Here is a 57671-nt window from a genome sequence, read left to right as displayed (position 1 = left end):
TAATGATCTCCTTTTTAGATTGAAGTTTTGTTCCAAAAAATTCGGATCCCGAAATATCTACCACCAACATCATGGTTAGCTCTCGCTCTTCCTCAAACACCTTTATAAAAGGCTCATTATACCTAGCGGTTACATTCCAATCTATGTTTCGTACATCATCTCCGAATTGATAACTCCTTACTTCGCTAAAAGTCATCCCTCTCCCTTTAAAGGTAGAATGATACTCGCCCCCAAACATGTTATTGCTCAGACGCTTAGTCTTGATCTCAATTTTTCGGACTTTTTTAAGTAGTTCTTTAGTATCCATAGCTCTTAAAGCTCTGATGAAGGTAGAATAGAATTAATATTTGGAAATAAAATTGGGTTTTGTGAGCAATCTATGGTACTTCTACCTCGTTGATGATCTTCTGGATAATATCTTCGGAAGTTATATTTTCTGCTTCAGCTTCATAAGTAATTCCAATTCTATGTCTTAGCACATCATAAACAATAGCGCGAACATCTTCAGGAATTACATAACCTCTTCGCTTTATAAAAGCATAACATTTAGCCGCGATAGCCAAATTGATACTTCCACGAGGAGAAGCTCCAAAATTTATAAGTGGTTTTAATTCTTCTAAATTGTATTTTTCAGGAAATCTGGTAGCAAATACAATATCCAAAATGTATTTTTCTATCTTCTCATCCATATACACTTCACGAACTGCAGCTTGCGCTCTGGCAATTTGCTCCAAGGTAACCACTTGATTCACTTTCTCGAATCCTCCTTTTAAATTGGCTCTTATAATAAGTTGTTCATGTGCCATGTCAGGATATTTGATCACTGTCTTTAGCATGAATCTATCTACCTGAGCTTCTGGCAACGGATAAGTTCCTTCTTGCTCAACAGGATTCTGAGTAGCCATAACCAAAAATGGTCTATCTAAAATAAATGTTTCGTCTCCAATTGTAACTTGCTTCTCCTGCATGGCCTCTAACAAAGCAGATTGCACTTTTGCTGGAGCACGGTTAATCTCATCTGCTAATACGAAATTCGCGAAGATTGGCCCTTTTTTAATGCTGAAATCGTTTAATTTCATATTATAGATCATCGTTCCCACAACATCTGCAGGTAAAAGATCTGGCGTAAATTGAATTCTACTGAAGCTCCCATGTACCGCTTGAGACAGCGTATTAATTGCTAAGGTTTTTGCAAGCCCGGGAACACCCTCCAAAAGGATATGACCTTGCCCCAATAAACCAATTAACAAACGCTCTACCATTTCTTTTTGCCCAACGATCACCTTATTGATCTCGGATGTAAGAATATCTACAAAAGCACTTTCTTTTTCTATTTTCTCATTAAGACTTGAAATGTCTACCGTAGTATTATTTTCTATCATGGATATTACTTTTAAGTATGTGAAGATATTTACAAATTACGAAAGGTGCAAGTAGAACAATTATTGAACCATAATAGTTAAAATAAGAAGAAAAAAAATAGGGCTCCCTAAAATTTTTCAATTTTAGGGAGCCCATCTGAAAAAGAAATCTAACCTCTAATCCAAAAAGATCGGTTCTAAATCTATAGTTCCATTAGTCGTAACCTCAATATTATTAATAGTTTTCACTTGAAAACCTGATAATAAGGAAGGTTTAATTGTCACTTTATAAATACCTGCAGGAACACCATTTAATGCAAACTCTCCGTTGGCATTCGTATAAGCAGAAATTGTAGTAGTTGCGCTTTGTGCTGTAATCTCACTTTGGAAATTAGTTGGATGTACCTCACCTATTATTGTTCCGGTTTCAGCAGTAGCAGTAGCACGAATAACTGGCTTCAAAATAAATCCTCCCGAATTACCTGCGCTTACTATAGATTTATCTACATCAAAATCCAATAAGAATTCATATTCCTGACCAGCTTCTAATTCTTGATCTACTTTAATTTTTAATCCAGACTGTTGAGCACTTGGAGTACTTAGTTCTTGTCTTGATTCATCATTTAAAATTAAATAATTATCATCCCCAAGCACTAATCTTATCTCACTAAGGTATCCTGCTTCCACCTCTGCATCTGCCAACAATTGTGTTACTCCACCTGTTAAAGTTAAAAGATCATACATTCCCGTTTGCACTCCAGTTAAGCTAACCCAAGCTTCTTCTTCTGAAGCTGACGCATCAGATTTAATCATCACGTCTGTCACATTCACAAAAACTGACTTGTAATCACCTGGAGCATCTGTCATCCTTACTTTTACTCTAGCAGAGTCGTCTCCCCCATTAGAATCGTCATTACTACAACTATACAATACAGTTACAGCAAGAATTGCCATTAAAAATCCTGTGAATTTTTTCATTTTCATATTTGTTAATCGCTTTTTCATATATAAATTGATTTGGTTTTGGAGAGGATAACGAAGCATTGTCTAATAGATTTTATGGTGCGCCCACAATTAACTATTTTTAACAAGACTTAACATTCGTTTACTAAGCATATCAATCTTATTCTGGATACATTTTATAACTTCAAATGATCTTTAAAATCTCAATACTATAACATGACAAAAATCGCATTAATCACAGGAGCCACTAGCGGAATTGGAAAAGCAACCGCCTTTGCATTAGCTAAAAATAACATCAGTTTGATCTTATGCGGAAGAAATACAGAAGTTTTAAAAGAATTGGAAATAGAACTATCTAAACAAGTCGCTGTAACCACCTTAAATTTTGATGTAAGGGATAAAACTGAAGTATTCAAAAAAATTGAAGGCTTGCCAGAAACCTTTAAGAATATAGATGTTTTAGTTAATAATGCAGGGAACGCTCATGGCTTGGATCCTATCCAGGATGGTAACTTGGAAGATTGGGACTCCATGATTGATATTAATGTAAAAGGCTTGCTTTATGTGAGCAAAGCTATTATTCCCGGAATGATCGAGCGAAAATCCGGACATATTATAAACATTGGTTCTACCGCAGGGAAAGAAGTGTATCCAAATGGAAATGTGTATTGCGCCAGTAAATTTGCAGTAGATGCTTTAAACCAAGGGATGCGAATGGACCTTAATAAAACAGGCATTAAAGTGGGTGCGGTAAATCCAGGTTTAACCCAAACAGCTTTTAGTAAAGTGCGCTTCAAAGGAAATGAAGAAAAAGCAGAAAAAGTGTATCAGGGGTTTGAAGCGCTTCAGCCCGAAGATATAGCAGATATTATCTCCTTTGTGGTTTCCAGACCTTATCATGTAAATATTGCAGATCTTACTGTAATGCCTTCAGCACAAGCAAGTAGTACTATTTTGAATAAAAATAAAGATTCTTAATTAGTATATTGTATATCCGTTTTTTGTCATAATATAGTATATAGTCACCCTGAGACCCGTGATAAAAAAATTATCTAGCAGAGGAAATTGACGTATGAAAAATGTTGAAACTCCCGATGCTTCTGGACAGCATGACGGAATTAAAACCAGTATCGTCACCCTGAACTTGTTTCAGGGTCTCTTATTCGGAGTAACTTTGAAAATACGTCAGTGGTAATTTATTTCAGGATCTCAATTTATTGTATTCGTTTAAAATACAGTGAGATTTTGAAACTCCCGAAGTTTCGGGACAGAATGACGTCTATTTTCAGTTTATTACACTTATCGGACAATCAAATTTATATTATTTATAGCCCGTTATGATAAGTTTTAAAATAAAAAATAAAAATAGAAAATAAGGAATATTTAAAATGATCAACAAACGGCTTTTAATAAAAAACTTACTCGCTCATAACGACGAGAATAGCTTTTATGATAAAAAACGGACGTTGAATATTGGGCAAAGAGAAGGAAAAGCTAAGTTCTTAAAACATGTTTGTGCACTAGCCAATTCCAATCCTAAGAACAATTCCTACATAGTGATTGGAGTAGAAGATGAAGACAACTTTATTACCGGAGTCGATTTTTTTGATGATAGTAAAATCCAGAATTTAATAAATGCCTATTTAGATAATCCCCCTTTGGTTGCTTATGAGAATATCCCATTTCCTCACCTCCCAGACCATCTTGTAGTTGGATTGGTTACCATTAGACCTAATAATGGAAAAGTATGTGCCTTGCGCAAGAATATTTGGAAATACTATGGTGGGGCGGTTTATATTAGGGAAGGAAGTATTAGTATGCCCAAGAATTTTGGAATAGAACTAAAAGATATTAATTCTGATATTGTTGCTTCCATAGAGAATCATGCGCAAAATAATATCGAGCTCACCCTAGACGGGGTTTTCGATTTTATGAAAAAGCGCAAAGATTTTCACCCTTCTTATAAAGTTTTTAAAGAATATTTTGTGGTTTGTTGGGCTGGAAAAATCAAGCAAATTAAAGGAGAAACTTACTATTCTAGACTGGACATAGAATTAATTAATGAACAAGTGAAATTGTTTTATTCAGAACTCGATGTAGTAAGTATAAGTATAGATAAGGATTATTTTAAAATTGTGGAGTATGTGCATTTAGGACTTCAGGATAAATATCAGTATTATCCGTTAGAGAAAGTGAGTATTAGTTTTAAAGATAACGCTGGCTATGATATGGAAAGTAAATTACTCTTTAAGCCGCCCCAGTTCGACAAAAAGATTCTTTATCATATTTATAATTCAAACAATGCATTGGTTGCCAAACTTAAAAATGGTTCTCAACTTACTAAAAATGAGGAAAAGGATTTGCTTAAAATGCCGGCGGCTTATTTAATATGTTATTTTAATGAATTTGATGCTTCCATAGATAAATTAGAAGAAGCAAAGGAGTATTTAAAGATTCACAGTACAAAAGCATATCAATCTTATAAAGAAAGTATTAGGGTCCTTAGAAAGGTAAAATATAATTAATATGAACAGGACGATTGCCATTGGCGACATACATGGAGGACTTAAAGCACTAATTCAGCTACTAAAAAGGATAGATCTTTCTCCAAACGATAAACTTATTTTTTTAGGAGATTATGTAGATGGTTGGAGTGATTCTGCAAACACTATTACTTATTTAATTGAACTTGCTAAGCAGAACACCTGTGTCTTTATACGTGGTAACCACGATGATCTTACTGAAGCATGGTTAAGAACTGGGGATCTGAATGAGCAATGGCTTCAACATGGCGGGCAATCTAGTATTGATGCCTATAGAAATTTTACTTCAGAAGAAATTAAAGAACATCTTGCTTTTTTTAAGCAAATGGTTAATTATTATGTAGACAAAGAAAATAGATTGTTTGTACATGCTGGTTTTACAAATATTCGTGGGGTGGAAAATGAATATCATGATACCGCTTTCTACTGGGATAGGACGCTATGGGAAATGGCACTTTCTTTAGACGATAAAATCCCTACTGATCATAAATTTTATCCTAAACGCTTACTATTATTCAGGGAAATCTTTATTGGTCATACTCCTGTAACTAGAATTGGGGAAGACAAACCAGTAAATATGGCAAACGTTTGGAATACAGATACGGGTGCAGCTTTTAAAGGGAAAATTTCTGCAATAGAGATAAAAACTAAAGAAATTTGGCAAAGTGATCCTGTGCATGAGCTTTATCCTGATGAGGACGGTAGAAATTAAGAAAAAATTTGGCATACAAACCTTAATAACTTCATATATTTGAAAATAAATTTATATTATGCATCATTTTTGATATTTAATATAGAAAGTTACTCCAGCGCTTTACAGAATTCAGTTTTGTAATGTTTGGAAACCCTAAAAAAAAGTAAGCTATGGCTTTAGATAATATCCGTTTAGAAGTAATGAAAACTGTCGAGAAACAGGTAGACAGTTTCGTAGATAAGTATTTGATTCCCGTGGAGGAAATTTGGCAACCAACAGATTTATTGCCGAATCTTCAAAACGAAAATTATATGGAAGAGATCAAACAGATCCGTGAGGAGTCTAAGGAATTAGGCTATGATTTCTGGGTGGTGCTAGTAGCCGATATGGTTACCGAAGAGGCTTTACCTACTTACGAATCTTGGTTAATGGACATGGAAGGTGTGCAACAACACGGGCGACAAGATGGATGGGCTAAATGGATTAGACATTGGACCGGTGAAGAGAATCGCCACGGTGATACCTTAAATAAATATTTGTATCTGTCTGGAAGGGTAGATATGCGTGAAGTTGAAAAAACCACACAATATCTTATTAATGATGGTTTTGATATTGGTACCGGGCGTGATCCATATAGAAACTTTATTTATACTAGCTTCCAAGAATTAGCAACCAATATTTCCCATAAAAGAGTTGGGCAATTAGCTAAGAATAAAGGCAACAAAATGCTTGCTAAAATGTGTAATGTGATTTCTGGTGACGAAATGAGACATCATTTGGCCTACAGAGAGTTTGTAAATATCATTTTTGAACACGATCCAAGTGAGATGATGCTGGCTTTTCAAGATATGATGAAAAAGAAAATTGTAATGCCTGCTCAGTTCATTAGAGAATCTGGACAAGGGATTGCAGAAGCTTTTGAAAATTTCTCCAATGCCGCCCAACGCTTGGGTGTTTATACAACCTATGATTATATAGATATTTTGAGAAAGTTGAATGATTACTGGCAAATAGATAAATATACCTCTCTAACAGATGATGCTGAAAAGGCGAGAGATTATCTAATGGCGTTACCAGATAGAATGACCCGTATTGCAAGTAGGATTTCTATACCTCAAGACCAACACCAATTTAAGTGGGTTGGAGCAAATGGAATTTTATAACTTCTATTATATTTAAAAACAGAAAAACCCGAAAATCTCGGGTTTTTCTGTTTCTAAGTAATTAATATTTTAGAAATAGTTACAATTTCATCTCTGGAATATCACCTTCAACAATCAAAGTTCCCTCAGTTGCTTTTTTAATGTCCTCGACACTTACCCCTGGAGCTCTTTCTAATAATTTAAAGCCTTTATCTGTAACCTGGATCACGGCCAATTCTGTTACTATTTTTGTAACACATCCTACGCCGGTTAAAGGAAGTGAACATCTTTTAAGCAGTTTAGACTCACCAGCCCTATTGGTATGCATCATTGCAACAATAATGTTTTCTGCGGAAGCAACTAAGTCCATGGCGCCACCCATTCCTTTTACCATCTTTCCTGGAATTTTCCAGTTGGCTATATCTCCATTTTCAGCAACTTCCATAGCTCCTAAAATTGTAAGATCTACGTGTTGTCCCCGAATCATTCCAAAGCTCATTGCAGAATCGAAAAAACTAGCTCCTGGTAAAGCAGTTATAGTTTGCTTCCCTGCGTTAATAAGATCGGCATCCTCTTCTCCATCAAACGGAAATGGACCCATTCCTAAAATACCATTCTCGCTCTGGAATTCTACATTTATATCGTCTCTTACAAAGTTGGCAACCAAGGTTGGAATACCAATCCCTAAATTCACATAATATCCATCTTGGATTTCCTGAGCAATTCGTTGTGCAATTCCGTTTTTATCTAACATATTTTAATGTGTTGATTTGAAAATGTGTTGATTTGAAAATTATCTGGTTTTTGCAGAACTGATAATTTTCGATATAATTTTAATTATAGTAATTAGCTCTTCTTTTAATCCTGGTTTTGGCTTAGGAAGAAATGGTGATTTCTCACACAAATCCAACCAGTATTCAGTTTCATCGGCTTCTTTTGCAGCAATCTTAAATTTATGAATAAAATCTGCTATGCTTTCCGCGTTCTGTGCCTCTTTTACATTAGCGCCTATAGAAGTTCCACTTTTAAATAGCTGGGAGGCCATTTCAAATTTTCTTCCACTTCTCAATTCTTCTGTGAATTCAATTATCTCAACCGAAAAATCGAAAGTCTTCTTAACGATAATATTTGATTTATCATCTCTCAATTTTCAAATTAGCTAATTCTCAAATTATTTTTGTCTCACAGTTCTCTGTTCAATTCTCTTTTCATAATTCTTTCCTTCAAAGATCCTTTGCACAAATATTCCAGGAATATGAATTTGATTTGGATCCAATTCTCCCGGCTTCACTAATTCTTCAACCTCAACAACTGTAATTCTTGCCGCACCACACATTAGCGGATTGAAGTTTCGTGCTGTTCCTTTAAAAATTAGATTTCCAGCTTCATCCCCTTTCCATGCTTTCACAAATGCAAAATCGGCTTTGTAGGCATGTTCCAAAACATACATTTTACCATCGAAGTCACGTGTTTCCTTACCTTCGGCAACTTCAGTTCCATATCCGGCAGGGGTATACACTGCTGGGTAGCCTTGCTGGGCTGCCTGACATTTAGCAGCTAAAGTTCCTTGAGGTGTAAGTTCTACATCCAATTCCCCGCTCAGCATTTGCCTTTCAAATTCAGCATTTTCCCCAACGTAAGAGGAGATCATTTTTTTAATTTGCTTTTTATGAAGAAGTAAACCTAATCCAAAATCATCTACCCCAGCATTATTGGAAATGCATGTAAGGTCTTTGACATTGAGTTTTACTAATTCTGAAATGGAGTTTTCCGGGATACCGCTAAGTCCGAATCCACCTAGCATCATGGTCATCCCGTCCTTTACACCTTCTAGTGCTTCCTGAACGTTCTTTACAGTTTTTTTGATCATTGAAATTTCATTTGTGGAAATTTACAAAAAGTTTGAATTTACTACAACGATTTCAACGAGGCAATTTATCCATTCGCCCTAAGAAAGTTGAATGCTATATTTTTTAACAAAAAAAATCGAGAACTATATTGAAATAGCTCTCGATCTAGAATTTTTATTTTGAATTAGAATTCTTTAAAAATCCAACTCGTCTGGAATCAACTGAGAATCGTTTTTTCCTTTTTTATAATTATCACAATTTATTTCTATAGATAAGTTCTCTGGTCTAGGAAAAGCTCCACTAGAAACACCAAGATCCTTTTCAGAATAAACATCTTTCATGTACATTCCCCAAATAGGTAAAGCCATGGTAGCTCCTTGTCCAAAAGAAATTCCTGGAAAATGCACCGCACGATCTTCTCCACCAACCCAAACTCCAGTTACTAAATTAGGAACCATCCCCATAAACCAACCGTCACTCCCATTTTGAGTAGTACCAGTTTTACCCGCAATTGGATTCTTGAAATCGTATGGATAGCCCGTCATCGCTTTTTTATAATAAGCATTATTTACTGCCCAATTCCCTCTTAATCTGGTACCCGTTCCAAACTGAGTAACTCCTTCCATAAGATTCAACGTAACATAAGCAGTTTCCTTACTTAAAACATCTTTGGTTTCTGGTACATGCTGATAAAGAACCGTTCCGTTCTTGTCTTCTATTCTATTTACGATGACAGGTTTTACATAAACCCCTTCATTTGCAAAAGTGCTATAGGCTGAAACCATTTCGAATAAGCTCATGTCTGCAGTTCCTAGGGCAATAGATGGCACTGCAGGAATATCCTTAGTGTCTACTCCTAACTTATCTAAAAGCTCTATTACTGGCCTTGGACCTGTTTTAGCTATTAATCTTGCCGAAATGGTATTTACAGAATTTGCAAGTGCGCTTTTAAGCGTCATCATGCCTTCGTATTTATCATCACTATTTCTTGGAGACCAATCATTTTGAGTACCCATCTTACCAGCTTCAATTGTAAAATGGTTTCTTGGTAAGGTGTCGCAAGGAGATAGTTTTAGCTGATCTATTGCCGTAGCATATACAAAAGGTTTGAAAGTAGATCCTACTTGCCTTTTTGCTTGCTTTACGTGCTCATATTTAAAACTTTTAAAATCTATTCCTCCAACCCATGCTTTAACTTCCCCCGTTTGTGGAGTCATAGACATCATTCCAGCTTGGAAGAATGATTTATAATATAAGATAGAATCTTTCGGAGTCATGATGGTATCCCTGGTTCCTTTCCAGCTAAATACCCTCATTTCCCTTTTCTCATCGAAAGATTTTATAATCTCTTCCTTAGATTTTCCTTGAGCTTCCATTTTGTGCCATCTCTCAGAAACTCTCATCGCATTTTTCACAATACTTGCCACCTCATCTTCATTAATATCTCTAAATGGAGCGGTTTTATTATTTTCATTTTGTCTGTCAAATTCCTTTTGAAGATTTGCCATATGTTTTGCAACAGCATCTTCAGCAAATTCCTGCATTCTAGAATCTATACTTGTATAGATATTCAATCCGTCTCTGTATATATTATAACTACTTCCGTCCGGCTTAGGATTCTTTTCGATCCAATTTCTCATAAAACCTTGCAAATACACTCTAAAATAGGTAGCAATTCCCTCATCATGCCCTTGTGGCGTAAAGGTTATCTTCATGGGGATTTGCTGTAAAGAATCTTTTTCTTCTCTGGTAAGAAACCCATTTCTCTCCATCTGTTTGAAAACCTGATTTCTTCTTTGCTCAACAAGATCTGGCCTTCTCACAGGATTGTATAAGGCAGAATTCTTCAACATTGCAACCAAAACTGCAGACTCTTCCAGTTTTAGATCCTTTGCCTCTTTGTCAAAATAGATCTTTGAAGCAGAACGAATTCCTACTGCCTGATAGATAAAATCGTACTTATTAAAGTACATGGTAATTATTTCTTCCTTGGTATACTGGCGTTCCAAACGGATAGCGATGATATATTCCTTAAACTTTTGCATTACCCTTCCCATAAAATTCTTGGAGACATCATCGGTAAATAATAATTTTGCCAGTTGCTGTGTAATCGTACTTGCACCTCCTCGAGATCCTAAAAAAATAGCAGCTCTTAAAGTCCCTTGAGCATCTATTCCGGAATGTTGATAATAACGCTCATCTTCAGTAGCAACAAGGGCTTCTATTAAATGATCTGGAAGATCATCAAATTTAATAGGAGTTCTGTTCTCGCTATAATATTTTCCAAGTGTTTCGCCATTAGAAGAAAATATTTCTGTTGCCAAATTGGTTTCAGGATTTTCCAGTTCTTCGAATTTTGGCATTTTCCCGAAAGCGCCCCATCCAGCAAGCAAGAACAAGACTATGATAAACAAAATTCCAGCACCAAAAAGAGTCCAGAATCCTATGATATATTTTCTAAAACTGCTGTTCTTTTTAGAGTTATTGGGGGTTGATTTTTTTGAAGGATTTGCCATGGGTGCCATTACATTAATTGGGAGTTTTTTCAATTCGGAAACCTATTTCAGTAATCCCTTTAAGATTTTCTATTCCTTTTTCGTTTCCATTCTTACGCATAGCATGTTGAAGGGAAACCTTATATTTTCCTGACTCTGGGAACTTAACTTGCTCCTTATACCAAAGTTTATTTTCTTTTACATCTCCAAATCCTATGCCAAGCCATTCTCCACTAGGAGCTGCCATTTCATATTCCAAAGTGTCTGTAATAACTTTGCCTTGTGGAAACTGGATCTCTGAAATTAAGAACAGGTTACTGTATTCCAAATCGTTATTATTCCTAACATTGATAAACAAATTATAGCTTTGTAAAGTGTCTATGTTTTTAAGAGTAAACGTTAAAACTGAATCTTTATTCCATTGATTAGGAAGACTTTTATATTCGTCGAATACTCGATCTTTATCACAGCCAATAAAAACAGTAGCTAATAATAAAATCAATAAAAAAGATCTAGCCATTATTGGACGGTTTTCCTTTTTTGCGTTTATTTTTTCTTCGTTTCTTAGTATTGTTTGACTTTGGAGTATCAAACCTTGTAAGGCTATCTTGCCCAACAACATTGGTGTAGTCTGTTTTTGAAGCTTTTTCAACTTCTACTAAAACTTCATATTCTTCTAAACTAGCAATAGTCTCTTTTGCGATATTTGCTTTCACAATTTTAGAAGCTTGTTCAGCAGTTAATTTATGCCAATTCATCCATTCCCCTTCATAGGCATACCATAACACACCTTGGAAAATATCTATTTTTTGGCAAACAGCTGTTCCCTTTTTAGTGTAAAGTTTGGTGTCTGTCTTCGGAAAATCCTTAAGCGCATCTAAATAAGTGTCTAACTCATAATTCAAACAACATTTCAATTTCCCACATTGACCTGCTAATTTTTGTGGGTTCAATGATAATTGTTGATATCTCGCTGCGGAAGTATTTACAGATCTAAAATCTGTTAACCATGTAGAACAACATAATTCTCTTCCACAAGATCCAATTCCACCTAATCGGGCTGCTTCCTGACGGAATCCAATTTGACGCATTTCTATACGGGTATTGAATTCTCTTGCAAACTCCTTAATAAGCTGACGGAAATCCACTCGTTCTTCAGCAGTATAATAGAAAGTGGCTTTAGAACCATCTCCTTGAAATTCTATATCACTAATTTTCATGCGAAGATCTAACCTAATGGCTATTTCTCTGGCACGAACCTTCATTTTATCTTCTTTATCTCTTGCTTCCTGCCAAACATCTATATCTCTTTGAGAAGCTTTTCTATATATCTTAAGTACCTCTTCACTGTCCTCTTTAACTTTCTTCTTTTTCATTTGAACTCTTACCAATTCCCCGGTAAGTGTTACAACACCAACATCGTGACCCGGTGAAGCTTCCGTAGCTACCACATCTGCAATGCTTAAAGTTAAGTTTTCGGGATTATGAAAAAATTGTTTTCTACCATTTTTAAATCGAACCTCTACACAGTTGAATGGCTCTACCCCATTGGGTAAAGACATGTTAGCAAGCCAATCAAAAACAGTTAATTTATTACAACCATCAGAACCACAGGTTCCGTTATTTTTACATCCTTTTGGCTGACCATCTTTCCCGGTCGCGCAAGTACTACATCCCATACTATATATATTGAAAACCCTAACAAAACAAGGCTTGTTGGATTTGGAGTTATTATTAATTCTCAAAAAGTAAATATACCAATATTAATTGGTCTCGGGGAATTTCCCCCTGATTACTTAATGCTTGTACTTTAACACTTCAGACCTTCCTTTTTTAAAGATCTTGTTGCTATTTGGTATCCCTTTTCTAAGTGCTTTTTGCTCTTCAAAAGGAAGTGCGTTTATCTCCTTACAGGTATTAGAACAACACGTATCCATTGTTTTAGAACATTCTTCGCATTGAATAAACAACAAATGGCAGGCTTCATTTGCACAGTTTACATGTGTGTCACAAGCTTTTCCGCATTGGTGGCAATTGGAAATTACTTCATCTGTAATGCGCTCTCCACGTCTATGATCGAAAACGAAATTTTTACCCACAAATTTATTTTCTAAAGATAGGTTTTCAACTTGTCTGGCATACTCAATAATCCCGCCTTCTAATTGAAAAACCTTTTTGAAACCTTTGTGTTTATAATATGCACTAGCCTTTTCACATCTAATCCCTCCGGTACAATACATTACCAGATTCTTGTCTTCTTTATGCTCTTTTAGATCTTCTTCTATTATAGATAAAGAGTCACGAAAAGTATCCACATCTGGAGTTATAGCGCCTTTAAAATGGCCTATTTCGCTCTCATAATGATTTCGCATATCTACCAATATGGTATTGGGATCATTTAGAAGTTCATTAAATTTATCGGCATCAACATGCACCCCTTTGTTGGTAACATCGAAGCTTTCGTCTTCCAAACCATCTGCAACAATCTTATCTCTAACTTTCACTTTTAGCTTCAGAAAAGATTTTAAATCATGCTCAATTGCAATATTCAACCTTATATTTTCAAGAAAATAAATGCTATCTAAGAAATTTTTGAATTCATCGAATTTCTTAGCAGGAACAGAAAGTTGTGCGTTTATGCCTTCGTGGGCGATATAAATCCTTCCAAGAACCTCCATCGCATCCCAGGCAATAAAAAGATAATTTCTAAATAATTTTGGATTTCCAATTTTGGCGTAGGCGTAAAAAGAAAGTGTCAACCGGTCTTCCCCGGCTTCCTCGATAAGAGTAGCTCTTTCCTTTGCGCTTAGTTTATTGTACAGTTGCATGCTATACTAATATTTTAAGTTTAAAGAATGTTTTTTGCAAAGATAAAACTTTAAAGTCAAGCAAAAAAAATGCCTTGAAATTCATTTTTCAAGGCATTTTTTATGAATGGCTAATTCGTTATTTATTATTTTAAGTTTTTCGATAAAACAATCAAATAACGTTATCCACCATCAATTCTAATATTTCCAACCCCAAGTATAGAAACACCAGAATCAACTCCATTCAAGATTAAGCTTATTTTTATAAAATGCATACTTATTGGTCTTACTATAAATAAGATGCTTATAATCTAAAAAGGTTGCGTGTTAAAATTGTAGTGAAGGAAAACTTGTACTATTTTAGCAGCACGCAAATAAAAAAGAAGAAATGAGCAACGAAAAAGAAAAAGAAGCAAAGTTAAAAGCCTTGAAGCTTACCTTGGATAAGATGGACAAAACTTATGGTAAGGGAACGGTTATGAAAATGGGTGACCAAGCGGTTTCAGATGTAGAAGCTATTTCCACAGGATCTTTAGGTCTTAATGTTGCTTTAGGTGTTGGCGGATATCCAAGAGGAAGAGTGATCGAGATTTACGGGCCAGAATCTTCAGGGAAAACCACGCTTACCCTTCATGCTATAGCAGAAGCCCAAAAAGCTGGTGGAATTGCTGCATTTATTGATGCTGAACATGCTTTTGATAGAACTTATGCTGGGAATCTTGGTGTAGATATTGAAAATCTAATTATTTCACAACCAGATAATGGAGAACAGGCGCTAGAAATTACCGACAATTTGATTCGCTCTGGTGCTATAGATATTATAGTAATAGATTCTGTTGCTGCACTTACTCCTAAAAGTGAGATTGAAGGAGAGATGGGAGATTCTAAGATGGGACTGCATGCAAGACTAATGTCTCAGGCACTTAGAAAGCTTACTGCGAGCATAAGCAAAACCAATTGTACTGTAATATTTATTAACCAACTTAGAGAGAAGATTGGAGTAATGTTCGGAAATCCGGAAACAACTACTGGTGGAAATGCTCTTAAGTTTTATGCTTCTGTGAGGTTGGATATAAGAAGATCCACTCAAATAAAAGACAGTAACAGTAACGTATTGGGTAATAAAACTCGTGTAAAGGTTGTGAAGAACAAAGTTGCGCCACCATTTAGAATGGCAGAGTTTGATATTATGTACGGAGAAGGAATTTCTAAAATTGGAGAAATTATAGACATAGGCGTAGATTATGAGATCATTAAAAAAAGCGGGTCATGGTTTAGTTATGAAGACACAAAGCTAGGACAGGGTCGTGATGCTGTTAAAGCAATTCTTAAAGATAATCCAGATCTAATGGATGAATTGGAAGAAAAAATTACAAAGGCAATTAAAATTGCTAAGGAACAATAAGCTCCACTTTTAAAGACTTTTTAAAAAAAACCCGCGATTGCGGGTTTTTTTTATGTTTATACGCAACCCTTTAGTTAAAAACGCATCTGTAAAATATAGAACCTGTAAGGTTTGTTGGTTATTGAAATGAAAAAACTACCGTTGTTGATATTTGTTGCTTACCTAATATTAGGTTGTTCAAAAGATGATGGTGAATCTTTAAATCAAGAATTAGCTCCAACAGTATCTGTAAACATCCCAGATAGTTTAAAAACTGGGCAAGCTTACGAGTTTGATGTTCTTTATAAAAAAACTACACATTGTCATTATTTTTCGGGCTTTGACGTCTCTAAAAATGAGAATACAATTGTAGTTGGTGTTGTAAACAATTACAGATCAGTCAATAATAATTGTAGTACAAACGGTAATTTACAGGAAACAGCAAAATTAAATTTTGTTGTAGAACGGGAGGATTTTTATATCTTTAGGTTCTGGCAGGGAAAATCTTCAGTAGGTGAAGACATGTTTTTAACAAAAGAGGTTCCCATTATCCCGTCAGATCTTTAAATATTAATAAAATCACCCCAACTATTGAGTTTAGAAAAACTCATACATAACTGTAAAAAACAGGATATAAAAGCACAGGAACAATTGTATAGGCTTTACGCCAATAAATTGTTTTCTGTTTGCTTAAAATATTCTAATAGCTATCAGCAGGCTGAAGACAACCTGCAGGATGGTTTTATTATAATATTTAATAAAATCAAACAGTACCAAGATAAAGGTTCTTTTGAAGGTTGGATGAAGCGTGTAATGATCAATAACACACTTCAGAAATACAGAAAACAGACAGTTTTTGAAATTGTTAATGAAGAACATTTAAAAGAACCAGAAGTAGAAATTGATGATGAATTAGTTTCCGTAGATTATTTATTAAAGATCATACAAGAATTGCCAGATAGATATAGGCAGGTATTTAATTTTTATGCGTTAGATGGATATTCTCATAAAGAGATAGCAGAAATGATGCAAATCTCTGTGGGCACATCCAAATCTAATTTGGCAAGAGCACGAATTATATTAAAAGAAAAGATTGAAGCCAGTCAAGTTATGCCTGTTGCACAGTCTTATTAGGAATGGAAGAAAAAAAACACATAGATAGAGTTTTTCAGGAGAAATTTAAGGATTTCGAAGCGACTCCGCGCGATGTGGTGTGGGAGAATATCTCCTCACGATTAAATGAAAATAAAAGAAAGAATCGAGTTTTACCTTTATGGTATAAAATAGCAGGGGTTGCCGCATTACTTGCCTTATTTATAAACTATACCAGCGGTCTCTTCAAGAATCCCGCTAGCAATTCTCCAACAATATCTACGCTGGTTAATGACGACGCTTTAAACATCAGTTTGGCCTCTCAGCAATACACCCAAAACATGATTAAGTCTTCTATTATACTTAAGGCTATAATACAGGACACAAACAATAAAGCAGCAGCCGAGATTACAGGGGAAATTATTAAGGGCTCCAATACTGAAGGGAATCAAAGAAATACAAAAGTGATTTCTTTGATTACTAGCGATAAGTATACTTTTAGCGATTATAATACTTCTGTAGTAAACACTGCTTCAAAAGAAAATAAAGAAAGTAAAACTTCCTTAGAGAATAAAAAAGACCTTCCGATTCCATCCTTAATACCTGAAGAAATCTCTTTAGCGGAAAACACACTTTCACCTAAAAAACTTCGTGTTTCTACTATGGCAGCGCCAATTTATTACGATAATTTTGGAAGCGGCACATCTATAGATCCGCAATTCGAAAATAATGCGAGTAGTGGTGAGATATCGATCTCCTACGGAATCAATTTAGCGTATCAAATTTCAGAAAAGATAAAAATTCGATCTGGTATTAGCAAAGTTGACCTTAGCTATAACACAAAAAATATAGCCTTTACAGCAGCGGTAAATCCTACAGCATTAAGCAGTATAAATTATTCTGACGGAAATGTTCCTAATTTTAGAATAGAGAACAGGACCGTTCGGCAGTTTAGTAATTTGAGCGCTTCTGCCGAATTTAATCGGGCTAGTTTAGCTTCACCAACAGCTGGTTATTTAAACCAAAAATTAGGTTTTATTGAGGTTCCTTTGGAAATAGAATATGTTCTTGTAGACAAAAAGATAGGTTTGAATATAATTGGTGGGGGTAGTACCTTATTCCTTAATGATAATATGATCTCGTTGAATTCCACAGACTTTTCTACAAACCTTGGAGAGGCAAATAACTTGAATAATATTAGTTTTACTACCAATCTTGGAGTTGGAATTGATTATAATATTTCCCCTCAATTTCAATTGAACCTGGAACCAATTTTCAAGTATCAACTAAATACGTTTACTCAAACTACAGGAAATGTAAATCCTTATTATTTTGGAGTGTATTCTGGGTTTAGCTTCAAATTCTAAGAACTAACCTATAAGGACGGATTTCTTAATTCGTTTAAAATAACATCGTAAACCTCTTTTTTTAATTCCCTTTTTTCCTCTTGTCTCCGGTTAACTGTAGGAACTATTTCATGCACTTTGGCTCTCATAATTCCTGGACTTCCAGAAAAGAATGTGTAGGAAAAGCGTCTTTTATTATCATGAAATGTAATAGGTACAATAGGAATTTGATGATCTATAGCCAATCTAAAAGCGCCATCTTTAAAAGCAACCAACTCTCTATCTTTGTCCTCTGGCACACCTCCTTCTGGGAAAATACATATACTATTCCCTTGATTTAATCTTCGTTGACACTCCTTGAATACCCGTAATTTACTTTGCTGATTGCCTCTATCTACAACAATGCATGTACGTTTATAGAAGAATCCGAATAACGGAATTTTAGTGAGCTCTTTCTTTCCAACGAAAATAAAAGGATGATCTATTACCGCCAACATCATCATGATATCTATTATAGATGTATGATTTGCAACAAACATATAGCTATTGCCTTTAGTTAAATTAGCAGCATTCAATTTCTTCGGAATAAAACCCATTCCATATAAAATAGATTTAGCCCAAATTCGGGTGCAATAAAAATATTGGGAGTAAAATTTTTCAGAAGACGAAAAAACCAATAAAAAAGGGAGCATCACAATTATGGGAAGACCCATAAGAATATAGAACCAGATTCTCCACAATGCAATTAAACCAGCTTTTAATATGTTCATAGTTGCCAAAAATACTAAAATGAATTAAGCGAATTCAACAAAAGAAGTACCTTTGTGAAAATTTAAAAAATTCCATGGCAAGAATACTTACCGGCGTACAAAGTACGGGAACTCCGCACTTAGGAAATTTACTTGGAGCAATAATTCCAGCGATAGAAATGGCCAATAAGCCTGAAAATGAATCGTTTTTGTTTATTGCGAACCTGCATTCCCTTACCCAAATTAAAGATGCAGCACTACTTAAAGAAAACACGTATTCTACCGCAGCAACTTGGCTAGCGTTTGGTTTGGATATTGAAAAGACTGTTTTTTATAGACAAAGTGATATTCCGCAGGTAACGGAGCTTTCATGGTATTTAAGTTGCTTTTTTCCGTACCAGCGATTAACGCTTGCGCATTCTTTTAAAGACAAAGCAGATAGGTTAGAAGATGTAAATTCTGGTTTGTTCTCTTACCCAATGCTAATGGCAGCAGATATCCTTTTGTATGATGCTGAAATTGTCCCTGTTGGAAAAGATCAATTGCAACATATAGAAATGACCAGAGATGTTGCTTCCAGATTTCATGCACAAATGGGTGAAACCTTTGTAATCCCAGTAGCCAAGGTCGAAGAACATTCTATGTACATTCCTGGAACAGATGGTGCAAAGATGAGTAAATCCAAGAATAATGTGATCAACTTATTCCAGACAGATAAAAAACTGAGGAAACAGATCATGGGTATCGAAACAGATAGTACTCCCATGGAGGCCCCTAAGGATCCAGACACTTGTAATGTATTCTCAATCTTTAAATTACTTGGAGACAAAACCCAGGAAGAAGAATTGAGACAAAAATACTTAGCTGGGAATTTTGGATATGGCCACGCAAAACAAGCATTATATGAACTAATTATTAATAAGTATGCCACTGAACGTGAAAAATATACTTATTACATGAATAATTTATCTGAAATAGACACTGCTTTAGAAAAAGGAGCTGCAAAAGCTACATCTGTGGCAAGTACTGTTCTAGAGAAAGTAAGAACCAAGTTGGGATATTAAATAACCTCGAATAATTTACCCGGAAGTGGGCGAATTGCCCCTTTTAATTCCATTTCCAACAAAATGCCCGCTGCCTTATACGTGGGCATTTTGCAATTTAAAGCAATATGATCCAGTTGTTGCCTTCCCGCATCTTGCAGAAAATCATAGACCAACTGCTCCTGAGCTTCCAACTCTATAAATAATTGTTTTTGTACAGCTGCTGAGTTATTTTGAACATCCCAATTTAAAATATAAACAAGATCTGCCGCTGAAGTTAACACATGGGCATTTTGAGATTTAATTAAATTAAGACATCCGGAGCTTTGCAGATCTGTTGGTCTTCCAGGAACTGCAAAAACTTCCCTGTCATAAGAATTGGCGATATCTGCGGTTACCAACGAGCCTCCTTTAGCTGCGCTTTCAATAACTACCGTTGCCTCGCTTAATCCCGCAATAATTCTGTTTCGTTTTAAAAAATTATTCCTGTCAAAATTATTTGAACTCCAAAAATCAGTGTAAAAACCGCCATTCTCTTCTAAAGCAGCACGATACTTCGCATGTGTCTTTGGATATATTTGATCAAAACCATGGGCTAAACACCCGATGGTTTGCAGGCCATTTTTTAAAGCAGCTTTATGCGCGGTGATATCTACCCCATATGCAAAACCAGAAATTATAACCGGATCTAGTATAGCTAGGTCCTCAATGAGCTTTTCACAAAAAATAGTTCCAGCAGAAGTGATCTTTCTTGTACCTACTATACTTAGGATTCTCTTCTTGTTTAAATCTATATTCCCTTTTGAAAATAACAAAATCGGGCCATCATTACAATGTTTAAGTTTTTCGGGATAATCAAGATCTTGATAATAATGAATGTTTATGCCGTTTTTCTGTATAAATTTCAATTCAGATTCTGCCAGTCTAAATCTATCAGCATCAAAAAGGCCTTGCAGCTTGATCTTTCCAATCCCGTCAATTTTCAATAAACTTTCTTTCTTAGTACTAAAAATTGCTTCCGCAGAGCCAAAATGCCTGATCAATTTTTTAGCTGTACTGTCTCCAAGGTTTGGAGCGCTTTGTAATGCTAAGGTTGAAAGTAATTCAGAATCAGTCATAAATAGAAAATTTCTCTAGTTTTTATTTTGTTGAATTTAATTTAATAATACGTTATTTAACTGATATGCAATTGTTTCTGAATAAATTTCCAATAAAAAGATTTGTTAATAAGATATCTTTGGCTATTTTTAGAGTATCACATAAATCCTTATTTTTGTTTTGATGACTATAGCGACCTACATTTCCGATTTACTTTACAGATATGAGTGTGTAATTTTGCCTGGATTCGGTGCCTTTTTATCTCAAAAGGTTTCTGCTGAATTCAATGAAAAACAGCAAAATTTCTATCCTCCAAAAAAGCAACTTTCTTTTAACTCCCAGTTAAAGAAAAATGATGGCTTGTTAGCCAACTATATTGCCGAAGTAGAAAACTTAGGGTATAGACAGGCTGTCTATAAAATTGAAGAGTATATACAACAGCTTCAATTTCAGCTAGAAAACGACAAGAATTATACAATTAAAAATATAGGAACTTTTGAAGTTTCTGGTGAAGGAAAACTGCAATTCGCGCCGTTAACTACCACTAACTTTTTAGCTGATTCTTTTGGATTATCTTCCATCCCTGCACTTTCAGTATCTAGAGAAGAGCTTAAAAAACAAGTTGAAGAATTAGAGGAAAAAGCACCTATTTTATTTACTCCAGAAAGAAGAAGTAAAACTCCTTATTTGAAATATGCTGCTATTGGATTATTAGCATTGGGATTAAGCGGGTTTACAGGATTAAAATTATATAGCAACCAAGTAAGTAATCACAATATTGCAGAGCAACAAGCTGCAGAATCTCAACTTCAGCAAAAAATACAGCAAGCAACTTTTATTATAGACAATCCGCTGCCGGAAATCACCTTCACTGTGACCAATCAAAGTGGAGATTATCATATTGTTGCCGGAGCCTTCCGCGTGGAAGAAAATGCACATCAAAAAGTAACAGAATTGCGTGCAGAAGGTCATAAAGCAAGATACATTGGGGAAAACAAATATGGCTTACACCAAGTAGTTTACAGTAGTTATCTAACCAGAAGAGATGCTATAAATGCACTTTATAAAGTTCAAAAAACCAATTCAGGATCTTGGTTACTAGTTCAAGAACTTTAAGAATCTATTAACTTGTCTAGACTAGATTAGCGCTGTACCTTTGCCCAAAATTGGCGTAATGCAAGCAAAAAATCCGAAAGATTCCAGAACTATTCTTACAGACTTGGTACTTCCAAGTGAAACTAACCCATTAAATAATCTTTTTGGAGGGGAACTTTTAGCTCGTATGGATAGAGCTGCTAGTATTGCAGCCCGTAGACATAGTCGCAGAATTGTTGTTACTGCATCAGTAAACAATGTTGCCTTTAATAAAGCAATTCCGCTAGGAAGTGTTGTAACTGTAGAAGCTGCTGTTTCCAGAGCTTTTAAGAGTTCTATGGAGATCTTTATAGATGTTTGGGTGGAGGATCGTGAAAGCGGAAAACGCTCTAGAGCCAATGAAGCTATTTATACTTTTGTAGCTGTAGATGAAACAGGAACTCCTGTAAATGTCCCCGAATTAAATCCTGAAACTGAGCTTGAAATAGAACGTTATGAAGCTGCTTTGAGAAGAAAACAACTAAGCCTGGTTTTAGCAGGTAAAATGAAACCTAAAGATGCTACAGAGCTAAAAGCTTTGTTTGAGTAAGATCCTATAAAATTATTTAGGCCTCTTTTTGCTTTAAAAGCATTTCTTGAAATTTTTCAGGGTTTTCTGGATATACATGAATCTCATCAAATTTATTGAATTGAACAGATACATAGCGATTGGGTTTTCCATTGAGAATCTGAATCCATTTTTTCTTTTCCACAATCTCCACTCTCCTTATTCTGTTAGTAGAAATTATTTGCTTATTGAGAATTTTTTCTATCACCAATTCTTTGGCTGTGATTTGTTATTTTGTTCTAGAGTTGTCAATATATGGAAGTAAATAAAACACAAAAGGATAGAAGGCGTAAAAATACCAATGTTCGTCGTATAAAATGACAGGTGAGAGAATAACCAATAATATACATATCATTATTAGCGCATTATAACCATAGTCCGTCTTAAATTCCTCCATGCTACATTTTTCCAATCCAATCTTCAGGATCCATTTTATCTGTGTTCTTATATATCAAGAAGTGTAAAGTGGTTTTACCTGAGCTTGAACTTGTAGCTACTTCACCAATATCTTGATTTAAGGAAACCACGTCTCCCTTGGTAACATAAACATTAGAAAGGTTGTTATAGATGGTAATATAATCCCCATGACGAACCATTACCGCCTTGTTTGCTCCTTTCACAGCTTGCACCTCACTTACTACCGTTCCGCCAAATATTGCGCGTGCCTTAGCGCCTTTATCTGTATCTATACGTACCCCATTACTTTCTATGGTTGTAGATTTTACGATTGGGTGTTGTTGTGTTCCAAATCTCATACTTATTACACCAGATCTTACCGGCCAAGGTAGTTTTCCTTTATTACTTGCGAAATTAGCTGCCAGAGCTTTAGCTTCCGGAGTAAGTTCATATACATCTCGAGAACTAGAACCACTTTCTTTATTCGCTTTTGCAATAGAAGCCCGGATAATCTCGTCTATTTGTCTATCTATAGCATTAATTTCTTGTTGCTTTTTCTTAATTTGTGAAGCAAAAACACCTTCTTTACTACGAATACTTTTAATGAGTACTTGCTGTGATTTTCTGTTTTGTTCCAGTTGCGCTCTTGTTTCTCTATTCTCTATTACAAGTTTTTCCTTTACTTTCTTTTGATCCAGTAAGTTTATATTAAGCACCTGTAATTCTTCAGATTTTACTTTAATCTCATCTCCTTGTTTCCTTCTATAATTGGCATACTGCTTCATATATTGCAATCTCTTATAGGCTTGCAAAAAGTTCTGGGAAGATAATAGAAACATGATCCTACTCTGCTGAGATTTGCTTTTGTAAGATTTTTGGATCATTTTACCATAATCCTCTTTCAAACTCTCCAATTCTTTCCGAAGTGTCTGAATTTTACTGGTATTAGAGCTTATGTCGCGGGTAAGAATATTGGCTTGCTGATTGGTAACTTTAATCAAATTCTCTGTAGTACGAATCTGCCTATCCAAGTCTTCAACTTCCGTAAGTACAGATTTCTCCTTTTTCTTATTCGAAGAACGTAAGCTATTTATTTTTTGGATCTCATCACGTAGTTCTATTCTACGCTCTTCTAGACTCTCACGAGTATCCTGAGAATAAACTTTAGCACATCCAATTAAAAGGAATGCAATTATAAAAATATGTTTGGAGTAGGTATTTAACTTCATTATTCTATCTGAATTTCATCGTAACCGGAAGGGATATTAAAAGGAAAACTAACCGATTCATTAAAAGTAACCGATCTATAGGCAATTTCCACCTGAGTTCCTTTACCCTCACTACTAGCTACAATCTTAATTTCTTCAGGAAAATTCTGATTATTCACTTTCTGATATTTTGGATACGTAATTGTTACGTTCCTGTTTTCCTTTTCCTGAGCTAATTGCTGTGCAAGTACCTTATAATTTTTAGCATCTAATAAGAATAGCTTTTTTACCAATTCCAAAGTGTTAGATGGCACTAATTGATAACCTTGGGTAGATTCTGTTAATACATATTTATCTTCTCTAAGGTCATAGATCGCTTGGCCTATTAATAGGTTCTGAAGTTTTTTAAAATCCAATGGAGTTCCCAACCATTTACTTACCAAAGCATAATCTCCATCAAAATACGTCTTCCCTATTTTCTCATAATAACTCACTCTGTTTGGAGTGATTAAAACCTTTGCCAAAGGAATTCCCAATAGCTGTGCGCTCATCCAAATCGCACTGTCTTTTTGCATTCTAAAACTCACTGTAACAGATTGTGAGCGCTCATCATCTTGATAGTGCAATCTTAGCCTACTATTTAAAGTTTTAAAGTCTGGTTCGTTGCTATAATGCATGGCAACAACCTTTTTAACCGCAGCATCCTCTATAACCAATGCTTTCTTTTTACTTCCACATCCAATTAATAAAAGGGAAACAAGTGTTAGGGTAAATATTTTCTTGATCATTTAGTTTTCTGTTTTTTTAATTGAATTGGTCCTTTCTTTAAATTCAGAGGCTTTAGATGAATTTCCTAATCCAGAATATGCAACCGACAGTTGCTCATAAAAATCACGTTCCATATCCATATCATCTATTAAATAATCCAGGCCAAATGTAAGTATTTCTTGTGCTTCGTTGTACTTCTTTAAATTATTTAAAGCGGCTCCTTTTATAAGGTATAATAAGGTTTGTGCAGGAAACACCTCCAATCCTGAACTGCTTAATTTTAAAGCATCCTGAAATTTCAATAGATCTAGCTGAAGCAATAATGTATTTCTAAGCAATTCATAATTATTAAGGTTTTCACCTATTCCCATTTCAAAAAAAGCAAGTGCCTGTACTTTTTCTTTTTTCTGAAGAAAATAATCTCCAAACTTCTGAAAGATCTCAGGGGTGTTCTCTTTTTCTGAAAATAAAGCAGCTACCTGTTTTAAGTCTTCTTCATACTTCGGATTTTCATTTACAAACAATAAAAAATCATTCAATACCTTAAATTTTGAAGCCGTATCAATCTCTTCAGATTGCAACACTAACCTCATAGAGCTTAACGCATCTTCAGTTCTATTCTTATTCAAATAAAACTTATAAAGAGCCAGATGTACCACTTTTGAAGTGGGAAAGAGTTGTTGCATTTTCTGCGCTGCCTCGAAAGCCTCTTTTTCTAATCCTTCATCGCTGTACACAAAGATAAGATTGAGATAATTCATCTCTTTTTCAGGATTCAAAGAAATAGATTCCTGTAAAGTCTTTATTTGTGCCGAAGTATTATTGGTAAGCGCATAAATTTGTTGCCTTAAACTATTCCTATATTCTGTAATACCAAGCTCGGCATCTAACTGATCTAATAAAACGATCAATTTATCGAACTGCTGAAGTTCAAAATACATTTTCGCTAAATCATCGTAATATTTCTCATTATAAGAAACTAACTCTTTATTAATCAAAATAGCCGGCTCGTATTGCTTGTTCAGATAATACGATTCCATTAAAGCCTGAAGGACCCACTCTCTATTAGGCTCTAACCTGTTTGCCTTTTGAAAATTATCTATAGCCTTATCAAGATCATTAAGGAATTTATAGTTCTTCCCTAATTCGAAAAAAACAACCGGGTTATTAGGCTGAATTTTTTCGCATGCCTTGAGTGCAATAATTGCTTTTTCATAGTTCTCAATCGCCTTTTGCTTTAGCGCTTCAAAAAAATGTTCCTGAAACGCGTCGCTTACCTCGCCCAGATCGTCTACTGCAACTTCTTGTAATGGCGCCGGCGCTTCTTGAGCACTAAGCTCTGAAGTCCAAACTCCCATTAAAAGGAAAACATAGACGAGTAAATGCTTCATTAGAATTATATTTTTATACTAGTCCAAAACAGAATAATCTCCAATACTGATTTGAGTGAAATTCCCATCAAACTTGGCATTACTACCAATCATGGCATTATCCAGATTAGCATTCATGATAACAGATTCATTTTGAATAAGGCTATTCTTGATAGTTGAATTTTCAACTTTTGTACCATTTCCAATAGAAACATTTGGACCTATTTTAGCGTTGGTAAGCACAACATTCTCACCGATAAAACAAGGTTCGGTAATTTCAGAATTTGTGATCTTCACAGAATCTGAGATCAATTTTTCGCCATCTTGATGTAAGAAATTAAGCATTCTTCCATTGGTTTCTACAGTGATCTGCTTATTTCCGCAGTCCATCCATTCGTCAACCTTTCCAGGAACAAAAACATTTCCACTAGCTTGCATAGCTTTAATACCATCATTTATCTGGTATTCTCCACCACGAATAATATTTTGATCCAATACCTTTTGTAACTCCCCTTTAAGAACAGCAACGTCTTTAAAATAATAGATTCCTATCACAGCAAGATCTGAAACAAATTCCTCGGGCTTTTCAATCAATTCGGTGATCTCATTTTTTTCGTTCAATTTCACTACTCCGTATGCATTTGGGTTTTCAACTTGTTTTACCCAAATCACCGCATCTGCATCTTTGTTCAGTGTAAAATCTGCTTTGAACAGTGTATCCGCATAAGCAACTACTGCCGGACCAGAAAGAGAATCTTTAGCGCACATTATAGCGTGTCCAGTCCCTAAAGGTTTATTCTGATAATAGATTGTTCCTTTAGCTCCCAAGCTCTCTGCAATCGCCTTTAAATCGGTTTCTACCTTTTCTCCAAAATCCTGACCGATGATAAATGCAACTTCATCTACCTTTTCATCCAAAACCTTTGCAATGTCTTCTACCAATCTATGAACAATTGGTTTTCCCGCGATAGGAATTAATGGTTTAGGTACAGTTAACGTATGAGGTCTTAATCTTGAGCCACGACCGGCCATTGGTACTATTATCTTCATCTTATATTTTTATTCTTTGTTTACAATATAAATTCGTCATCTGAATTTATATCAGGATATTAATCGGTGCTATAATATTTTAGAAGCTGAAACAAGTTCAGCTTGACGATAATTAAAAGGCTTTTTAATCAAGAACCTCGGGGCAAGCACACGAGGTATGAATTGAAAAGATTCTTTTAAAATTCGAGGCAAGAATCGGGGAATTAAACCCTCAATGAGGGATTAAATTATTTATTCCCAGTACTTCCAAAGCCTCCGGCTCCTCTACTAGTATCTTCCAGAACTTCTACTTGCTCCCAAGTGATCTGTTCATGCTTGGCAATGACCATTTGTGCCACTCGCTCCCCATTTTCAATTACAAAATCTTCATTGGAAAGGTTTACAAGAATTACGCCTATTTCCCCACGGTAATCTGCATCTATGGTTCCCGGGGAATTCAATACTGTAATTCCCTTCTTAGCCGCCAAACCACTTCTTGGTCTTACCTGAGCTTCAAAGCCCAATGGCAATTCCATAAAAAGGCCTGTTTTAACGATAGCTCTTTCTAAAGGTTTTAACGTGATAGGTTCTAAAATATTGGCTCTCAAGTCCATTCCTGCAGAGAATGCAGTTTCATAATTTGGTAAGTCGTGCGCCGACTTATTTATAATTTTCACTTTCATTGATTCAGAATTTGTTTAAAATCTTTACGTTCTATTAAAATTACAGTAATTAAGAATATTGCTACGAAGAGCACACCTATTAAATAATTTTCTCGGAAATAATTGAATGAAACTGCGGACAAGCCTATAGCTAATAAGAGATATACACTTATGCTTTTCAATTTATAAGGTACAGGATAATATTTTCTTCCGAAGTAAAATGATATAAGCATCATAGTTCCATATGCAGCTAAGGTTGTGTATGCTGAAGCCATAAATCCTATAACAGGGATTAGAGCAAGGTTCATAAAGATAGTGATCAATGCACCAAATATCGATATGTACATTCCCGCTTTTGTTCTATCTGTTAGTTTATACCATATCGCTAGATTATGATAAATCCCCAGGAACAGATTTGCTAATAAAATTACCGGCACTATAGAAATTGTTATCCAATAATCTGGATTTGGTATAATAAGGATTTTAAAAAAGTCTAAAAACACAACCATAACCAAAAGGATCAGGCTTCCGAAAATGACAAAATAGTTCAGGATATTGGCATAAATCTGTTTTGCATTCTCCTGTTTGGAATGATTAAAAAAGAATGGTTCTGCCCCCATTCTAAATGCTTGTACGAATATGGTCATGAAGATGGCTAGCTTATAACAACCCGCATAAGCCCCCATGACATCTTCAGAGATCATATCTTTCAATAATATTTTATCTAGCATTTCATTAATAACAAATGCAATCCCTGCTATCATGATAGGCCAACCATATTTCCACATCTGCTTAAAGATGCCAAACTTAAACTCGATCTTAGATTTGAAAAAGTATGGAAGTAAGATTAAAAAAGTAGCTCCACTAGCCAGTAAATTAGCGAGAAATATATATTGTACCTGATCTTCTGAAGAATATCGATCCAACACAAAATCTGGAACGAGACTTGGGTAATCGGGAACTAACCATAGAAAAAAGAAATTTACCAAAACCACTATTGCAATATTAAAGATCTTTATTCCTGCAAATTTGATGGGTCTGTTAGAAGCCCTTAGATATGCAAAAGGCACAACTACTAAGGTATCAAGTGCTAAAATTGCTAAAAGCATATTGAAATACTTAGGACTAAGATCTACTAATCCTATTAGATAATCTCTGAAAATAAAAACTAGTGTAAAGAATAATACTGTGGTTACTGTTAGACTTATAAAAGCTGTTGAAAAAACCTGCTCTTTTTTTTCTGAATGGCTGAAATACCTAAAGAAAGCGGTTTCCATTCCATAAGTAAGAATCACATTGAAAAATGCAGCCCAAACAAAAAAAGTGGTGTTTACAGAATAGCCGACCGTAGAAAGTGCTGTAACATGCAACGGAACCAAGATAAAATTCATGAGCCTCGGCAAGACAGTGGCAAATCCGTAAATTATTGTGTCCTGAAAGAAACGTTTTAAGGTGCTCAAATGCGGCTTGGTTTAAACTATAAATATCCTAATTTATCGGCTAACAATTGGGTTCCAAAATTATTATTTCCCCATTGTTTTTAACAAAAAAGCTGTCTTCGCATAAAACTCAATTTACTTAAAAATAATTGTATGCAAAATATCATATTGTTACCGTCACCCTGAATTTATTTCAGGGTCTCAATTAATTGAATTCACTCACCATGTTATGAGATTCTGAAACGAGTTCAGAATGACGCCTTTTTTCATTTTAGGGTACTTCACAGACAAAAAACGGAATGAAAAAAAGCTTCATTCCGTTTCTAATGGTTAATAAATATAAGATTATACTCTTTGTTTAACGCCAGTAAGCCTGTAATATTTCACTTTAGAGTTCTGAGTGAATATTAAAATGGCTTCATCATCATTCAGCTCAAAGTCCATCTTCTCTATTTTTTGAGGTATTTTATTCCCATACTCTTCTTTAGGATCTGAACTCATTATCATATCTGGCTTTCCTGTATTGAAAGTCGCCCTAAATACTCCAGGAGAATCTGGGCTAGCAATTAAGGGAGCTTTTTTATTTCTGAAGTACACACTATCTAAACTCACTCTGTTTGTTTGAATGGTAGTTACAGGAATGTATAAATTGATGATCTCTCCTTGAGCAGTATAATAGGCGTTATCCATTTTTACGGGAGCTTTTTCTTGTAGATCTTTATTGCCAGCACAGTTTGCAAAAAGAGCAGTAAATATGGTCGCACTTAAAAGTAGGTAAAGATATTTCATGATGATTTTGTTTTAGTTGAGTTGTATAAAACAAAATGAGTGCCAAAAGAAAAACCCTCCATAGTTATGAAGGGATTTATGTTTGTTTATTATGTCAGTCTGAGCTTGTCGAAGGTTTTATTTTGTATAATTCACACTTCGACCTTTAGATTTGTCAAGAGATTCCTCCTGTGTCGGAATGACATCATGAGAAACTCAATGTGAAAATATATTTTCTAATTATTCAATGCTTCAGCTCCACCAACAATCTCTAAGATTTCGTTTGTAATAGCTGCTTGTCTTGCTTTGTTGTAAGACAATTTAAGCGCATCTCTTAATTCTGTTGCATTATCTGTTGCCTTATGCATCGCCGTCATACGAGCTCCATGCTCTGATGCTAAGGAGTCACTCATCGCTTTAAATAACTGCATTTTTAAAGACTTAGGAATAAGATCTTTTACAATCTGTTCCTTTTCTGGTTCAAAAATATAATCTAAAGTTACATTCTCTTCAGTTTCAAATTTCTCTATAGGTAAAAACTGTTCGGTTATTACATCTTGAGTTGCAGCATTTACAAACCGATTGTATACAATCGAGATCTCATCATACTTTCCATCCAAGAACCATTGCATAATATTTTCTGCAATTGCAGCTACAGTATCATACTTAAGATCGTCGAAAATAGCATTGTTGTTCTCTGCAACTGTATAAGTCTTACTTAGAACATCATTCGCCTTTTTTCCTAAAGTTAAGATCTCTACGTTCTTATCACTGTATTTTGAAGCAGCAACTGCACGAGCACCTTTAACAATATTTGTGTTGAAAGCTCCAGCCAATCCTCTGTTAGAAGATATAGCAACTATCAAAACCTTTTTAACATCTCTTTGTTCAGCATAAGGGCTTCCGCTATCTGCATCTAAAGAAGCACTAAGGCTTTGTAGCAATTCAGTTAACTTTTCAGAATAAGGTCGCATTGCAGTAATGGCATCCTGTGCTTTACTCAACTTTGCAGCCGACACCAATTTCATGGCACTGGTAATCTGCATGGTTGATGAAACCGAAGTAATCCTGTTACGTAATTCTTTTAAGTTTGCCATATTATATAATTCTGAATTCTCAATTCATAATTAAGAATTTTTTATGCTTTATATTTTGAAGAAATCTCTTTTGCAGATGACACCAAAGTATCTGTAATTTCATCTGTAAGTTTTCCAGCTTTTAAACCATCTAAAGTAGCACGATGTTTTAAATTCAAGTATTCTAAATACTCTTTTTCAAATTCTTTCACCTTGTTAACAGGAACATCTCTCAAAAGGTTCTTAGCTCCTGCAAAAATAATTGCAATTTGATCTTCTACCGGGAAAGGGTCATTCTCTGCTTGTTTCAAGATTTCTACGTTACGCTTTCCTCTTTCAATAATATTTAAAGTAGCAGCATCAAGATCAGATCCAAACTTAGCAAATGCTTCCAATTCACGGAATTGCGCCTGGTCTAATTTTAAAGTACCTGCAACCTTTTTCATCGCTTTTATCTGAGCATTTCCACCCACACGAGATACAGAAATACCTACGTTAATCGCTGGACGAACCCCAGAGTTAAATAAATCTGATGTTAAGAAGATCTGACCATCTGTAATCGAAATTACATTGGTTGGAATATATGCAGAAACATCTCCTGCCTGAGTTTCAATAATTGGCAATGCAGTTAAAGAACCACCACCTTTTACCAAATGCTTAATAGAATCTGGAAGATCATTCATTTCTGAAGCGATCTTGTCATTGTTAATTACTTTTGCCGCACGCTCTAACAATCTAGAGTGTAAGAAAAATACATCCCCAGGATATGCTTCACGTCCCGGTGGGCGACGTAATAATAGCGAAACCTCACGGTATGCTACTGCTTGTTTAGAAAGATCATCAAATACGATAAGTGCTGGACGACCAGTATCTCTAAAATACTCACCAATTGCAGCACCTGCAAAAGGAGCATATACTTGCATTGGAGCAGGGTCTGATGCGTTTGCCGCAACAATAGTAGTATAAGCTAAAGCACCTTTTGCTTCTAATTTCTGAGCAATTCCTGCAACAGTAGAAGCTTTTTGTCCAATAGCCACATATATACAATGTACAGGATGTCCTGCATCGTAAAATTCTTTTTGATTCAAGATAGTATCAATACACACAGCAGTTTTACCTGTCTGACGGTCACCAATAACTAACTCTCTTTGTCCTCTTCCAACTGGCACCATAGCATCAATAGCTTTGATCCCTGTTTGCATAGGCTCTGTAACTGGTTCACGGAAAATAACCCCTGGTGCTTTACGCTCCAATGGCATTTCGTAAGTTTTTCCTTGAATAGGACCTTTTCCATCTATTGGAGCTCCCAAAGTATCTATAACTCTACCTGTAATTCCTTCACCAACATTGATAGAAGCAATACGCTGAGTTCTCTTAGCTACAGATCCTTCTTTAATTTCTTTAGAAGGTCCTAAAAGTACTACCCCAACATTGTCTTCCTCAAGGTTAAGTACAATTCCTTCTAATCCACTTTCAAATTCAACTAATTCTCCATATTGAGCATTAGCTAAACCATAAATACGTGCAATACCATCCCCAACGGTTAGTACTGTTCCTACTTCGTCTAAAGTAGCTTTTGCTTCAAAACCTGAAAGTTGTTTTTTTAATATTGCTGAAACTTCAGCTGGATTTACTTCGGCCATAATTATTTAGAATAAAATTGATACACCTAAAGCGTATCTGTTTTCATTAAATTTTTGAAATATACGTGTTGTTAGTAAGCTCTCTGCTTAAATTACTAAGACTTTTTGCAACACTGGTATTGTATTGAAGATCTCCTACTCTAAGGATAAAACCTCCTAATATACTTGGATCTACTTTACTTTCTAAAGTTGCCACATTTCCTGTAAGCTCCTTTACTTTCTCAAGTATCTTAGCTTCCAAATTAGCATCTAATGGAACCGCGGTAGTTACTTCAGCAACTTGTATGTGGTTCATTTCATTAAATAGAGCAGTATAACTTTTAGCTACAGCTTGAAGCTGGATAATTCTGTTATTGTCTACAAGAATATCAAAAGCTCCCAAGGTTATAGTGTGAGCTGCTTTAAAGATTTCCTTCAATGCACTCTTTTTAACATTGTCTTTCACAACCGGACTAGCCAAAACATCTTGTAGCTCCTCACTGGAAGAAATAGTTTCATTTATGGAAACCATATCATTATTGACCAACTCAGTAGCGTTTTGATCTTTTGCCAATTCTAAAATTGCTTTCGCGTATCTCTGTGCAGCTCTGGTACTTTCCATAAACTTATTTTAACGTAACATCTGCTAACATATCCTCAACCAATTTGTGTTGTTTCTCTGTAGTAGATAATTGTTCACGAATAACTTTTTCTGCGATCTCGATTGATAAAGTAGCAACCTGATTTTTAAGGTCTACCATTGCAGCATTTTTCTCGTTCTCGATAATAACCTGTGCATTAGCAACAATTTTATCTGCTTTAGCCTGAGCTTCTGCAGCTGCATCTGAAACAACTTTCTCTTTTATTTCGCGTGCTTCTTTAAGCATTGCATCCCTTTGCGCTCTTGCCTCATTTAGCAATTTCTCATTATCTGCCTGAAGGTTTTGCATTTCCTTTCTAGCATTTTCTGCAGAAAGTAAGGCGTTTTTAATCCCTTCTTCACGATTATTTAATGAGTCTAAAATTGGTTTCCATGCGAATTTTCTAAGCAACAAAATTAATACTACAAGTATCAATGCTTGCCAGAAGAATAATCCAAAAGAAAAATCATTTATTAACTTTTCCATAATTCTATATTATAAGTAATCTAGTTTTTTTAAAAAATTAAATCAAACCTTGCAACCAACCGTTACAAGGTTTGATTCTTTTTTGATTATACTGCAAACAATGCAGCAAAAGCAACACCTTCTAACAATGCAGCAACAATAATCATTGCTGTTTGTATTTTTCCAGCTGCTTCTGGCTGACGAGCAATTGCATCCATTGCAGAACCACCAATCTTACCAAGACCAATACCCGCACCGATAATTACTAAACCAGCTCCAATTAAATCAACATTCATAGCTTCCATATCTACTTATTAAAAATTAAACTTACTTATTATTAAACTTTATTATATAACAGGAATATCTTCACTATGATCCTTTGGATGATGATCATGTTCCTCAACCGCCATACCTATATACAGCGCGCTTAATAGAGTGAAAATATATGCCTGTAAAAATGCTACTAATAGTTCTATGACTGAGATAAATAGGGTGAATCCGAAAAACGCAGGCCCTGCTATCCAGTTTTGAAATACTACAATTAGACCTAAAAGACTCATTACAACAACGTGACCAGCAGTCATGTTTGCAAACAATCGAATCATCAAGGCAAATGGTTTTGTTATCATACCTAAAACTTCTATAGGCATTAAAACAATTTTCATAGGTATTGGCACTCCTGGCATCCAAAAGATATGCTTCCAGTAATGCTTGTTCCCACTAAACTGTACAATGATAAAAGTGATTAAGGCAAGACAAAATGTTACTGCAATATTACCTGTAACATTAATCCCTAGAGGAGTTAATCCAAATAAATTCAATATCAAAATGAAGAAAAACACGGTTAATAAGAACCCCATGTATTTTCTGTATTTAGGACCTATGTTTGGCTTAGCGATATCATCTCGCACATAAATCACTAAAGGCTCCAACACTCTACCAAAACCGGTAGGAATATCTTTATTCTTATAAGCAGATGCAAGACTTTTGAACATTATAAACATAAGTAATGAGACAACTAACATTGCCAATACATTCTTAGTAATAGAAAAATCTAAGGGTCTAGCATTTGTAGGAAAACCATCTTCTCCGTAAGTAATAGTACCTTCAGAATTGGTTTTATATATTTTGTTGTGATAAAGCTTATAAGTCGCCCCATCTAAACTTACTAAAGATTCTCCATGATGAAACTTTGATGCAGAAAACACTTTTAAACCATTATCCCATAATATAACGGGTAATGGGAAACCATAATGATCGCCAGTAGCCCCATCTGAAAAGAAATTAAAATAATGCGAGTCTTGAAGGTGGTGATCTATATATTCGGTAACTTCTTCTTTAGTATCAATTTTACCAGGTACTTCGTGAACTGCAGTGTCCTCATTATCCACATGCTCTACTCCATATTCTTGAGCATAGTTATTCACTGAAAAAAGCACTATAAAAACAGCCAATAAAATTTTAACGATGTTATCCTTTTTCATTCCAGGTATAGTTTCGGTCTATAAATTTCGGTGCAAATGTACACAATTTAAATAAAAATCAATCCTAAAAACTTTCAATAAGTTTAAAGATGTAAATTCCTATGTAACTAATTGTTTTCATTATAGTTAAGACTGTTTAAAATTTTTGAAACATAGAAAATTTCAATACCTAAACAGAGAGTAAAAGGGATAAAAAAGAGCAAGAAGTCTGATTTATTTATTTCTAAGTTCTTAGATTTTAGTAAAAAAAAGAAAATCACAAATTTTAGCATGCTTATTCCGAGATACACAAAACCCAGTTTGTCTTTTAATATTTTCTGAAATAAAATAATATTGAGTATTAGAAAATAGGTGAATGCAAAGTTGAAGAGGTAACTAAATTTTAAAAGAATTGCATCTTGTTCGGTAATGCCTGGTTCAAGTAATTTTACTTGAACCACGTAGGCCAATCCGAGTATTAAAGAAAAGATTAGAGTAAACTTGAAGGCTTTAATAATATTCATTAAAATTTATTTGTTGAGGCTTTTTAACTGTTTTAAAACTATATACAAGGAGGCAAAAACCCCAAAGAGCACAAAACCAATTGTAAACCAATTTTTGTTTGACGGGTAGCGTTCATCCAACTTTTTGCCTATCCAGGCACAAGCAAAGATGGTTCCTCCCATTTGAAAAGCAATTCCTGATAAAATAGCCCAATTTCTAAGCGGACTTTTCTTCTCGTCTTCCTTCTCCTTTTCCTTCTTTTCTTCCATTTTTTAGAGATTTTACAGCACCTTTCATGGTACAAGTAGCATTAAAAGAAGCACCGGGTTCTATGGATAATTTACCTGCATTCACTTCTCCATCAATAACAGCACAAGACCTTAAAGATAAGGTTTCTTCAACGTTCAGTTCCCCATCAAATGAACCTTCAAAATCGGCGTTCTGGCATGTTAGATTTCCTTTTATTAAACCTCCTTTGCTAATAACCACTTTTCCGGAGGTAGATAAATTTCCTATAAGGCTTCCTTCTATTCTAAAACCACCTTTTGCTTCAATATCTCCAGTAATAACTGTTCCTGCTGATATTCGATTTTGCTCTTTACTGGTTTCTGATTTTTCTTTTGATTTGGTTGTACTATTAAACATAGATTAGGGTTCTTGTTTATTAATTAATTCTATATAAGTATCCAGATTTTTCTTTAGCTGAATTACTCTGTAATTTTCTGAAGAAACTATAACCGGAGTTATCTCAACTTTGTACTTCTTATTGATGTTAAGCAGTTCTGCAAAACCTTCTGCGTTGCTATATGTATCTAGTCCATGAACGACAACAAATTTCAACTTGTCATTGTAAACATCTTGAGAAACAGATAGTCCCGCATAATCCAGCTCCAAAATAGCTTTTTCAAGGACTTCTTTTAAAACATTGCTTTTTTGTTGGGCTGCAACCTCAACGGAATAGAGTAACTTTAAATTAGACGCTGTACTGCTATTTATCTCTAGGGTGCTTTTCTCCATTTCAGGAATTGCGGTATTCAATAATTCTAAGGCGGTAATACCCTCCTGAGTTTGCGGATAATTAGCTGCGATTGTAGATAATTCTTCTTTATAGACATTCACTCCATAAATTCTTCCCATCGCTCTAGCCCTCAATAATTCAATTTTAGGCAACAACTCTTCTTCAGGATATTCATTTACAAAAATCTTTGCCTCTTCAATCACCTTTAAAAATTCAGCTTTTTCAAAAAGAGTATAGAGCTCCTTATATTTGTTTTCAGCTTCATCTTCTTGAGCAATGGCAAGATCTGGATTATTAATCCTAGAGGCATATCTAGAATCTGGATATTGGGTTAAAACCACTTGTTTAAATCTTTCGGCTTCTGAATTATTTCCTCTTTCGAGGTTTATTTTATATAAATAATAATTTGCAGGAATCACTAAACGCTCTTCTTCCGTGAAGTCCAATAAAGCGGTAAGTTTTTCTGAAGCCAAATTGGGCTTGTTGTATTTCTCCTTATAAATTAGTCCTAAGCTGTAATAAGCATCATTTCGCTCTTTTTCTAATTCTGAAATTTGAAGCGGATCACTTGGTATTTGGTCCAGGTAGGTTTGAGCCGTGAATTTAGGGTTGTTGGAAATAATAAGACCGGAAACTTCATCTAAACCATCTTTTTCTATGTTGGTAAAATTACTTGAATTCAATCTCCAATTATCCCTCAATTCTCTTGGCCCCCAAGTTCTAACAAAACTCTCTAGGCCTGAGGAAACCCTTCTTGGGTTATAAAAATAAAAGGTATTTGCTGGATCGTTCCCTCCTAATGCAGGTGGTGCACCCGGGGTGTTACGGGAAGCAGGTATTGTAGGCTGGGTAGCCTCCGGAACTGCCCCTTCTTTTGCTTCAGCTACGGCTTTTTCTTTTAATTCTTCAGCATATCGGGTAAAATAATCTACGCGTTCGTCTTCTGGCATTTCCACAAAGCCTAAGATACTGTCATTTTTTTCTACTATGCTTTCATAAAAAATAACCTCCTTAAGGTTATCTCGTTTGCGTTCAACAAAGAAATAATCACGAGAAGTATTTGGGATCTTGGTTAAGGTACTATCATAATACGCGCTGGCCTCTCGATATAAAGCTTTATCAAAATTTATATTTCCAAGCGTTTCATAATTAAGAGAAAATAAATAATTGTCTTTGGAAGGTTCTCTCAGAGATTTATTATAATAGGATGTTGCGACATTTGTAGAATCTATATGATTGTAATATTCGGCTATCTGAAAATAGATCTTATCCAGAAAAGGCCTGTTTTCCCGATTCTCTTCCATTTCCTTCAAACGTGCTAGCAATATAGCTGGGTCTTCAGTTTCAAAATTGAAATTTCTAGTCTTTTCAATTTGAGCATTCACCAAATATTCTCTAGGCGCTTTCCTGTTGAGTTCTATGACCTCATCAAACGCATAATTTGCACTATCTCTTTGCTTCAGTAAATTATAAAGTTGTCCTTGGATATAGTAATAACGGCCTTTTTCGTCGTTATTACTCGTGTATTCTGCAGCAGTTCTTATAGGTATAATAGCACTATCTGGGTGACTGATATTGATATATGCCTGTGCCAACATCGCATTAGCATCTGCCATATCTTGATCTTTTAATGTTTCAGCCTTAATAATTCGTTTAAGATTTTTAATGGCCAATTTATTATTCTGAAGTCGGATATTGGTTTTTTCCCTCCAGATCTGTGCGTGATTTATAGTATTACTGGCAGGATATTTATGAAGAATATAATTGAAGGCTTCCAAAGCCGGGAAAAATCGTTGATCGAAATAACGTGCTTTTCCAAGCATTAGATAGGCTTCATCTATTTGAGGGTTATTTTCTTTGCCTTCAATAAGCATCGAATGTTTTTGAATGGCCTTAGTTGCTTTTTCTTCAGCAAGCTTAAAAGATTCATTTTTCACCGTTCCGGGCAAAGAGATCTCTTCAGAAATTTGCATTCTTTCTACCGGTAGTATATCCCAGAAATTCTCGTTATAAGAACCTGCAACCTCCTGCTTACCCTGCTCCAGAGCAAGGCCTCCATTATATAGAATATTATACTCTGTACCTATAGCATGCCAACCCCTGTTGATGAACTTATCCTTTTTTCTGGAACAACCGGAAAGCACAATCACCAAAAACAGGCAACCCAATACGTATTTGAATTTATTCAAAATCAATAAGTTCTTGATATTATAAATAACAGAAGTCCTTTACATTTAGTATGCTAAAATACGTTTCTTTTTAGAAATTGATAAGTTGAAAAAGCAATCTAAAAACTAAGCTTCCTCTTTCAAAGTTAAATCCTTGGAGAAATAAGTTTCTAACTCATCTAAAGTAGCTGTAGAAGTCATAAGGTCCTTTACAAGATCTCCCTTATCTAGCAAAACAATCCGTTCACAAACTTCTGTAACATGAATAAGATCGTGACTAGAGATCAAAATAGTAGTTTCCTTTTGGGCGGTGAGGTCTTTAATGATTTTCTTAAGCCTTATTTGTGTGGTTGGATCTAAATTGGCAAATGGCTCATCCAAAATTATCACTTTTGGGCTTCCTATAAGCGCTGCAACGATTCCAACTTTCTTCTGATTTCCTTTGGAAAGGTCTCTCAAATACTTTCGTTTTCCCAAGATCTCATCATGAAAGAAATCTTCAAAAGTTAAAAGCAGTGCATCTACATCGGCTTTATTTTGCTTCCGAAGGTCCCCAATAAAATAGAAGTATTCTTCAGGAGTAAGATATCCAATCAAAAAACTTTCATCTATAAAAGAACTTGTAAACTCCTTCCACTCTTCATTTTGGCTCACGGTAATTTCGTGATTAAAAATATTACCTGTTGTTGGCTGAATAAGATCTAATAACATGCTAAAAAACGTAGTTTTTCCAGCACCGTTATTTCCTACCAAACCCATGCTTTGGCCTGTAGGAATATCCAGATGTTCTATGTTTAGAACCGTGGTTCCATTATATTTCTTTGTAAGATTTGTAGCTGTGATCATGGTTGTAATTTTATTCGCCAGATTGTTTAAAGCCTTCAATCATGGCATATTTTTGTCCCTTATAACGTTGTGCAATAAAACCGATGGCCCGATTCCTTAAAATTAATCCTACTACTCCCAGAACGAATAATACGGTAAGAGCACTTTCAAAAGAAATGAACTTATTAATTATCCAGAAAATAAGTAATGGCATTAACAGGAGAGGAAGTCCTACTATCCACTGTGTAGCTCCCGTTCCTTGGTAATTCATAAATGGGCTTTTATCTAGATCTATTTTCTTCCTGTTAAAAGAACCAGCATAAAGCAAAATGGGAATATTGACCCCTATGTTATAAACTGCGCATATCAAATTAATTAAAAAGATCTTCCAGCCAAAATACAAATATGGGGTTGAAAGAATTGCTAGCACCACTACGCTAAAGGTTATTAAACCCGCTTTGGCTGTTAAGTATTTCTTTAATGGAATATTCTGTGCCATAATAAGTGGATAATATCCCGCATCCCAGGATGGAATGAACTGCCCAAAATTGATCATAAAGATCCCAGTAATAAAGATCCCAGCAAAAACAAAGAATGCCGGCATCTCTTGATAAGCATCATTACCATAAAAGATGAGGCCATAAGCCAGAAACAGAATAGATATGTAAACCGTTGTTTTGGGTCTTTTATTCCTCCAGATCATTTTTAGATCTAGTTGCAAGTACGGTGCTATATCTCCAAATCGTCTGGTCCATAGAAATTCGTTGGTGTTTGCATCTTTTACTTCGTCTTTTAAAGTGGAATCCAAATAAAATTTACTTTCCAAATCTTTCTGGTTCCATTTATAAAAAACGATAACTATAAGAATAGGTGTAAGAGCCAGTAAAGGAAATTCAAGAATTGCATTAAGTCCTTTTCCAAACCAAACACTACTTTCAAATATCTTGAAGTAATCTAAGATTGCTATCACGGCAATGCTTAAAACAACAGGAATTAATGCTTTTATATTATCGGTAAAATTCTTTTTAATTATAAAGTTCGCGTAGTTCACAGAAAGAGTAAGACCTATCATGGCGATCATCCATGCGATTATTGCTCCCGTGCTAAAGGTTTGTTTATAAATATTAAAGATTCCAAAGGGAATAATAATAAGCAAGGGAAGGAAATTGAAGAAAGAGTACAAGGATTTTAGAAGCACAAAATTCACCATTTTTCGTTTCTTGATAGGAAGCAGCATCAATGGTTTGATATCCATGATGGGTAAATTTTGAAGTAAAAACCTATACACCAACTCCAAGACCATCCACACTAAAAACCATCTGTTAACTAAATACAAGGGTTCTTCTCCGGGAAAATATTCGATAATAATTGGATATAGCCCAATGCCAAACATTAAAAATGCAGCTATAAAATATAATGCCAAAAATCCCATTAGAATTTTGAGGCCTATACTCTTGCCTAGGCTTGCCGATCTAAAAAATGATTTCCACTCTAGCGAGAATAAGCGCTTGAACATAATAGTTAATGTTTATATATACAAGTGTGGAAATTTACCAATTTGTTACAAATAAAAAAGGATAGACTTTGTATTTTTGCAGCCAAATTGAATGTTATGAATAAATTTTATAGCCTAAATATAAAAGAAATTATCCGCGAAACTGAACAAGCGGTCAGTTTATCTTTTGAAGTGCCGGATAATCTTAAAGAACTTTTTTCTTTTAAAGCTGGTCAATATATTACTCTTAAAACAAACATAGAAGAAAAAGAAGTAAGAAGAGCCTATTCTTTATGTTCTGCTCCTAATACCAACGAATATAAAGTCACCGTTAAAGAGGTTGAAGGTGGAACTTTTTCTGTTTTAGCAAATAACAAACTTAAAGCTGGAGATGTTTTAGAAGTACATCCACCAGAAGGAAAGTTTGTCTTTGAGCCTAGCAATACCAAACACAACTACGCTGCGTTTGTTGCAGGAAGCGGGATCACACCTGTTTTGTCTATTATTAAGACAGCACTTACCAAGGAGACGGACAGTAAATTCGTGTTGGTATATGGTAATAAAACCCCAGATGATACTATTTTCTTTAAGGAACTCTTAAAACTTCAAATAGAATATCCAGAGCGATTATATATTGAATTTGTTTACAGTAGAACTCAAGAAGAGAATGCTCACTTCGGAAGAATTGAAAATAGTACCGTAAACTACGTGCTGAAAAATAAGTTTGACGATCTAGATTTCGAGAAGTTCTACTTATGTGGGCCAGAAGTAATGATTGATAGCGTTTCTGAAGTTCTGTTGAAAAATGGAATTGAAAAAGAAAAGATCTTATTCGAGCTTTTTACCTCTAGCGATTCTGGAGAAGTTGAAGCCAATTTAGAAGGTGAAACCAAACTTACCGTATTGGTAGATGATGAGGAAATCACTTTTTCTATGAACAAAAAAGACACAGTTCTGGATGCGGCTTTAGAGAAAGATTTAGATGTTCCTTATTCATGTCAAGGTGGAATTTGCAGTAGTTGTATCGCGAGAATTACTGAAGGAAAAGCAGAGATGGCAAAAAACCAGATCCTTACAGATAGTGAGATCGCTGAAGGTTTAATCCTTACATGTCAAGCACATCCTACAACTCCTACCCTAAAGGTCGATTACGACGATGTCTAAGCGCCATTGAGGATTAAATTTCATGTCCCGATAACTTTCAGGATCACTCAAATTTTTGAATTTATTTTCCTCAAGAGAATTAGGGACATATCCAATAGTCTATTCATGAGGTTCTTGATTATCAAACATTCTTTTAAGGCAGATTTAAAACCGAATTGATCTTTAGAACCACTAGTTCTGGAGAGATTGTCCGCATTACATCTTCATATCCATCCGGAACTTTGTTTCCATAGATTGAAGTTGGGATTTGAGGATATTTATTGAGGTCGGGCAAAACACAATTCTCTAAGGGCTGTTCAAAAGATTTAAATCCGGTATATGGATGCGTTACGCCCCAAAGCGTGATCACAGGAATTCCATACATAGCCGCCAAGTGAGCATTCCCACTATCCATAGAGAGCATAGCGTCTAAATTTGAAATAAGTGCCAATTCTTCTTCGAACTTTAATTTTCCCGCAATGGAAGTAACACGCTCGTATTTTTCTGCCAGTTCCTCCAACATCGCTGCTTCCTTTTGTCCTCCACCAAAAAGAAAAACTTGAATTTTCCCTGCGCTGTTTAATTGAGACAATACCTTTTCCATAAGATCTAATGGATATACCTTAGAATTATGTTGAGCAAAGGGTGCTACTCCAATCCATTTTAAAGGATTCTTGCCGGTGATCTCTCCAGTATTTGGTGAGATCTTCTGTTTTTCTGGAAACTCATGTAGACTGAGATCTATAGGGTATCCCAATTCGGCAAAAACATCGGCATAGCGCTCATGTGTTGCTTTTAATTGCTTAAAACCTTTATTGTTTGCTGCGGTTAGCGCCTTCTTCTCTGATCTTCCTTTATCAATTTGCTTAACTGGAATTCCGTAGAAATAAAAAACCGATTTTAAAACATTGCTTCTCAACACGTCATGCATATCGGCTACAGCATCAATACCCAGATCCCTAAGATCTTTGGCTAATCTGCTTAATCCAAAAACACCACTATGAAACCCGTTAATATCAGCTTCATATACACTTACATTTGGGATGTCTGTGAAAATAGGCGCAAAAAAAGCACGAGTAAGTAAGGTTATTTTTAGGCCAGGATAAGTAGCGGCGACTACTCGTAGTATTGGAGCTAACATAGCTACATCACCAAGTGCAGATAGTCTAATAACCAATATATGCGCTCCATCAGATTGTCGCAAATTGCTTTTATCGTTAGATGGTTTCGATATATTGGTTTTCCAACTCATAACTAATTCTTCTTTCTTAGAACAGGGTTCAACTCATCGTCATTGTACATCTTCATCTGCTTGTACACCTTCATGTATTTATCTCCATTTTGGATATCTTCAAGTAATCTATCTATTGCTGAAGAAAGATCTACGCGTTGTTCCAAAAGAACATTCAGTTTAATTTCACATTTATTGCGGTGATCTTCAGAAGCATCTCCCCTATTAGCCTCTTCATCCATATGGTAGATTTTTAATGCTAAAATAGAAAGTCTGTCTATTGCCCAAGCAGGACTTTCAGAATTAATAGTTGCAGAGGAGTTAACCGTTACTTCCTTGAATTTTTTCAGAAAATAGCTATCAATAAACTCCACCATATCTGTGCGGTCTTGGTTAGACGCATCTATTTGTCGCTTTAATGTTAAAGCTGCAACTGGGTCTATATTAGGATCGCGAATAATATCTTCATAATGCCACTGTACAGTATCTATCCAACACTTTCTAAAAAGTAAATGTTCTATAAGTTGAGTGTCTTTATTGTAAGGATTTTCAAATGATTGATCTACAGAGTTAACCAAATGATACTTATCTATTACCTCTTTGAAGATCTTATTTGCTTTAGCTGAAAACATGTTTGATTTATTATATTATTTATGAAAAATGCAACTCCTTATAGGGATCTTCAATTTAATTGAAATTTCTACAGGAAAACAAAGGTATTATATTTTGAAATATTGGAAAGCCTGAAGATATTTATATCCGAAGCTTCTAAATAAGTTGAATTATAGAAAGATCGGAAGCAAAATAGGCATTAAAATAAGCGCAATTAAAAGCACTTCCTTAAAACCCTTCTCTTTATTACTGTCAAAATAATTAGATGCTATTATCGAGAATGGAACAAAGAAAAATAGCAACTCGCTGCCATTCTTCACAGGAGATAGGATCGCCACAAAAACAGAAATCAGTAGCGTAATGAACACCAACATGTAGGTGAGTCTAGATCTAATTCCAGATTTTTGAAAGAGTTTAAAATAGTGAGATAGCGTCCATAAGGTTAATGCCAAGATGATGCTTATGGGAATTAGAACGCTTAGATTTTGATAGTTTTCGAATTCAAAAGAACTCTCCTGAAACCAGGCAGCCCAGGTATAAAATGCGTCATTGACCAAAAGATGAAAGGCAGTAACTAATATAAAAACTATGAAAATTGCAACTAGTGGAATCAGCCAGTTTTTAAAATAATTTATTGCATGAAATAATATGCCGCTGTAAACAATAAAAATAAAAAGAATAGACCAAAAATAGAAAAGCGATGCAATACAAATCCAAAAAGTAGCATCAAAGATCTTTAGAGGAATATCCTTTCTAGACTTTAAACTTATCACTCTTCTTAAAGAAAGTAGAATGCAAAAGTTGGCCACAATTATTTGATTATCCTGCAAAATCGCCCAAAAGGAAACCGAGCAGACTGCAAATATTAGAATCTTAAAACCGCTCCTTTTGGTAAGTTCGTTCTTTTTTGCAATAAAATCTAGCACCATTGCACTCACCAAAAAACTCAACAACACCCCAAATTTTGTAAAAATGGTGTACATTTCAAATTCCTGAAATACTGGTTTCAAATTAGCCAAAATGTAAAAAACAGTCATAAAAAGAATGACCGTTAACAAAATTACTGGTTTAGATTTGCTAAAAAAGCTTGTTAGCATGTTCGTTTTTTATATTTTTGTACTATAATATAACAAAGTTATACAATGAAAGATTTTTTTGAAGGAATCGCTTGGCTTTTTACAGAAATATTATTTATTCCTTTTAATGCCTTAAGAGAATTACAAGACGAATATTGGTTTCTAGCCAATTTTATGAACTGGATTTTTGTGATTATATGTTTTGCAGCTTTAGTTTACTGGATGTTGCAGTTGAAAAAATTTAACGATAACGATGAAGAAGATCGTGATCCGAAAGCACATTCATTCCTAGGCTAAGTCAAAACCTAGATCTTTTCTATAATACATCTTATCAAAATGAAGCTTATCTACATTTTGATAAGATTTTTTTAATGCCTCTTTGTAATCCTTTCCAAAGGAAGTTACCGCAATTACTCTTCCTCCATTTGTTACCACTTTACCATCTTTTTGAGTAGTTCCTGCATGAAAGACAAGGGAATCCTCAATTTCATTTAATCCCGTAATTTCAGCACCCTTTTCGTAAGCTTCCGGATATCCACCAGAAACCAGCATAACTGTAGCTGCAGTTTTTGGGGAGATCTTTATATTTACTTCATTTAATTTCTGATCTTTCAAGGATTGGAAAAGCTCTACTAGATCACTTTCTATTCTTGGTAGAACCACTTCGGTTTCAGGATCTCCCATTCTTACGTTATATTCTATCACGTAAGGTTCCTCTCCAACTTTTATCAGGCCTATAAACACAAAGCCTTTATAATCTATATTTTCCTTTTGAAGTCCCTTAATCGTTGGTTTTACAATACGTTCTTCAATCTTATTCATCAATACCTCATCTGCAAAAGGAACCGGAGAGATTGCTCCCATGCCTCCTGTATTCAAACCCGTATTTCCTTCCCCTATTCTTTTATAATCTTTAGCCGTTGGCAGGATCTTATAATTTTTCCCATCGGTCAAGACAAAAACACTTAATTCTATACCGTCTAGAAATTCCTCTATTACGACTTTTTCACCCGCATTTCCGAATTTGCTATTAACAAGCATGTGTTCCAGTTCTTTTTTAGCTTCCTCCAGGTCTTCAAGGATTAGAACTCCTTTTCCTGCGGCAAGGCCATCTGCTTTAAGCACATATGGCGCTTTTAAGGTTTCTAAAAACGATTTTCCTGCTTCCAGACTTTCAGCAGTAAAACTTTGATAAGCAGCTGTTGGAATATTATGCATAGACATGAATTCCTTAGCTCTTTCTTTACTTCCTTCCAGTAAAGCTCCTCTTTTGGAAGGTCCTACAACAGCTATTTCACTTAATTCAGGGTCGTTTGTGAAGAAATCTGCAATACCAAGAACTAAAGGATCTTCTGGTCCTACAATTAGCATTTCCACATTTTCTTTTAGAACAAACTCCTTGATTGTTTCAAAATTAGTTACCTTCAAATTGATATTAGTAGCTATTTTGGCAGTTCCTGCATTACCAGGAGCAACAAAAAGTTGCTTGCAATGTTTGCTCTCTAAAATCTTGTGAGCAAATGCATGTTCACGGCCACCGGCACCTAATATCAAAATATTCATGTGGAAGTTGTTTTAAGTTCTTGCCCCAAAAATAATTGTTTGTAAATTGAAGCACTAATAATTTCGAATAAATTAAAGCACTCCCAGCCTTTGAATTGGTTCAAAATCTCACTTCAGCTTAATAAATTCCCTATAAATAGGGCGCAAAAGCTATTACAAGAAATTCAGGATATTCCAGAGGAAGAATTTGAAGATTATGTACATAATCGGAGGAAAGCCATTGTAAATTATCATTTATCGCATAACTCTTATTATAAAGATTTCTTCGGAAATAAAGAATTTACAGATTGGGAAGAGGTGCCGGTAATGCAAAAGTCAGATCTGCAGAGACCTTTAAACGATAGGCTTAGCAAGAAATATAATAAAAAGAACAGCTATATAGGGAAGACCTCTGGTTCCAGTGGGCATCCATTTATTTTTGCAAAAGATCGATTTTGCCATGCGGTAACCTGGGCCGAGTTTATAAACCGATATAAGTGGATAGATATAGACCTCAACAAATCTTTACAGGCTAGGTTTTACGGGATCCCTTTAGATTTCTACGGAAATTTAACGGAACGATTCAAAGATCAGGTAAGCTTGCGAAGAAGATTTAACGTCTTCGATCTTAGCGAAAAGAAGATGGAAGAATTTTTAATTCGATTTAAAAAATCTGAATTCGACTATATTAATGGATATACCAGCGCAATTTTACTTTTTGCAAAATATTTAAAAAAACAAAAAATTGTTTTAAAAGAAACCTGTCCCACTTTGAAAGTTTGTATTGTTACTTCAGAAAAACTTTTTGAGAATGATAAGAAGCTTATTGAAGCAACATTCGGAATCCCTGTATTTAATGAGTACGGAGCAAGCGAAGTAGGGCTTATCGCTTTTGAAAATACTGATAACGAATGGATAGTAAATGCAGAGAGCTTGTTTATAGAGATCTTGGACGATAATAATAGAAGCTTGCCATATGGCGAGGAAGGAAGAATTGTTATTACCTCTCTATATAATAAAGCACATCCAATGATTCGGTATGACATTGGAGATACCGGTACCTTGGCAAAGAACAGTACTTTTAAACATCCTGTACTATTAAATCTTACCGGGAGAACTAATGATGTGGCACGCTTGGCAGATGGAAAAGTAGTCCCCGGACTTACTTTTTATTATGTGACCAAATCTATTATTGAAGATGCTGGAAGCATTAAAGAATTTCTAATTATACAAACTGCGTTAGATAAATTTAAAATAGAATATGTTAGTGAGAATATCCTTTCTGATGGGCAGGTTCAGAAAATATTAGCTGCCATAGAGACTTTCGTGGGTAAAAATCTCCAAGTAGAATTTGAGAAAATGCCAATTCTAAAAAGAAATAAAAGTGGGAAATTGAAACAGTTTACTTCCATCATTTAGAAACTACCTGCTTTTTCTTAATAAAGAAATGTTCCTTTAAAAAAACTCCCATTTTCACTAAGCTCTTAAGCTTACTATATTTCAAAAATTCTCTGTATATCAAATAGTTATATTTTAATAGGGCGGTCTTATTATTGGAAATAGAATTTTCTCTAATTCGATATTTGGCTAATGGTTCTATGATTCCTTTTGTGGATTCTATCCGCTTCAAAATAGCTAACCATAATGCCCAATCCTGCCTTTTTCTTAATATAGGACTATAGATTTTCCCCAGTTTCTCAACCTTATAAATTCCAGTAAGATTCCCTACATAATTAGATTTGAGTAATTTTTTATAGGAGAGAATAGGCAAAGCTTGAATTTTTTTATGAAGCTCCTGCCCAGATTCATTTATTAGATAATAACTAGAATAGGTCATTTCAAGATCGCGCCTTTTCATGAAATCTAATTGAGCTTCTAACTTCTTGGGGAGCCAAAGATCGTCGGCGTCTAAAAATGCAATATATGAGCCCTGAGCTGCTTTTATACCAATGTTCCTGCTGATGCCCGTTCCCTTATTTGTTTTATTCTGAAAAAGTTGAATTCTGGGATCTGATGACGCGAATTTTTCGATGATTTCAACTGTATTATCTTCAGAAGCATCATCTATTATCAATAATTCCCAGTTAGAATGAAATTGATGCAAAACAGATTGAATCGATTCAGCAATAAATTTAGCCGAATTATATGCAGGCATTATTACCGATACTAATGGCGATTCTTCCATTTAGCTGTTATTAGCGTCTTATGTGCTTTGCGAAATCCTTATGCTCACTCTTAAACAATTCCTCTTTAGTAAGGTTTTTAAAGTAATCGTAGGTGATCTTCATCCCATCTTCCCTAGAAACTTTAGGTTCCCAACCTAAGATCTCCCTAGCTCTAGTAATATCAGGTTGACGTTGCATTGGATCGTCCTCTGGTAAAGGCACACAAATTATTTTTTGATTGGTATTGGTAAGTTTAATTATTTCATCTGCAAATTCTCTGATAGTAATTTCATCGGGATTACCAATATTCACCGGATCTGAATAGTCACTTAAAAGCAATCTAAAAATTCCTTCTACCTGATCATCTACATAACAAAAAGAACGAGTTTGAGAACCGTCTCCAAACACAGTAAGATCTTCTCCCCTTAATGCTTGGCCGATAAATGCAGGAATTACTCGACCATCATTTAATCTCATTCTTGGGCCATACGTATTAAAGATTCTGGCAATCCTAGTTTCTAAGCCATGAAAACGATGATAGGCCATAGTCATGGATTCCTGAAAACGTTTTGCTTCATCGTACACCCCGCGTGGACCTATGGAATTCACATTCCCATAATAATCCTCTGTTTGTGGATGCACCAACGGATCTCCATAAATTTCTGATGTCGATGCGATTAAAATTCGCGCATTTTTTTCCTTAGCTAAACCAAGTAGATGCAATACTCCAACAGAGCCTACTTTTAAAGTCTGAATTGGTATTTTTAAATAATCTATTGGGCTTGCCGGAGAGGCAAAATGCAGAATATAATCTAGTTCTCCAGCAACATGTACATATTTTGTGATATCATGATGATAGAATTCAAAGTTTTCCATCTTTAAAAGATGTTCGATATTTTTCATATCTCCAGTAATCAGGTTATCCATCCCAATTACCTTATAACCTTCTTTTATGAATCTATCGCATAGATGAGAGCCTAAAAACCCTGCCGCTCCAGTTATTAATATCCTTTTAGACATCTAAAATCTTTATCTAATTATTATTGTATAATTCTAAAACGGCGTCCTGCCATGAGGCCACTTCAACCTCAAAATTGGTCTTTAATTTAGTTTTATCTAAAACGCTATTTTCAGGCCTTTCTGCAATAGTTTTATAAGAATTATCCTCATTTAAAAGAACCTCGTCACATTTATTGGAAAGTCTTAAGATCTCTTTTGCAAATCCGTGCCAGGTAGTTTCCCCTGCATTACTATAGTGGTATAAACCATAGTTTTCATTCTCTTCCTTTATGATTTGAACTAGTAGTTCAGCAAGATGATTTGCGTTGGTAGGTGTCCCTTTTTGAGCAGTGGTTATATTTAAAGTAGCATTTTCTGCAGCTTTATTTAAAATGGTCTTATAAAAATTATGCCCATATTCAGAATACAACCAAGAGGTGCGAAAAATAAAATGATAGCCAATTGTATTCTGGATGTGTTGCTCCCCTTTTAATTTTGAAGCGCCATACACGTTAATTGGATTTGTTTTATCCTCTTCTTTATATTGGCTAGTATTGGTGCCATCAAAAACATAATCTGTAGAGATATGAATAAGCACCGTTTTATGCTTTCGGCAGATTTCAGCTAAATTTTTTACTGCTTCAGCATTTATACTGAAAGCTTTTTCCTTATCAGATTCGGCTTTTTCAACATTGGTATAGGCCGCGCAATTAATACAATAGTCTATTTGTTTGTTTCCAAAGCACATACTTAGGTCACAAGTTGAAGTAATGTCGATTTCTGAAGAGTCCATAAATAGCCAATCGATCGTATCTTCTTTTGCCGCAATTTTTTGAATACACTTACCTAATTGTCCAGATGCTCCCGTTACCAATACCGTTTTCATGAAAATAATTCTTTGAGTGTTGGTAATTTAGTGTCTTTTTCTGACAGAATTAACTCATCCTCAGTAAATTTCCAATCTATTGCAAGATCCGGATCATTATAGATAATTCCAGATTCTGAGCCCGGATAATAAAACCGATCGCATTTATAAGAAAAAACAGAAGTTTCAGACAAGGTGATAAATCCATGTGCAAAACCCTGAGGTATAAATAATTGATGCTGATTCTGATCGGATAAAATGATACTATAAGACTCTTTAAATGTTGGAGAGTCTGGTCTTAGGTCTACTACAACATCCAATACTTCGCCATAAATTACACGAACGAGTTTAGCCTGAGCGAACCCACCAGATTGGAAATGCAAACCACGTAATACCCCTTTTTTAGATACCGATTGGTTATCCTGGACAAATTCCAGATCTAAGCCTGTAATTTCATTAAATTTCTTTTTGTGATAACTCTCTAAAAAAATACCCCGATGGTCTGGATATACCTGTGGTGTTAAAATAAAACAATCTTTTAGAGGGGTGTTTTCAAACTTCATTAAACTATGAATTAAAAATTTGTTCTAATATTTTTTCGGTGATCAAATAAGTTGGCTTTACACCTGTAGTCCCTAAACCACCAGATGCTAATGTGCTTCCCGTCTCAAGCGGATTATCTGAAGCGTAATAAGCATATCTTACTTTTACATCTTCTTTAATATTCCCTCTCAATCTGGAAGCAGATTGAATTGCTTTTTGATAATGTACTCCTTCCATTTCCAATCCAACTACATCCCATGTAGATTCCTGAAAGAATTTTAAAATATCACGATTCTGAAGCGATGTTCCAAGGACTGTGATCATAGAGCCATCTACGACCTTTATGCCATTCCCGTCAAGATCCTCCTTTTTGAGCTCATTATAAAACGGGTAGTTATCTGCTGTTCCTTCAAATAAATGCGCTGAAGGGATCATGATATCACCTTTCCCTCCATCTAAAATTCCTGCTTTACCCATGATAGAAACCGAATCTACATTCAAATGAATCTCATTGTCTTCATATCTATATGGTTTCAGTAGTTCATCCATAGTTTCATAGGCTTGTTCTCCAAAAGCGTAATCCATTACAACTATAACTGGTTTGTCATTTATAGACTTATTGTTAAAATTCGGACTTCTATAACCATTTTTTATCTTTGCAGTATCAAAAACCTGCACGTCTATATTGGTTCCGCTAGTGTCTTCAATAAATTTCATTCCATTTTCTAGAGCAACTTTCATTACTTTATTTCTAAGTTGGCCATTTCCGCTATTGCTCAACTCCTCATAAACTTGCATTGGTTTCTTTTCCTTCAACTCCTCTTCTAAAGCAATTGGGCTAAAAAGAGTATTCATAACACTGTGCATATTCGCACTAATAATATGAATTGGCCTGTACATTAAATTATTCTCCACCAAATATTGCTTGATAGAATCTGCCCAGATCTCCCCATGTATATGGTGGCCTAAACGCTCTCTAAGTACAGGGCTAAAGGTTACAATTCTCTTATTGTTATTTATGGTCTCGTCCATTGCCAGTTTCCCTAACCAATAAATAATCTCCAGAAAACGCTCTTCGTTCTCAGGGGTCATAAATTTAGGATACATAGTAGTAACCTCTTTAAAGGTTCTTCCCAGAATATTGGCAGTATGCGTAAGTGCTATTTCTCTCTCATTTTGAGTTAAGCTAGGTTTTAAAACCGCCGCTTCCAGCTTCATCCAATCTCGTGTAACACTTCCTTCTTCATCTATAATTACGCGTCGCATAATTTTATGCGATTCTATAAATAGGAAAGTAAGATGAGTAAGAATATCATAGATCTCAGATCTACCCCGAGTTACCTCAATATTCATTTGCTCTTCATCTATTCTATAACAGTTTCTTCTTCTTTTGGGTGGAACAATTGGTGTAAAATGAGAGTTCGCATAGCCCTCGTCACTTGTTAGATTGATGAATCTACACTGTTCTATTCCAACAGGAAGCCGCTCTATTACATATAATAGTCCGTCTAATTCTACTTTTTCTTCTGCAATAGTTCCGTAGATTTCTGGTCTTAATGTGAGCAAAGATTCTCTTAGAGTTTCTCCAGAAATTCCCATGGGCTTATAAAATCCGCGATTAAATAAATGTCGCATGGTTATATACATTCGCTCTATTGCATTAGTACTTTCTTGCGCTCGGGTTCTTCCCATCAATTTCAAATTCACCATATATTATTGCTTTATATTTTTTCCAAAACCTCTGCGATCTTTCTGTCGTTAGAGAGTCTTGGTAGTTTATTTTGTCCTCCCAGTTTTCCAATAGATTTCATATACTGCTGAAATCCATTCTCGGGAATTTTTTTAATTTTTAATTGCTGAAGGATCTTGCCTTCTATCAAATCTAAATAATAAGAATTTTGTTCTTGCATAGATTGGTCTAAGATCTCCAAAAACTGCTGAAAATCCTTAGGTTCTTTTTCAAATTCTACGAACCATTCATGATAAGGTAACTGCTCGCCTTCTGGAGTGATTTGCGGAGCTACCGTAAATTCTGTGATTCTACTTCCCGTCTTTGAAGTTGCTTCTTGCATTGCCTGTTCTACTTCTTTAGCAATAACATGTTCTCCAAATGCCGAAATAAAATGTTTTATCCGCCCAGAAACAATCAATTTATATGGTTTTACTGAAGTGAACTGAACTGTATCTCCCAAATTATAACCCCACAAACCAGCTGTATTAGAAACGATCATTACATAATCTACCTCTACTTCTACTTCTCCTATAGTTAATCGTTTAGGCTTTTCGTCAAAGAATTCCTCAGACTTTATAAACTCATAGAAGATTCCGGAATCCAATTGAAGTAACATTCCCTTATCTCCCTGTTTATCTTGAAAAGCAAAAAACCCTTCAGAAGCAGGATATAGTTCTATACTATCTACTTTTCTTCCTATTAAGTTTTCAAACTTAGCGCGATAGGGCTCGTAATTTACGCCGCCATATATAAACAGATCGAAATTCTTGAACAAATCTCCCACCTTTTTTCCTGTGGTCTGCTGAAGGTTTTCAAAATACATTTGGACCCAAGATGGTATACCGCTTATCACGGTCATATCTTCATCTTTTGTTTCTCCTACTATCGCACTTACCTTTGTTTCCCAATCTTCAATGCAATTAGTTTTTAAACTAGGTAACCTATTCTTCTGAAGATACGAAGGGACAAAATGTGCAACGATCCCAGATAATCTGCCCAGTTTCACTCCGTTCTTCTCTGTTAACTCGGGGCTTCCCTGCAAGAAGATCATTTTTCCGTCCACAAATTTAGACTTCCCAGTTTCGGCTATATAGCATAAAATGGCATTTCTAGCCGCGTTAATATGAGTGGGCATAGATTCCTTAGTAAGAGGAATATATTTTGCACCACTTGTGGTCCCAGAAGTTTTGGCATAATAAAGTGGTTTTCCAGGCCACAGTATATTTTCTTCTCCTGCTACCATTTTATCTACATACAGCTTCAGTTCTTCATAATCGCGAACGGGAACATTAGATGCAAATTCTTTATAATTATTGATGTTTTTAAAATGATGATCTAAACCAAACTGAGTGTTCTTAGCTTTTTCCAAAAGTTCTTTAAAAACTCTTTTCTGTGTAGCTTCTGGATTAGAAGCCCACTTATTAATTTTATTGCGAATGTGCTTTGCAAAGATCTTTGCAGCAATGGATTTTATAGACATAAAAATTTAATCAAAATCAATGTAATCTTTTGGGTTTACGGGATTCCCTTCATTCCATAACTCAAAGTGTAGGTGTGGGCCTGTTGTGAGTTCTCCGGCAGATCCTGCCGCAGCGATCACTTCTCCAGATTTCACAAAATCACCCTGTTCTTTTGTTAGTGACGAATTATGCTTATAGACAGAAAGCAAGCCGTAATTGTGCTCTATGATAATCACATATCCCGTTCCCGCACTCCATTCAGCAAAGATCACCCGCCCATCTGCTACGCTTTTAACAGGGGCATTTTTAGCGACCACAATATCTATTGCATAATGTCTAGTTTTAACATTATAGTCTTCGGTAATTGGTCCTTTAACTGGTGGGAATAATGCGAATTCTATATTAGAACCAGCTGTTTGAAGAACATTATATTTATCTTCTAAAGCCACTTCTTCTCTCAACAAAGAATCTGCCCTAGAAGGGGATAGATCTATATATTCTGAATCTATTTGTTGAGTATTTAATAATGAATCCCTATTAAGATCTCCTATATCAAGGTCTCCAGTTAGCACTTTTCTTATAGATTCGAAATATTGATTATTTAACATCAAAGCCGTTTGTAGGGAATCTGTCTTATAAGTTAATTCTGTGGCCTGTCTCTTCAGTTTTGTTGAAGAATATCCGGGAATATATTCTCTTAATCCTGTAAAAGCTATAATGAAGGTTGTTAGCGCAATTAGCAATATAGCACTAGAAGTAATTGCCACAAATAGATTTAACCGAGTTAACTTAAATGAAAGACGCTCCTCAAAAGTGTCTTCATTTAATACTACCAACCTGTATTTATGAAGTAACTTTTTGGAGAATTTTTTTTTATTTTCTTTTGTTTGAGACATAATTTATGCTGCTATCACAAAGATAGCATAAAGTTAAATTTATACTATTTTAATGCTCTTAAACGTTTATATTAATGATTTCTTGCTAGATTTGTAATAACAAAAATTTTTAATTATGAACGCATTATTTTTACCTTTAATGATAGGTGCTCCTCAAATAATTTTAATCGTCATTGTGATATTATTATTATTTGGCGGAAGAAAAATACCTGAGTTAATGAGAGGATTAGGTAGTGGTATTAAAGAATTTAAAGATGCCTCTAAGGATGATGATGATACAGACAATAAAACCCCTGGAGACAAAAAAATTCCTGAAGACAAAAAATAATTTTCTTATAATATCCTACAAAAGGCCCAATTAAAATTGGGCTTTTTTTTAGTCTATTTTTGCCGATTTCAATATGGCTTCCAGCTCAAACATATTGTCTCGTTTGGCTGTTGCAGGAGCAAAAGTGAATCCTTCCAGAATGATATATCTATTGTTAACACTATCTCTAATGGCATAATTAACAAAGGGTCCGGCCATAAAAGCACTTTTCATCTCCCAAGTTCCCTTCGTTTCATAAGCGAACTTTCCGTCTATTTCAGAGTCGAATAAATAGGGAGCATAAGCTTCTTCCGTTATCATATATCTTCCTTCTAAACCCCCATGGATATAAGCTTTCCCGATAGAATCTCTCATTTTTATAATATTAGCTATTACGCTGGTATCCCTATCAATTTGGTTAAGGGGCACGGCATATACTAAAATTTCCATATTCCCTTTAGGAATGTCTTTCCGAAGCCAAAAGAATTCTTCATTTTCCATTGCATACCTATAAGCTGTAGGGAATTTAAGTGATACTCCTAATGTGTTTTTTAACTTTTCGTCCTCTTTTAATGACTTATTGATCCTTCTTTGCTTTTCTTTAATTTCAGTATTTCGAAGGGTTTTAATAATTTCTTCTGAATTTTTATTGATCTGTTCGATAATCTCATCAGAATCTTGCCCGGTAATTACAACTCCTTTTTGTGGGTGGGCAAAAGGATCGTCGAAAATTTTAAATCTCCCAGCTTCACCTTTTTCAATCTTCACAAACAATCTATTCTTACGCACAAAACCAGAAAAAGCTTCTGGCGGCATCTGATTTAAGGAAAAAATAGGTTCTTCCTGAGGCAATCCATCTACAGGAGATGCTAAAGATTTTCTAAGTGCTTCTCCAACAGAACCTTCCCACATCTCATTTTCAATAACTACAGAGATATTGTTGATATTCCCTGAAGAAGTAGCTAAAAGTATAGGATTCTTACTCTCGGAATCTTGACATCCAGTAAGTAATAAGGAGATAAATAAACTTAGGAATACAAAATTCTTCATAATTATAATTTAATTAATACTAGCTTCCGGAAAGCTTTAACTTCATTCCGGGCTTAAGAGATGTGCTAGACATCCTATTCCATGCTCTCAAATTCTGTACCGTAATTCCGGGAAACTTTTGAGAAATAGTCCAGAGTGAATCTCCGTTTTTAACGGTATAGGTTTTAGCCTGGGTAGTAGGCTTAGAACTACTCACAGTGCTCTTTGCTATATCAACAGGTTTTCTAGGATAGATGGTTAGATATTGACCCACTCTAAGGTTGTTACTTCTTAAATTATTCCATTTTTTAACACTGCTTACTCCTACCCCATATCTACTAGCTATTCTACCAAGATAATCACCGCTTTTAACTCTGTACCTTACTTTATCTTCGGCCTCTAAAAATTGAGGTAGTTCCTTTTCTTTTTCAGCTAATTCTGTTTTAGCGAAATTATAGATAGCATCTTCATTATTTACAAATATGCCAACATTTTTTCTGGGTAATCTTAGTGCGTAAGCTTCATCTTCCACAAAAGGAATAATATCCAATTTATAACTAGGATTCAAAAACTGTAACATTTCTTTATCTACACCAGATACTTTGTTGATCTGGTCAAAAGTGAGCATTTGTTTTACATGTAATGTATCTGTATCAAAAAAGGCAACTTCTGGTCCGTTTGGCTGGAAATCATGTTCTTTTGCGTATTCAAATAAATAAAGTGTCGCTAAAAAGGCGGGAACATAACCTGCCGTTTCTCGTGGTAAATAGCTTCTTAATGTCCAATAATTAGTGGAACCTCCACTCCTTCTGATTGCTTTGGCTACATTTCCAGGGCCAGAATTATAAGAAGCCAACACCATGTCCCAATCTCCAAATGTCTTGT

The 57671-nt window shown here is 35.1% G+C and carries 59 protein-coding genes (2 of these 59 cut by a window edge); 15 read left to right on the top strand and 44 right to left on the bottom strand.

Going from position 1 to position 57671, the window contains the following annotated elements:
* From ES724_RS00775 to ES724_RS00765, 3 genes are all read right to left on the bottom strand, one after another.
* On the bottom strand, nucleotides 1-307 hold the start of the coding sequence (locus ES724_RS00775) for a DUF58 domain-containing protein (RefSeq protein ID WP_146928293.1). The gene continues 560 nt to the left of window position 1, outside the view; the window shows 307 of its 867 coding nt (coding positions 1-307); it begins with the start codon at nucleotides 305-307; the stop codon falls past the left edge of the window.
* Between the two features lie 70 nt (nucleotides 308-377).
* Complete coding sequence (locus tag ES724_RS00770) at nucleotides 378-1382, bottom strand: AAA family ATPase (RefSeq protein ID WP_026836935.1); 1005 nt, start codon at nucleotides 1380-1382, stop codon at nucleotides 378-380.
* A 156-nt stretch (nucleotides 1383-1538) separates the two neighbouring features.
* On the bottom strand, nucleotides 1539-2339 hold the full coding sequence (locus ES724_RS00765; protein ID WP_246136785.1) for a DUF4382 domain-containing protein: 801 nt from the start codon (nucleotides 2337-2339) through the stop codon (nucleotides 1539-1541).
* A gap of 201 nt (nucleotides 2340-2540) precedes the next feature.
* Between ES724_RS00765 and ES724_RS00760 the strand changes: the two genes are divergently transcribed.
* The 4 genes from ES724_RS00760 to ES724_RS00745 all read left to right on the top strand — a co-directional run bounded on the left by ES724_RS00760 (nucleotide 2541) and on the right by ES724_RS00745 (nucleotide 6724).
* Nucleotides 2541-3302: an SDR family NAD(P)-dependent oxidoreductase gene (locus ES724_RS00760; RefSeq protein ID WP_146928290.1), complete on the top strand. Its 762-nt coding sequence runs from the start codon at nucleotides 2541-2543 to the stop codon at nucleotides 3300-3302.
* A 410-nt stretch (nucleotides 3303-3712) separates the two neighbouring features.
* Nucleotides 3713-4849, top strand: coding sequence for an ATP-binding protein (locus tag ES724_RS00755; RefSeq protein WP_146928288.1), 1137 nt, complete (start codon nucleotides 3713-3715; stop codon nucleotides 4847-4849).
* A 1-nt stretch (nucleotide 4850) separates the two neighbouring features.
* Nucleotides 4851-5579 carry a metallophosphoesterase family protein gene (locus tag ES724_RS00750; protein WP_146928286.1) on the top strand — a complete coding sequence of 243 codons (729 nt, stop codon included), beginning with the start codon at nucleotides 4851-4853 and terminating at the stop codon, nucleotides 5577-5579.
* Nucleotides 5580-5731: 152 nt separating this feature from the next.
* The gene (locus tag ES724_RS00745; RefSeq protein WP_146928284.1) at nucleotides 5732-6724 is read left to right on the top strand and encodes an acyl-ACP desaturase; all 993 of its coding nucleotides are present in this window, start codon (nucleotides 5732-5734) and stop codon (nucleotides 6722-6724) included.
* 79 nt (nucleotides 6725-6803) lie between these two features.
* Here the strand turns inward: ES724_RS00745 and ES724_RS00740 are convergent, their stop codons facing one another.
* The 7 genes from ES724_RS00740 to trhO form a co-directional block, all read right to left on the bottom strand.
* Nucleotides 6804-7457, bottom strand: a complete 654-nt coding sequence (locus ES724_RS00740; protein WP_146928282.1) for a CoA transferase subunit B — start codon at nucleotides 7455-7457, stop codon at nucleotides 6804-6806.
* Nucleotides 7458-7496: 39 nt separating this feature from the next.
* Nucleotides 7497-7850: a four helix bundle protein gene (locus ES724_RS00735; protein WP_146928280.1), complete on the bottom strand. Its 354-nt coding sequence runs from the start codon at nucleotides 7848-7850 to the stop codon at nucleotides 7497-7499.
* Nucleotides 7851-7874: 24 nt separating this feature from the next.
* The gene (locus tag ES724_RS00730; protein WP_146928278.1) at nucleotides 7875-8573 is read right to left on the bottom strand and encodes a CoA transferase subunit A; all 699 of its coding nucleotides are present in this window, start codon (nucleotides 8571-8573) and stop codon (nucleotides 7875-7877) included.
* Between the two features lie 174 nt (nucleotides 8574-8747).
* Entirely contained in the window at nucleotides 8748-11069 is a 2322-nt protein-coding gene (locus ES724_RS00725; RefSeq protein ID WP_170249833.1) for a penicillin-binding protein 1A, read from the bottom strand.
* Between the two features lie 13 nt (nucleotides 11070-11082).
* Nucleotides 11083-11568 carry a gliding motility lipoprotein GldH gene (locus ES724_RS00720; RefSeq protein WP_026836926.1) on the bottom strand — a complete coding sequence of 162 codons (486 nt, stop codon included), beginning with the start codon at nucleotides 11566-11568 and terminating at the stop codon, nucleotides 11083-11085.
* Nucleotides 11561-12727: a PSP1 domain-containing protein gene (locus ES724_RS00715; protein WP_146928276.1), complete on the bottom strand. Its 1167-nt coding sequence runs from the start codon at nucleotides 12725-12727 to the stop codon at nucleotides 11561-11563. The genes ES724_RS00720 and ES724_RS00715 overlap by 8 nt, the downstream gene beginning before the upstream one ends.
* A gap of 117 nt (nucleotides 12728-12844) precedes the next feature.
* Entirely contained in the window at nucleotides 12845-13876 is a 1032-nt protein-coding gene (gene trhO / locus ES724_RS00710; RefSeq protein WP_146928274.1) for an oxygen-dependent tRNA uridine(34) hydroxylase TrhO, read from the bottom strand.
* Between the two features lie 367 nt (nucleotides 13877-14243).
* Here trhO and recA point away from each other — a divergent pair, with 367 nt between their 5' ends.
* From recA to ES724_RS00690, 4 genes are all read left to right on the top strand, one after another.
* A complete protein-coding gene (gene recA / locus ES724_RS00705) occupies nucleotides 14244-15260 on the top strand; it encodes a recombinase RecA (protein ID WP_146928272.1) in 1017 nt (338 codons plus the stop codon).
* Nucleotides 15261-15386: 126 nt separating this feature from the next.
* The gene (locus ES724_RS00700; protein WP_146928270.1) at nucleotides 15387-15806 is read left to right on the top strand and encodes a hypothetical protein; all 420 of its coding nucleotides are present in this window, start codon (nucleotides 15387-15389) and stop codon (nucleotides 15804-15806) included.
* Nucleotides 15807-15830: 24 nt separating this feature from the next.
* On the top strand, nucleotides 15831-16373 hold the full coding sequence (locus tag ES724_RS00695) for an RNA polymerase sigma factor (protein ID WP_026836921.1): 543 nt from the start codon (nucleotides 15831-15833) through the stop codon (nucleotides 16371-16373).
* 2 nt (nucleotides 16374-16375) lie between these two features.
* Nucleotides 16376-17698: a PorT family protein gene (locus ES724_RS00690; RefSeq protein ID WP_146928269.1), complete on the top strand. Its 1323-nt coding sequence runs from the start codon at nucleotides 16376-16378 to the stop codon at nucleotides 17696-17698.
* 8 nt (nucleotides 17699-17706) lie between these two features.
* Here ES724_RS00690 and ES724_RS00685 read toward each other — a convergent pair whose 3' ends face one another.
* Nucleotides 17707-18447 (bottom strand): lysophospholipid acyltransferase family protein, encoded by a 741-nt coding sequence (locus tag ES724_RS00685; protein WP_170249826.1) that lies wholly within the window; start codon nucleotides 18445-18447, stop codon nucleotides 17707-17709.
* Nucleotides 18448-18521: 74 nt separating this feature from the next.
* On the opposite strand from ES724_RS00685, the gene trpS reads away from it, so the two are divergent.
* Nucleotides 18522-19490, top strand: coding sequence for a tryptophan--tRNA ligase (gene trpS / locus ES724_RS00680; RefSeq protein WP_146928265.1), 969 nt, complete (start codon nucleotides 18522-18524; stop codon nucleotides 19488-19490).
* Here the strand turns inward: trpS and dprA are convergent.
* Nucleotides 19487-20587 carry a DNA-processing protein DprA gene (gene dprA, locus ES724_RS00675; RefSeq protein WP_146928263.1) on the bottom strand — a complete coding sequence of 367 codons (1101 nt, stop codon included), beginning with the start codon at nucleotides 20585-20587 and terminating at the stop codon, nucleotides 19487-19489. The two genes, trpS and dprA, sit on opposite strands and share 4 nt — an antisense overlap.
* Before the next feature lie 163 nt (nucleotides 20588-20750).
* Between dprA and ES724_RS00670 the strand changes: the two genes are divergently transcribed.
* Nucleotides 20751-21683: an HU domain-containing protein gene (locus tag ES724_RS00670; RefSeq protein ID WP_146928261.1), complete on the top strand. Its 933-nt coding sequence runs from the start codon at nucleotides 20751-20753 to the stop codon at nucleotides 21681-21683.
* Between the two features lie 58 nt (nucleotides 21684-21741).
* Nucleotides 21742-22251 carry an acyl-CoA thioesterase gene (locus ES724_RS00665; RefSeq protein ID WP_026836915.1) on the top strand — a complete coding sequence of 170 codons (510 nt, stop codon included), beginning with the start codon at nucleotides 21742-21744 and terminating at the stop codon, nucleotides 22249-22251.
* Nucleotides 22252-22267: 16 nt separating this feature from the next.
* Here the strand turns inward: ES724_RS00665 and ES724_RS00660 are convergent, their stop codons facing one another.
* The 19 genes from ES724_RS00660 to ES724_RS00570 all read right to left on the bottom strand — a co-directional run bounded on the left by ES724_RS00660 (nucleotide 22268) and on the right by ES724_RS00570 (nucleotide 41207).
* Nucleotides 22268-22414, bottom strand: coding sequence for a hypothetical protein (locus tag ES724_RS00660; RefSeq protein ID WP_170249825.1), 147 nt, complete (start codon nucleotides 22412-22414; stop codon nucleotides 22268-22270).
* Nucleotides 22415-22667: 253 nt separating this feature from the next.
* The gene (locus tag ES724_RS00655; protein ID WP_146928257.1) at nucleotides 22668-23894 is read right to left on the bottom strand and encodes a murein hydrolase activator EnvC family protein; all 1227 of its coding nucleotides are present in this window, start codon (nucleotides 23892-23894) and stop codon (nucleotides 22668-22670) included.
* Nucleotides 23894-24661, bottom strand: a complete 768-nt coding sequence (locus ES724_RS00650; RefSeq protein ID WP_146928255.1) for a DUF4292 domain-containing protein — start codon at nucleotides 24659-24661, stop codon at nucleotides 23894-23896. Before ES724_RS00650 ends, ES724_RS00655 begins: the two co-directional genes overlap by 1 nt.
* On the bottom strand, nucleotides 24662-26032 hold the full coding sequence (locus ES724_RS00645) for a tetratricopeptide repeat protein (RefSeq protein ID WP_146928253.1): 1371 nt from the start codon (nucleotides 26030-26032) through the stop codon (nucleotides 24662-24664).
* A gap of 18 nt (nucleotides 26033-26050) precedes the next feature.
* A complete protein-coding gene (locus ES724_RS00640; RefSeq protein ID WP_146928251.1) occupies nucleotides 26051-27061 on the bottom strand; it encodes a sugar phosphate nucleotidyltransferase in 1011 nt (336 codons plus the stop codon).
* Nucleotides 27062-27288: 227 nt separating this feature from the next.
* The gene (dut, locus tag ES724_RS00635) at nucleotides 27289-27723 is read right to left on the bottom strand and encodes a dUTP diphosphatase (RefSeq protein ID WP_026836910.1); all 435 of its coding nucleotides are present in this window, start codon (nucleotides 27721-27723) and stop codon (nucleotides 27289-27291) included.
* A complete protein-coding gene (locus ES724_RS00630) occupies nucleotides 27720-29162 on the bottom strand; it encodes an oligosaccharide flippase family protein (protein WP_146928249.1) in 1443 nt (480 codons plus the stop codon). Before ES724_RS00630 ends, dut begins: the two co-directional genes overlap by 4 nt.
* Nucleotides 29163-29486: 324 nt before the next feature.
* The gene (locus ES724_RS00625; protein ID WP_146928247.1) at nucleotides 29487-29930 is read right to left on the bottom strand and encodes a hypothetical protein; all 444 of its coding nucleotides are present in this window, start codon (nucleotides 29928-29930) and stop codon (nucleotides 29487-29489) included.
* A 215-nt stretch (nucleotides 29931-30145) separates the two neighbouring features.
* Nucleotides 30146-31006 (bottom strand): ATP synthase F1 subunit gamma, encoded by an 861-nt coding sequence (gene atpG / locus ES724_RS00620; protein WP_146928245.1) that lies wholly within the window; start codon nucleotides 31004-31006, stop codon nucleotides 30146-30148.
* Nucleotides 31007-31047: 41 nt separating this feature from the next.
* Complete coding sequence (gene atpA, locus ES724_RS00615) at nucleotides 31048-32628, bottom strand: F0F1 ATP synthase subunit alpha (protein WP_026836902.1); 1581 nt, start codon at nucleotides 32626-32628, stop codon at nucleotides 31048-31050.
* A 46-nt stretch (nucleotides 32629-32674) separates the two neighbouring features.
* The gene (gene atpH / locus ES724_RS00610; protein WP_026836901.1) at nucleotides 32675-33229 is read right to left on the bottom strand and encodes an ATP synthase F1 subunit delta; all 555 of its coding nucleotides are present in this window, start codon (nucleotides 33227-33229) and stop codon (nucleotides 32675-32677) included.
* Between the two features lie 4 nt (nucleotides 33230-33233).
* Nucleotides 33234-33734 carry a F0F1 ATP synthase subunit B gene (locus ES724_RS00605; RefSeq protein ID WP_146928243.1) on the bottom strand — a complete coding sequence of 167 codons (501 nt, stop codon included), beginning with the start codon at nucleotides 33732-33734 and terminating at the stop codon, nucleotides 33234-33236.
* Between the two features lie 86 nt (nucleotides 33735-33820).
* Nucleotides 33821-34018 carry an ATP synthase F0 subunit C gene (gene atpE / locus ES724_RS00600; protein ID WP_010231529.1) on the bottom strand — a complete coding sequence of 66 codons (198 nt, stop codon included), beginning with the start codon at nucleotides 34016-34018 and terminating at the stop codon, nucleotides 33821-33823.
* A gap of 42 nt (nucleotides 34019-34060) precedes the next feature.
* On the bottom strand, nucleotides 34061-35197 hold the full coding sequence (gene atpB / locus ES724_RS00595; RefSeq protein ID WP_146928241.1) for a F0F1 ATP synthase subunit A: 1137 nt from the start codon (nucleotides 35195-35197) through the stop codon (nucleotides 34061-34063).
* 509 nt (nucleotides 35198-35706) lie between these two features.
* Nucleotides 35707-35949: an AtpZ/AtpI family protein gene (locus tag ES724_RS00590; protein WP_146928240.1), complete on the bottom strand. Its 243-nt coding sequence runs from the start codon at nucleotides 35947-35949 to the stop codon at nucleotides 35707-35709.
* On the bottom strand, nucleotides 35897-36325 hold the full coding sequence (locus ES724_RS00585) for a bactofilin family protein (RefSeq protein WP_146928238.1): 429 nt from the start codon (nucleotides 36323-36325) through the stop codon (nucleotides 35897-35899). Before ES724_RS00585 ends, ES724_RS00590 begins: the two co-directional genes overlap by 53 nt.
* A gap of 3 nt (nucleotides 36326-36328) precedes the next feature.
* A complete protein-coding gene (gene porW / locus ES724_RS00580) occupies nucleotides 36329-38887 on the bottom strand; it encodes a type IX secretion system periplasmic lipoprotein PorW/SprE (protein WP_146928236.1) in 2559 nt (852 codons plus the stop codon).
* Between the two features lie 105 nt (nucleotides 38888-38992).
* On the bottom strand, nucleotides 38993-39712 hold the full coding sequence (locus tag ES724_RS00575; RefSeq protein ID WP_146928234.1) for an ABC transporter ATP-binding protein: 720 nt from the start codon (nucleotides 39710-39712) through the stop codon (nucleotides 38993-38995).
* Nucleotides 39713-39722: 10 nt separating this feature from the next.
* Entirely contained in the window at nucleotides 39723-41207 is a 1485-nt protein-coding gene (locus ES724_RS00570) for a DUF5687 family protein (RefSeq protein WP_246136784.1), read from the bottom strand.
* Between the two features lie 96 nt (nucleotides 41208-41303).
* Between ES724_RS00570 and ES724_RS00565 the strand changes: the two genes are divergently transcribed.
* Entirely contained in the window at nucleotides 41304-42350 is a 1047-nt protein-coding gene (locus ES724_RS00565) for a ferredoxin--NADP reductase (RefSeq protein WP_146928233.1), read from the top strand.
* A gap of 133 nt (nucleotides 42351-42483) precedes the next feature.
* Here the strand turns inward: ES724_RS00565 and ES724_RS00560 are convergent, their stop codons facing one another.
* The 3 genes from ES724_RS00560 to ES724_RS00550 form a co-directional block, all read right to left on the bottom strand.
* On the bottom strand, nucleotides 42484-43581 hold the full coding sequence (locus ES724_RS00560; protein WP_146928231.1) for a glycosyltransferase family 9 protein: 1098 nt from the start codon (nucleotides 43579-43581) through the stop codon (nucleotides 42484-42486).
* Nucleotides 43582-43583: 2 nt separating this feature from the next.
* Nucleotides 43584-44192, bottom strand: a complete 609-nt coding sequence (locus ES724_RS00555; RefSeq protein WP_146928229.1) for a DUF4254 domain-containing protein — start codon at nucleotides 44190-44192, stop codon at nucleotides 43584-43586.
* A gap of 150 nt (nucleotides 44193-44342) precedes the next feature.
* Entirely contained in the window at nucleotides 44343-45269 is a 927-nt protein-coding gene (locus ES724_RS00550) for a DUF6427 family protein (RefSeq protein ID WP_146928227.1), read from the bottom strand.
* 45 nt (nucleotides 45270-45314) lie between these two features.
* Between ES724_RS00550 and ES724_RS00545 the strand changes: the two genes are divergently transcribed.
* Nucleotides 45315-45545, top strand: a complete 231-nt coding sequence (locus ES724_RS00545) for a DUF6341 family protein (RefSeq protein WP_146928225.1) — start codon at nucleotides 45315-45317, stop codon at nucleotides 45543-45545.
* On the opposite strand, the gene purD is transcribed toward ES724_RS00545, so the two are convergent.
* Nucleotides 45537-46811 (bottom strand): phosphoribosylamine--glycine ligase, encoded by a 1275-nt coding sequence (gene purD / locus ES724_RS00540; RefSeq protein ID WP_146928224.1) that lies wholly within the window; start codon nucleotides 46809-46811, stop codon nucleotides 45537-45539. The two genes, ES724_RS00545 and purD, sit on opposite strands and share 9 nt — an antisense overlap.
* 90 nt (nucleotides 46812-46901) lie before the next feature.
* Between purD and ES724_RS00535 the strand changes: the two genes are divergently transcribed.
* Nucleotides 46902-48209, top strand: a complete 1308-nt coding sequence (locus ES724_RS00535) for a phenylacetate--CoA ligase family protein (RefSeq protein ID WP_146928222.1) — start codon at nucleotides 46902-46904, stop codon at nucleotides 48207-48209.
* Here the strand turns inward: ES724_RS00535 and ES724_RS00530 are convergent.
* From ES724_RS00530 to ES724_RS00500, 7 genes are read right to left on the bottom strand one after another with little or no spacing between them, the layout of a single operon-like run.
* Entirely contained in the window at nucleotides 48202-48975 is a 774-nt protein-coding gene (locus ES724_RS00530; RefSeq protein ID WP_146928220.1) for a glycosyltransferase family 2 protein, read from the bottom strand. The genes ES724_RS00535 and ES724_RS00530 overlap by 8 nt on opposite strands.
* A gap of 10 nt (nucleotides 48976-48985) precedes the next feature.
* A complete protein-coding gene (locus ES724_RS00525; RefSeq protein ID WP_146928218.1) occupies nucleotides 48986-49975 on the bottom strand; it encodes a UDP-glucuronic acid decarboxylase family protein in 990 nt (329 codons plus the stop codon).
* A gap of 13 nt (nucleotides 49976-49988) precedes the next feature.
* Nucleotides 49989-50840 (bottom strand): dTDP-4-dehydrorhamnose reductase, encoded by an 852-nt coding sequence (gene rfbD / locus ES724_RS00520; RefSeq protein WP_146928216.1) that lies wholly within the window; start codon nucleotides 50838-50840, stop codon nucleotides 49989-49991.
* Nucleotides 50837-51382 (bottom strand): dTDP-4-dehydrorhamnose 3,5-epimerase, encoded by a 546-nt coding sequence (rfbC, locus tag ES724_RS00515; RefSeq protein ID WP_146928214.1) that lies wholly within the window; start codon nucleotides 51380-51382, stop codon nucleotides 50837-50839. The genes rfbD and rfbC overlap by 4 nt, the downstream gene beginning before the upstream one ends.
* Before the next feature lie 4 nt (nucleotides 51383-51386).
* Nucleotides 51387-53072: a DUF6909 family protein gene (locus tag ES724_RS00510; RefSeq protein ID WP_146928212.1), complete on the bottom strand. Its 1686-nt coding sequence runs from the start codon at nucleotides 53070-53072 to the stop codon at nucleotides 51387-51389.
* Nucleotides 53073-53083: 11 nt separating this feature from the next.
* Nucleotides 53084-54574, bottom strand: coding sequence for a GH3 family domain-containing protein (locus ES724_RS00505; protein WP_146928210.1), 1491 nt, complete (start codon nucleotides 54572-54574; stop codon nucleotides 53084-53086).
* A gap of 6 nt (nucleotides 54575-54580) precedes the next feature.
* Complete coding sequence (locus tag ES724_RS00500; RefSeq protein WP_146928209.1) at nucleotides 54581-55450, bottom strand: M23 family metallopeptidase; 870 nt, start codon at nucleotides 55448-55450, stop codon at nucleotides 54581-54583.
* 115 nt (nucleotides 55451-55565) lie between these two features.
* Between ES724_RS00500 and tatA the strand changes: the two genes are divergently transcribed.
* On the top strand, nucleotides 55566-55778 hold the full coding sequence (gene tatA, locus ES724_RS00495) for a twin-arginine translocase TatA/TatE family subunit (protein ID WP_026836877.1): 213 nt from the start codon (nucleotides 55566-55568) through the stop codon (nucleotides 55776-55778).
* A gap of 48 nt (nucleotides 55779-55826) precedes the next feature.
* Here the strand turns inward: tatA and ES724_RS00490 are convergent, their stop codons facing one another.
* Together ES724_RS00490 and ES724_RS00485 are read right to left on the bottom strand one after the other, a co-directional pair.
* Complete coding sequence (locus tag ES724_RS00490; RefSeq protein ID WP_146928207.1) at nucleotides 55827-56807, bottom strand: DUF4837 family protein; 981 nt, start codon at nucleotides 56805-56807, stop codon at nucleotides 55827-55829.
* Nucleotides 56808-56826: 19 nt separating this feature from the next.
* Nucleotides 56827-57671, bottom strand: partial view of a lytic transglycosylase domain-containing protein gene (locus ES724_RS00485; RefSeq protein WP_170249824.1) — the 3' portion only. 754 nt of this gene lie beyond the right edge of the window; the window shows 845 of its 1599 coding nt (coding positions 755-1599); the start codon falls outside the window, past its right edge; its stop codon occupies nucleotides 56827-56829.

The organism is Gillisia hiemivivida (genome assembly GCF_007997295.1).
Classification (GTDB): domain Bacteria; phylum Bacteroidota; class Bacteroidia; order Flavobacteriales; family Flavobacteriaceae; genus Gillisia; species Gillisia hiemivivida.
This window is presented reverse-complemented; position numbering and strand designations above follow the sequence as displayed.

Coding starts and splice junctions, on each gene's coding strand:
- ES724_RS00770 (WP_026836935.1), bottom strand. CDS start 1,382: ATGATAGAAAATAATACTACGGTAGACATTTCAAGTCTTAATGAGAAA.
- ES724_RS00765 (WP_246136785.1), bottom strand. CDS start 2,339: ATGAAAAAATTCACAGGATTTTTAATGGCAATTCTTGCTGTAACTGTA.
- ES724_RS00760 (WP_146928290.1), top strand. CDS start 2,541: ATGACAAAAATCGCATTAATCACAGGAGCCACTAGCGGAATTGGAAAA.
- ES724_RS00755 (WP_146928288.1), top strand. CDS start 3,713: ATGATCAACAAACGGCTTTTAATAAAAAACTTACTCGCTCATAACGAC.
- ES724_RS00750 (WP_146928286.1), top strand. CDS start 4,851: ATGAACAGGACGATTGCCATTGGCGACATACATGGAGGACTTAAAGCA.
- ES724_RS00745 (WP_146928284.1), top strand. CDS start 5,732: ATGGCTTTAGATAATATCCGTTTAGAAGTAATGAAAACTGTCGAGAAA.
- ES724_RS00740 (WP_146928282.1), bottom strand. CDS start 7,457: ATGTTAGATAAAAACGGAATTGCACAACGAATTGCTCAGGAAATCCAA.
- ES724_RS00730 (WP_146928278.1), bottom strand. CDS start 8,573: ATGATCAAAAAAACTGTAAAGAACGTTCAGGAAGCACTAGAAGGTGTA.
- ES724_RS00725 (WP_170249833.1), bottom strand. CDS start 11,069: ATGGCAAATCCTTCAAAAAAATCAACCCCCAATAACTCTAAAAAGAAC.
- ES724_RS00720 (WP_026836926.1), bottom strand. CDS start 11,568: ATGGCTAGATCTTTTTTATTGATTTTATTATTAGCTACTGTTTTTATT.
- ES724_RS00715 (WP_146928276.1), bottom strand. CDS start 12,727: ATGGGATGTAGTACTTGCGCGACCGGGAAAGATGGTCAGCCAAAAGGA.
- trhO (WP_146928274.1), bottom strand. CDS start 13,876: ATGCAACTGTACAATAAACTAAGCGCAAAGGAAAGAGCTACTCTTATC.
- recA (WP_146928272.1), top strand. CDS start 14,244: ATGAGCAACGAAAAAGAAAAAGAAGCAAAGTTAAAAGCCTTGAAGCTT.
- ES724_RS00700 (WP_146928270.1), top strand. CDS start 15,387: ATGAAAAAACTACCGTTGTTGATATTTGTTGCTTACCTAATATTAGGT.
- ES724_RS00690 (WP_146928269.1), top strand. CDS start 16,376: ATGGAAGAAAAAAAACACATAGATAGAGTTTTTCAGGAGAAATTTAAG.
- ES724_RS00685 (WP_170249826.1), bottom strand. CDS start 18,447: ATGAACATATTAAAAGCTGGTTTAATTGCATTGTGGAGAATCTGGTTC.
- trpS (WP_146928265.1), top strand. CDS start 18,522: ATGGCAAGAATACTTACCGGCGTACAAAGTACGGGAACTCCGCACTTA.
- dprA (WP_146928263.1), bottom strand. CDS start 20,587: ATGACTGATTCTGAATTACTTTCAACCTTAGCATTACAAAGCGCTCCA.
- ES724_RS00670 (WP_146928261.1), top strand. CDS start 20,751: ATGACTATAGCGACCTACATTTCCGATTTACTTTACAGATATGAGTGT.
- ES724_RS00665 (WP_026836915.1), top strand. CDS start 21,742: ATGCAAGCAAAAAATCCGAAAGATTCCAGAACTATTCTTACAGACTTG.
- ES724_RS00655 (WP_146928257.1), bottom strand. CDS start 23,894: ATGAAGTTAAATACCTACTCCAAACATATTTTTATAATTGCATTCCTT.
- ES724_RS00650 (WP_146928255.1), bottom strand. CDS start 24,661: ATGATCAAGAAAATATTTACCCTAACACTTGTTTCCCTTTTATTAATT.
- ES724_RS00645 (WP_146928253.1), bottom strand. CDS start 26,032: ATGAAGCATTTACTCGTCTATGTTTTCCTTTTAATGGGAGTTTGGACT.
- ES724_RS00640 (WP_146928251.1), bottom strand. CDS start 27,061: ATGAAGATAATAGTACCAATGGCCGGTCGTGGCTCAAGATTAAGACCT.
- dut (WP_026836910.1), bottom strand. CDS start 27,723: ATGAAAGTGAAAATTATAAATAAGTCGGCGCACGACTTACCAAATTAT.
- ES724_RS00625 (WP_146928247.1), bottom strand. CDS start 29,930: ATGAAATATCTTTACCTACTTTTAAGTGCGACCATATTTACTGCTCTT.
- atpG (WP_146928245.1), bottom strand. CDS start 31,006: ATGGCAAACTTAAAAGAATTACGTAACAGGATTACTTCGGTTTCATCA.
- atpA (WP_026836902.1), bottom strand. CDS start 32,628: ATGGCCGAAGTAAATCCAGCTGAAGTTTCAGCAATATTAAAAAAACAA.
- atpH (WP_026836901.1), bottom strand. CDS start 33,229: ATGGAAAGTACCAGAGCTGCACAGAGATACGCGAAAGCAATTTTAGAA.
- ES724_RS00605 (WP_146928243.1), bottom strand. CDS start 33,734: ATGGAAAAGTTAATAAATGATTTTTCTTTTGGATTATTCTTCTGGCAA.
- atpE (WP_010231529.1), bottom strand. CDS start 34,018: ATGGAAGCTATGAATGTTGATTTAATTGGAGCTGGTTTAGTAATTATC.
- atpB (WP_146928241.1), bottom strand. CDS start 35,197: ATGAAAAAGGATAACATCGTTAAAATTTTATTGGCTGTTTTTATAGTG.
- ES724_RS00590 (WP_146928240.1), bottom strand. CDS start 35,949: ATGGAAGAAAAGAAGGAAAAGGAGAAGGAAGACGAGAAGAAAAGTCCG.
- ES724_RS00585 (WP_146928238.1), bottom strand. CDS start 36,325: ATGTTTAATAGTACAACCAAATCAAAAGAAAAATCAGAAACCAGTAAA.
- ES724_RS00575 (WP_146928234.1), bottom strand. CDS start 39,712: ATGATCACAGCTACAAATCTTACAAAGAAATATAATGGAACCACGGTT.
- ES724_RS00570 (WP_246136784.1), bottom strand. CDS start 41,207: ATGTTCAAGCGCTTATTCTCGCTAGAGTGGAAATCATTTTTTAGATCG.
- ES724_RS00565 (WP_146928233.1), top strand. CDS start 41,304: ATGAATAAATTTTATAGCCTAAATATAAAAGAAATTATCCGCGAAACT.
- ES724_RS00560 (WP_146928231.1), bottom strand. CDS start 43,581: ATGAGTTGGAAAACCAATATATCGAAACCATCTAACGATAAAAGCAAT.
- ES724_RS00555 (WP_146928229.1), bottom strand. CDS start 44,192: ATGTTTTCAGCTAAAGCAAATAAGATCTTCAAAGAGGTAATAGATAAG.
- ES724_RS00550 (WP_146928227.1), bottom strand. CDS start 45,269: ATGCTAACAAGCTTTTTTAGCAAATCTAAACCAGTAATTTTGTTAACG.
- ES724_RS00545 (WP_146928225.1), top strand. CDS start 45,315: ATGAAAGATTTTTTTGAAGGAATCGCTTGGCTTTTTACAGAAATATTA.
- purD (WP_146928224.1), bottom strand. CDS start 46,811: ATGAATATTTTGATATTAGGTGCCGGTGGCCGTGAACATGCATTTGCT.
- ES724_RS00530 (WP_146928220.1), bottom strand. CDS start 48,975: ATGGAAGAATCGCCATTAGTATCGGTAATAATGCCTGCATATAATTCG.
- ES724_RS00525 (WP_146928218.1), bottom strand. CDS start 49,975: ATGTCTAAAAGGATATTAATAACTGGAGCGGCAGGGTTTTTAGGCTCT.
- rfbD (WP_146928216.1), bottom strand. CDS start 50,840: ATGAAAACGGTATTGGTAACGGGAGCATCTGGACAATTAGGTAAGTGT.
- rfbC (WP_146928214.1), bottom strand. CDS start 51,382: ATGAAGTTTGAAAACACCCCTCTAAAAGATTGTTTTATTTTAACACCA.
- ES724_RS00510 (WP_146928212.1), bottom strand. CDS start 53,072: ATGGTGAATTTGAAATTGATGGGAAGAACCCGAGCGCAAGAAAGTACT.
- ES724_RS00505 (WP_146928210.1), bottom strand. CDS start 54,574: ATGTCTATAAAATCCATTGCTGCAAAGATCTTTGCAAAGCACATTCGC.
- ES724_RS00500 (WP_146928209.1), bottom strand. CDS start 55,450: ATGTCTCAAACAAAAGAAAATAAAAAAAAATTCTCCAAAAAGTTACTT.
- tatA (WP_026836877.1), top strand. CDS start 55,566: ATGAACGCATTATTTTTACCTTTAATGATAGGTGCTCCTCAAATAATT.
- ES724_RS00490 (WP_146928207.1), bottom strand. CDS start 56,807: ATGAAGAATTTTGTATTCCTAAGTTTATTTATCTCCTTATTACTTACT.